This is a genomic window from Pseudoselenomonas ruminantium (assembly GCF_900142515.1).
Classification (GTDB): domain Bacteria; phylum Bacillota; class Negativicutes; order Selenomonadales; family Selenomonadaceae; genus Selenomonas_A; species Selenomonas_A ruminantium_D.
Window position 1 is genome coordinate 1 of the sequence record NZ_FRBC01000021.1, and the last position, 57671, is coordinate 57671.

Annotated in this window: 59 protein-coding genes and 1 tRNA gene (1 of these 60 running past the window's edge); 52 read left to right on the forward strand and 8 right to left on the reverse strand. The window is 49.0% G+C overall.

Features of this window, described 5'->3' with window-relative positions; genetic code table 11:
• The first annotated feature begins 149 nt into the window (after positions 1–149).
• The 11 genes from BUB68_RS10500 (at position 150) to BUB68_RS10550 (ending at position 15324) form a co-directional block, all read left to right on the forward strand.
• Complete coding sequence (locus tag BUB68_RS10500; protein ID WP_073091063.1) at positions 150–1520, forward strand: TrkH family potassium uptake protein; 1371 nt, start codon at positions 150–152, stop codon at positions 1518–1520.
• A gap of 12 nt (positions 1521–1532) precedes the next feature.
• A complete protein-coding gene (locus tag BUB68_RS10505; RefSeq protein ID WP_073091065.1) occupies positions 1533–2189 on the forward strand; it encodes a potassium channel family protein in 657 nt (218 codons plus the stop codon).
• Positions 2190–2302: 113 nt separating this feature from the next.
• Positions 2303–3346, forward strand: a complete 1044-nt coding sequence (gene hrcA, locus BUB68_RS10510; RefSeq protein ID WP_073091067.1) for a heat-inducible transcriptional repressor HrcA — start codon at positions 2303–2305, stop codon at positions 3344–3346.
• A 50-nt stretch (positions 3347–3396) separates the two neighbouring features.
• Positions 3397–4014 carry a nucleotide exchange factor GrpE gene (gene grpE, locus BUB68_RS10515; RefSeq protein WP_256625882.1) on the forward strand — a complete coding sequence of 206 codons (618 nt, stop codon included), beginning with the start codon at positions 3397–3399 and terminating at the stop codon, positions 4012–4014.
• Between the two features lie 34 nt (positions 4015–4048).
• Positions 4049–5905 (forward strand): molecular chaperone DnaK, encoded by a 1857-nt coding sequence (gene dnaK, locus BUB68_RS10520; protein WP_073091069.1) that lies wholly within the window; start codon positions 4049–4051, stop codon positions 5903–5905.
• Positions 5906–5970: 65 nt separating this feature from the next.
• Positions 5971–7137: a molecular chaperone DnaJ gene (gene dnaJ / locus BUB68_RS10525; RefSeq protein WP_073091072.1), complete on the forward strand. Its 1167-nt coding sequence runs from the start codon at positions 5971–5973 to the stop codon at positions 7135–7137.
• A 177-nt stretch (positions 7138–7314) separates the two neighbouring features.
• A complete protein-coding gene (locus BUB68_RS10530) occupies positions 7315–9237 on the forward strand; it encodes a tetratricopeptide repeat protein (protein WP_073091074.1) in 1923 nt (640 codons plus the stop codon).
• A 2-nt stretch (positions 9238–9239) separates the two neighbouring features.
• A complete protein-coding gene (gene pgaB, locus BUB68_RS10535; RefSeq protein WP_073091076.1) occupies positions 9240–11072 on the forward strand; it encodes a poly-beta-1,6-N-acetyl-D-glucosamine N-deacetylase PgaB in 1833 nt (610 codons plus the stop codon).
• Positions 11073–11113: 41 nt separating this feature from the next.
• Positions 11114–12379: a poly-beta-1,6-N-acetyl-D-glucosamine synthase gene (gene pgaC, locus BUB68_RS10540; RefSeq protein ID WP_256625883.1), complete on the forward strand. Its 1266-nt coding sequence runs from the start codon at positions 11114–11116 to the stop codon at positions 12377–12379.
• Positions 12376–12846, forward strand: coding sequence for a PgaD family protein (locus BUB68_RS10545; protein ID WP_073091079.1), 471 nt, complete (start codon positions 12376–12378; stop codon positions 12844–12846). Before pgaC ends, BUB68_RS10545 begins: the two co-directional genes overlap by 4 nt.
• Before the next feature lie 216 nt (positions 12847–13062).
• Positions 13063–15324: an anaerobic ribonucleoside triphosphate reductase gene (locus tag BUB68_RS10550; RefSeq protein WP_073091081.1), complete on the forward strand. Its 2262-nt coding sequence runs from the start codon at positions 13063–13065 to the stop codon at positions 15322–15324.
• Between the two features lie 95 nt (positions 15325–15419).
• Here BUB68_RS10550 and BUB68_RS10555 read toward each other — a convergent pair whose 3' ends face one another.
• Together BUB68_RS10555 and BUB68_RS10560 are read right to left on the reverse strand one after the other, a co-directional pair.
• On the reverse strand, positions 15420–17111 hold the full coding sequence (locus tag BUB68_RS10555) for a DUF4127 family protein (protein WP_073091083.1): 1692 nt from the start codon (positions 17109–17111) through the stop codon (positions 15420–15422).
• Positions 17112–17121: 10 nt separating this feature from the next.
• Positions 17122–18075, reverse strand: a complete 954-nt coding sequence (locus BUB68_RS10560) for an AEC family transporter (RefSeq protein WP_073091086.1) — start codon at positions 18073–18075, stop codon at positions 17122–17124.
• 132 nt (positions 18076–18207) lie between these two features.
• Between BUB68_RS10560 and BUB68_RS10565 the strand changes: the two genes are divergently transcribed.
• Positions 18208–18825: a DedA family protein gene (locus BUB68_RS10565; RefSeq protein WP_073091088.1), complete on the forward strand. Its 618-nt coding sequence runs from the start codon at positions 18208–18210 to the stop codon at positions 18823–18825.
• A gap of 88 nt (positions 18826–18913) precedes the next feature.
• Here the strand turns inward: BUB68_RS10565 and BUB68_RS10570 are convergent.
• Together BUB68_RS10570 and BUB68_RS10575 are read right to left on the reverse strand one after the other, a co-directional pair.
• Positions 18914–18989: transfer RNA gene (locus BUB68_RS10570), tRNA-Gln, on the reverse strand.
• 69 nt (positions 18990–19058) lie between these two features.
• Entirely contained in the window at positions 19059–20465 is a 1407-nt protein-coding gene (locus BUB68_RS10575; protein WP_073091090.1) for an MATE family efflux transporter, read from the reverse strand.
• 104 nt (positions 20466–20569) lie between these two features.
• Between BUB68_RS10575 and BUB68_RS10580 the strand changes: the two genes are divergently transcribed.
• The 7 genes from BUB68_RS10580 to BUB68_RS10610 all read left to right on the forward strand — a co-directional run bounded on the left by BUB68_RS10580 (position 20570) and on the right by BUB68_RS10610 (position 27183).
• Positions 20570–21418: a MerR family transcriptional regulator gene (locus BUB68_RS10580; protein ID WP_073091092.1), complete on the forward strand. Its 849-nt coding sequence runs from the start codon at positions 20570–20572 to the stop codon at positions 21416–21418.
• A gap of 69 nt (positions 21419–21487) precedes the next feature.
• The gene (gene rsmD / locus BUB68_RS10585; RefSeq protein ID WP_073091095.1) at positions 21488–22072 is read left to right on the forward strand and encodes a 16S rRNA (guanine(966)-N(2))-methyltransferase RsmD; all 585 of its coding nucleotides are present in this window, start codon (positions 21488–21490) and stop codon (positions 22070–22072) included.
• Positions 22069–22563 carry a pantetheine-phosphate adenylyltransferase gene (gene coaD / locus BUB68_RS10590; RefSeq protein ID WP_073091098.1) on the forward strand — a complete coding sequence of 165 codons (495 nt, stop codon included), beginning with the start codon at positions 22069–22071 and terminating at the stop codon, positions 22561–22563. The genes rsmD and coaD overlap by 4 nt, the downstream gene beginning before the upstream one ends.
• Positions 22564–22567: 4 nt before the next feature.
• Positions 22568–23137 carry an ATPase gene (locus BUB68_RS10595; RefSeq protein WP_073091100.1) on the forward strand — a complete coding sequence of 190 codons (570 nt, stop codon included), beginning with the start codon at positions 22568–22570 and terminating at the stop codon, positions 23135–23137.
• Between the two features lie 150 nt (positions 23138–23287).
• Positions 23288–24835, forward strand: coding sequence for an SLC13 family permease (locus BUB68_RS10600; RefSeq protein ID WP_073091103.1), 1548 nt, complete (start codon positions 23288–23290; stop codon positions 24833–24835).
• A 13-nt stretch (positions 24836–24848) separates the two neighbouring features.
• A complete protein-coding gene (locus BUB68_RS10605) occupies positions 24849–26186 on the forward strand; it encodes a PLP-dependent aminotransferase family protein (protein WP_073091106.1) in 1338 nt (445 codons plus the stop codon).
• A gap of 118 nt (positions 26187–26304) precedes the next feature.
• The gene (locus tag BUB68_RS10610; protein WP_073091223.1) at positions 26305–27183 is read left to right on the forward strand and encodes an aldose 1-epimerase family protein; all 879 of its coding nucleotides are present in this window, start codon (positions 26305–26307) and stop codon (positions 27181–27183) included.
• A 61-nt stretch (positions 27184–27244) separates the two neighbouring features.
• On the opposite strand, the gene BUB68_RS10615 is transcribed toward BUB68_RS10610, so the two are convergent.
• A complete protein-coding gene (locus BUB68_RS10615; protein ID WP_073091108.1) occupies positions 27245–28654 on the reverse strand; it encodes an acetyl-CoA carboxylase biotin carboxylase subunit in 1410 nt (469 codons plus the stop codon).
• Positions 28655–28911: 257 nt separating this feature from the next.
• Here BUB68_RS10615 and uvrC point away from each other — a divergent pair, with 257 nt between their 5' ends.
• The 8 genes from uvrC to nagB all read left to right on the forward strand — a co-directional run bounded on the left by uvrC (position 28912) and on the right by nagB (position 36162).
• A complete protein-coding gene (gene uvrC / locus BUB68_RS10620; RefSeq protein WP_073091110.1) occupies positions 28912–30738 on the forward strand; it encodes an excinuclease ABC subunit UvrC in 1827 nt (608 codons plus the stop codon).
• 26 nt (positions 30739–30764) lie between these two features.
• Positions 30765–31628 carry a PHP domain-containing protein gene (locus BUB68_RS10625; protein WP_073091113.1) on the forward strand — a complete coding sequence of 288 codons (864 nt, stop codon included), beginning with the start codon at positions 30765–30767 and terminating at the stop codon, positions 31626–31628.
• 216 nt (positions 31629–31844) lie between these two features.
• The gene (locus tag BUB68_RS10630) at positions 31845–32003 is read left to right on the forward strand and encodes a rubredoxin (RefSeq protein ID WP_073091115.1); all 159 of its coding nucleotides are present in this window, start codon (positions 31845–31847) and stop codon (positions 32001–32003) included.
• A 151-nt stretch (positions 32004–32154) separates the two neighbouring features.
• Positions 32155–33183 (forward strand): nucleoside hydrolase, encoded by a 1029-nt coding sequence (locus BUB68_RS10635; protein WP_073091118.1) that lies wholly within the window; start codon positions 32155–32157, stop codon positions 33181–33183.
• Positions 33184–33408: 225 nt separating this feature from the next.
• The gene (locus tag BUB68_RS10640) at positions 33409–34377 is read left to right on the forward strand and encodes a malate dehydrogenase (RefSeq protein ID WP_073091120.1); all 969 of its coding nucleotides are present in this window, start codon (positions 33409–33411) and stop codon (positions 34375–34377) included.
• A gap of 127 nt (positions 34378–34504) precedes the next feature.
• Positions 34505–34783: a hypothetical protein gene (locus tag BUB68_RS10645; RefSeq protein ID WP_073091123.1), complete on the forward strand. Its 279-nt coding sequence runs from the start codon at positions 34505–34507 to the stop codon at positions 34781–34783.
• A gap of 111 nt (positions 34784–34894) precedes the next feature.
• Positions 34895–35398 (forward strand): tRNA adenosine(34) deaminase TadA, encoded by a 504-nt coding sequence (gene tadA, locus BUB68_RS10650; protein WP_073091125.1) that lies wholly within the window; start codon positions 34895–34897, stop codon positions 35396–35398.
• Positions 35399–35400: 2 nt separating this feature from the next.
• Entirely contained in the window at positions 35401–36162 is a 762-nt protein-coding gene (nagB, locus tag BUB68_RS10655) for a glucosamine-6-phosphate deaminase (RefSeq protein ID WP_073091128.1), read from the forward strand.
• Between the two features lies 1 nt (position 36163).
• On the opposite strand, the gene BUB68_RS10660 is transcribed toward nagB, so the two are convergent.
• A complete protein-coding gene (locus BUB68_RS10660) occupies positions 36164–36868 on the reverse strand; it encodes a hypothetical protein (RefSeq protein ID WP_073091131.1) in 705 nt (234 codons plus the stop codon).
• A gap of 166 nt (positions 36869–37034) precedes the next feature.
• Between BUB68_RS10660 and clpB the strand changes: the two genes are divergently transcribed.
• From clpB to rlmD, 7 genes are all read left to right on the forward strand, one after another.
• On the forward strand, positions 37035–39608 hold the full coding sequence (gene clpB, locus BUB68_RS10665) for an ATP-dependent chaperone ClpB (protein WP_073091134.1): 2574 nt from the start codon (positions 37035–37037) through the stop codon (positions 39606–39608).
• A 115-nt stretch (positions 39609–39723) separates the two neighbouring features.
• Positions 39724–40014 (forward strand): Asp-tRNA(Asn)/Glu-tRNA(Gln) amidotransferase subunit GatC, encoded by a 291-nt coding sequence (gene gatC, locus BUB68_RS10670; RefSeq protein WP_073091137.1) that lies wholly within the window; start codon positions 39724–39726, stop codon positions 40012–40014.
• A 16-nt stretch (positions 40015–40030) separates the two neighbouring features.
• Complete coding sequence (gene gatA, locus BUB68_RS10675; RefSeq protein ID WP_073091140.1) at positions 40031–41500, forward strand: Asp-tRNA(Asn)/Glu-tRNA(Gln) amidotransferase subunit GatA; 1470 nt, start codon at positions 40031–40033, stop codon at positions 41498–41500.
• Positions 41500–42939 (forward strand): Asp-tRNA(Asn)/Glu-tRNA(Gln) amidotransferase subunit GatB, encoded by a 1440-nt coding sequence (gatB, locus tag BUB68_RS10680; protein ID WP_073091143.1) that lies wholly within the window; start codon positions 41500–41502, stop codon positions 42937–42939. Before gatA ends, gatB begins: the two co-directional genes overlap by 1 nt.
• Before the next feature lie 65 nt (positions 42940–43004).
• On the forward strand, positions 43005–43412 hold the full coding sequence (locus BUB68_RS10685; RefSeq protein ID WP_073091226.1) for a PaaI family thioesterase: 408 nt from the start codon (positions 43005–43007) through the stop codon (positions 43410–43412).
• Positions 43413–43432: 20 nt separating this feature from the next.
• A complete protein-coding gene (locus BUB68_RS10690; RefSeq protein WP_073091146.1) occupies positions 43433–44092 on the forward strand; it encodes an HAD family hydrolase in 660 nt (219 codons plus the stop codon).
• 39 nt (positions 44093–44131) lie between these two features.
• Complete coding sequence (rlmD, locus tag BUB68_RS10695; protein WP_073091149.1) at positions 44132–45505, forward strand: 23S rRNA (uracil(1939)-C(5))-methyltransferase RlmD; 1374 nt, start codon at positions 44132–44134, stop codon at positions 45503–45505.
• Positions 45506–45841: 336 nt separating this feature from the next.
• On the opposite strand, the gene BUB68_RS10700 is transcribed toward rlmD, so the two are convergent.
• Complete coding sequence (locus tag BUB68_RS10700) at positions 45842–46168, reverse strand: transposase (RefSeq protein WP_073091151.1); 327 nt, start codon at positions 46166–46168, stop codon at positions 45842–45844.
• Positions 46169–46309: 141 nt separating this feature from the next.
• Between BUB68_RS10700 and BUB68_RS10705 the strand changes: the two genes are divergently transcribed.
• Both BUB68_RS10705 and BUB68_RS10710 read left to right on the forward strand, forming a co-directional pair.
• A complete protein-coding gene (locus tag BUB68_RS10705; RefSeq protein ID WP_073091229.1) occupies positions 46310–46534 on the forward strand; it encodes a hypothetical protein in 225 nt (74 codons plus the stop codon).
• Between the two features lie 146 nt (positions 46535–46680).
• The gene (locus BUB68_RS10710) at positions 46681–47448 is read left to right on the forward strand and encodes a cyclase family protein (protein ID WP_073091154.1); all 768 of its coding nucleotides are present in this window, start codon (positions 46681–46683) and stop codon (positions 47446–47448) included.
• A gap of 94 nt (positions 47449–47542) precedes the next feature.
• Here the strand turns inward: BUB68_RS10710 and BUB68_RS10715 are convergent, their stop codons facing one another.
• Entirely contained in the window at positions 47543–47815 is a 273-nt protein-coding gene (locus BUB68_RS10715; protein WP_073091156.1) for a JAB domain-containing protein, read from the reverse strand.
• 41 nt (positions 47816–47856) lie between these two features.
• On the opposite strand from BUB68_RS10715, the gene BUB68_RS10720 reads away from it, so the two are divergent.
• The 16 genes from BUB68_RS10720 to BUB68_RS10795 form a co-directional block, all read left to right on the forward strand.
• Positions 47857–48099, forward strand: coding sequence for a hypothetical protein (locus BUB68_RS10720; RefSeq protein WP_073091232.1), 243 nt, complete (start codon positions 47857–47859; stop codon positions 48097–48099).
• 332 nt (positions 48100–48431) lie between these two features.
• Entirely contained in the window at positions 48432–49124 is a 693-nt protein-coding gene (locus tag BUB68_RS10725) for a hypothetical protein (RefSeq protein WP_073091158.1), read from the forward strand.
• Positions 49125–49194: 70 nt separating this feature from the next.
• The gene (locus tag BUB68_RS10730) at positions 49195–49800 is read left to right on the forward strand and encodes a hypothetical protein (RefSeq protein ID WP_073091161.1); all 606 of its coding nucleotides are present in this window, start codon (positions 49195–49197) and stop codon (positions 49798–49800) included.
• Positions 49801–49887: 87 nt separating this feature from the next.
• Positions 49888–50307 carry a hypothetical protein gene (locus BUB68_RS10735; protein WP_073091163.1) on the forward strand — a complete coding sequence of 140 codons (420 nt, stop codon included), beginning with the start codon at positions 49888–49890 and terminating at the stop codon, positions 50305–50307.
• Positions 50308–50329: 22 nt separating this feature from the next.
• Complete coding sequence (locus BUB68_RS10740; RefSeq protein ID WP_073091166.1) at positions 50330–50845, forward strand: CbrC family protein; 516 nt, start codon at positions 50330–50332, stop codon at positions 50843–50845.
• 28 nt (positions 50846–50873) lie between these two features.
• Entirely contained in the window at positions 50874–51221 is a 348-nt protein-coding gene (locus tag BUB68_RS10745) for a hypothetical protein (RefSeq protein WP_073091168.1), read from the forward strand.
• A gap of 1 nt (position 51222) precedes the next feature.
• Positions 51223–51903 carry a TIGR00266 family protein gene (locus BUB68_RS10750; protein ID WP_073091171.1) on the forward strand — a complete coding sequence of 227 codons (681 nt, stop codon included), beginning with the start codon at positions 51223–51225 and terminating at the stop codon, positions 51901–51903.
• Positions 51904–51928: 25 nt separating this feature from the next.
• A complete protein-coding gene (locus BUB68_RS10755) occupies positions 51929–52393 on the forward strand; it encodes an SMI1/KNR4 family protein (RefSeq protein ID WP_073091174.1) in 465 nt (154 codons plus the stop codon).
• Positions 52394–52411: 18 nt separating this feature from the next.
• Positions 52412–53191, forward strand: a complete 780-nt coding sequence (locus BUB68_RS10760; protein ID WP_073091178.1) for an SMI1/KNR4 family protein — start codon at positions 52412–52414, stop codon at positions 53189–53191.
• 51 nt (positions 53192–53242) lie between these two features.
• Positions 53243–53683, forward strand: coding sequence for a hypothetical protein (locus BUB68_RS10765; protein ID WP_073091181.1), 441 nt, complete (start codon positions 53243–53245; stop codon positions 53681–53683).
• Positions 53684–54105: 422 nt separating this feature from the next.
• On the forward strand, positions 54106–54438 hold the full coding sequence (locus BUB68_RS10770; protein WP_073091185.1) for a hypothetical protein: 333 nt from the start codon (positions 54106–54108) through the stop codon (positions 54436–54438).
• Positions 54439–54775: 337 nt separating this feature from the next.
• Positions 54776–55300 carry a hypothetical protein gene (locus tag BUB68_RS10775; RefSeq protein WP_073091188.1) on the forward strand — a complete coding sequence of 175 codons (525 nt, stop codon included), beginning with the start codon at positions 54776–54778 and terminating at the stop codon, positions 55298–55300.
• 155 nt (positions 55301–55455) lie between these two features.
• Positions 55456–56301, forward strand: coding sequence for a PHP domain-containing protein (locus tag BUB68_RS10780; protein ID WP_178139512.1), 846 nt, complete (start codon positions 55456–55458; stop codon positions 56299–56301).
• Between the two features lie 54 nt (positions 56302–56355).
• Positions 56356–56652 carry an ATPase, T2SS/T4P/T4SS family gene (locus tag BUB68_RS10785; protein WP_073091194.1) on the forward strand — a complete coding sequence of 99 codons (297 nt, stop codon included), beginning with the start codon at positions 56356–56358 and terminating at the stop codon, positions 56650–56652.
• A 448-nt stretch (positions 56653–57100) separates the two neighbouring features.
• The gene (locus BUB68_RS10790; protein ID WP_073091197.1) at positions 57101–57454 is read left to right on the forward strand and encodes a hypothetical protein; all 354 of its coding nucleotides are present in this window, start codon (positions 57101–57103) and stop codon (positions 57452–57454) included.
• A 20-nt stretch (positions 57455–57474) separates the two neighbouring features.
• On the forward strand, positions 57475–57671 hold the 5' portion of the coding sequence (locus BUB68_RS10795; protein WP_073091199.1) for a hypothetical protein. Its footprint extends 1030 nt past the window's final position; the window shows 197 of its 1227 coding nt (coding positions 1–197); its start codon is at positions 57475–57477; the stop codon falls past the right edge of the window.

The following is a 57671-nucleotide window of genomic DNA, read 5'->3' on the forward strand; positions in this document are numbered from 1 at the left end:
GTAAATTTTACCACAAAAGGCGGTTAGCTGACTTGGTTTTAGTCAGCTAACCGCCTTTGTTATAAGGGGGCGTGTTATTTCACAGCTCCTTTTTTGTATTTTTGGGGATGCAGGAGAATTTGTGTTAAAATAGAGCGGGAGGTGGTGTTATGGTTAGTGATCTGCAGGAGGCCACAGCGTTCAAGGCCCAGCAGAAATTTCGGTTGAAACCCACCCAGACAATCCTGCTCAGTTTCGTGTTGATGATTGGCATCGGGACCGTGTTGTTGATGCTGCCGGTCAGTACCACGAATCATGCGGGGCTGCCCTTTATGGACGCGTTGTTTGTGTCCACCTCAGCGTCCTGTGTTACAGGGCTGACGGTGGTTGATGTGCAGAACGATTTGAGTTTTTTCGGCAAATGTGTGCTGCTGCTCCTGATTCAGGTCGGAGGGCTGGGCATCATGACGCTGGCTACCATGGTGGCGCATGCTATGGGGTACAGGTTCCCGTTGAAGCAGAGCATTATCGTGCAGGAGTCACTGAGCCAGAGCGGCCGCGCCGGGCTCTTTGCCCTGATTCGCCGGATGATTTTCTATACGTTCATGGTGGAGGGCTTCTTTGCCCTGCTGCTGACGGTGCATTTTTATCCCGAATTCGGCTGGGAGGCCATTGGCTATGGAATCTTTCATGCCGTGTCCGCTTTCTGCAATGCGGGGTTCGATTTATTTGGCAACTATGACAGCCTGTGCAAGCGGGCGGATGATTTTGTCCTGCTGGCTGGAATCGGCCTGCCCATCATTTTGGGTGGTATTGGCTTCACGGTTATATATGATGTGCTTCATTGCCGCAGCTGGCGGCAGTATTCGCTGCATACGAAAATCGTATTGGTCAGCAATCTTGTCCTGCTTACAGTCGGTACGCTGTTGATCTGGGCGCTGGAAGCCAATAACGGGGGCACGCTGGCGGATGTGCCTGTGGCGGGACAGCTGGCCCAGTCGGCGTTCATGTCGGTGTCCTGCCGGACGGCGGGATTCAATACTTTTGATTTGGCAAAGGCGACACAGATCACCCAGCTCATCATGATCATCCTGATGTTTATAGGCGCCTCGCCGTTGTCTACGGGCGGCGGCATCAAGAGCACGACCATGTTTGTGATCATGCGCTCAGTCTGGGCGGTGTTCCGCGGGGAGAGTGAACTGGTCGTTTTCGGCCGCACTATCACCAAGGATTTGCGTGATCAGGCTTTTGCGACCTTTACAGTTGGTACTATCTGGGTGGTGATTATGGGGATGCTTCTCTCGGTGCTGGACGGGGAAGTCCATGAGTTGGAGGAAGTAATCTTTGAAACCGTGTCGGCTTTTGGCACTGTGGGCATGGGCATTGGCCTCACGCTCAGCTGGAATGACTGGGGCAAGGGCCTGCTGGCGCTGACCATGCTGCTCGGCAGAGTGGGCATCATGTCCTTTATGTTGTCCTTTATCAAGCAGAAGCAGTCTGCGGTCATCAAATATCCGGAAGAAGAAATCATGCTGGGTTAAGAAGGAATGGATATGCAGAAAAAGAAACAATTTGCTGTTTTGGGGTTGGGACGTTTCGGTGTCAGTGCAGCCCTGACCTTGGAAAATATGGGCTATGAGGTGCTGGCAGTGGATATGGACACGAATCTGGTGTCGTCCCTGACCGAGAAGCTGTCCCAGGTGGTGAGCTTTGATATGCGGGATGCCCGGGCGATGGACCAGGCGGGCATCGGCAGTTTCGATACGGTGATCATCGCCACCAAGAATCTGGAAGCCAGCCTGATGGCGGCGATGCTTTGCAAGGAGCGTCATGTTCCGGAAATCGTGGTCAATGCCTTTGACGAGCGCCATGCGGAGATGGCACGGCGTCTGGGCGCTACGAAAATCATCTTTTCTGAGCGGGATATGGCTCGCAGGATGGTCATGCATCTGGTATCGCCTAATGCGGTGGATTATATCGATCTGGCTGGCAGCATCAAGATTGTCAACGTCACGACGCCGCGACGTCTGGTGGGCAAAAACCTGGTGGAGGCCGACTTGCGCAGGCATTATAATCTGGTGGTGGTGGCCATCCGCCATGCGGGGGAGATGATTGTCACCCCTTCGCCGGATTATCGCTTTGCAGAAGGGGATAATCTCTTTATCATCGGCAAGGAATCATCCTTTGTGGAGTTTGAACGGGATTTTTGATGTTTTGACTTTTATCTCTTGACTTTTTGTTCTATAAGGGGTATTATCTTTATAGACTTAAATTTAGCACTCACCATTTCAGAGTGCTAACAGAGTCGGGAGGAGGGGTGTGAATGCCGGATAAGCTCTATGAGCTGGATGAGCGCAAACAGCGTGTGCTCAAGGCCGTGATTGATGATTACATCGAATCGGCAGAGCCTGTTGGTTCCCGCACATTGGCCCGTAAGTACGATCTAGGTGTCAGCCCTGCCACCATCCGCAATGAGATGGCGGATTTGGAAATGCTGGGATATCTGCAGCATTTGCATACATCCTCCGGGCGGGTGCCTTCATCCAAGGGCTATCGGTTCTATGTAGATGGACTGATTCCGCCCAAGCCGGTCAGTGATGAAGAGAAAGCATTGATTGACCGCTGGTATAAGACCAGAGTCAAGCGCATTGATCAGGTCTTTGAGGAAACGGCGAGGCTCATCTCGGCCGTGACGAAGAATGTTTCGTTGGTATTGGCGCCGCAGATGAATCAGGCGCAGTTCCGCTGCTTGCAGTTTTTGCCGCTGGACAGCCGGCGGGTCATCACGGTACTCATGACCGATGCAGGCTTTATCGAGAACAAGATCATCGAAATGCCGGAGGGCGCGGTGTTTGAAGACTTCCAGCGCATGGCGGCGGTGATCAACAAGAATCTGGCGGGGCATACGCTGAAGACCATCGAACATCATTCGTTGGCAGAGATACGGGATGAGATCCGGGATGAAAGTCTCTATGAATCGGCGCTGGCCATCATTCAGCGGGCCTTGGATACCGGCAAGCAGGAACGCCTTTATCTGGGCGGTACCACGAAGATGCTGGAACAGCCAGAGTACCATGATGTGGAAAAGGTCAAGCATATGCTGATGACTTTGGAGGAAGAAGAACTTATGAAGGATATTCTCCGGGCGCATATCGGTGACGGTTTGGAAGTCACGATTGGCCAGGAGAATGAGGACAGTCACTTCAAGGACAGCAGTATCATCACAGCGACCTACCATCTGGATGGGGAGCTTCTGGGCACTATTGCAGTGCTGGGGCCCACCCGCATGGAGTACGCCAAGGCCATGAGCCTGCTGGAGTACATGAACAATAATCTGACACAGGTTATCAAACGCTTTCACTGGTAGCTGCCAGTATTGGAGCGAAATATAAAATACCTTGGAAAGAGGTGAAGAAATTGCCATCATTCATGAAAGATGAATTAAAGAAGAAGGATGAGCAAAAGCTGGAGGAAATGCAGCAGGAAATCAACGCTGCTGATGCTGATGAAGCCGATGAGGCCGAAGAAGCAGCCAGCGAAAGCGCAGAAAGCGAGAATGAAGACAATCAGGAACCCCAGGATGAAAATGCCGCTCAGATTGAAAAACTGACGGCGGACCTCAAGGAGAAAGAAGACCGCGTCCTGCGCCTGCAGGCGGATTTTGAGAATTTCCGCCGCCGTACGGGCAAGGAAAAGGAAGAACTCTCCGCTGTGGTCACACAGGGAATCCTGAAGGATATGCTGCCACTGCTTGACAACTTCGAGCGGGCTATGGCCGCTGAAGCCAAAGACGGCGAGGCTTTCCAGAAGGGCGTGGAAATGATTTTCACCCAGTTCACGGAAATCCTCAAGAAGAATGGTCTGGAACATATCGAAGTAGAGGGTCAGAAATTCGATCCGAACTTCCATCAGGCCGTCATGCGGGTACAGAATGCAGATATGGAAGATGATGACATCGCCCAGGAACTGCAGAAGGGTTATATGGTCAAAGGCCGTGTGATCCGTCCCAGCATGGTGCAGGTTGTGGCAAACTGATTTAGCAAATAAAGTTTTTTAGGAGGATATACAAATGTCAAAAGTTATTGGTATTGACTTAGGTACGACGAACTCTGTTGTATCCGTTATGGAAGGCGGCGAACCGACCGTTATCACCAACCCGGAAGGCAGCCGTATCACCCCGTCCGTTGTTGGTTTCACGAAAGATGGTCAGCGTCTCGTCGGCCAGCTGGCAAAGCGTCAGGCTGTGTCCAATCCGGACCGCACGATTGCTTCCATCAAACGCCATATGGGCGAGAATGACTACAAAGTCAGCGTTGATGGCAAGGATTACACGCCGCAGGAAATCTCCGCTATGGTTCTGCAGAAGCTCAAGGCTGATGCTGAAGCATATCTCGGCGAAACTGTAAGCCAGGCTGTTATCACGGTTCCGGCTTACTTCAACGACAGCCAGCGTCAGGCTACGAAAGACGCTGGTAAGATTGCCGGCCTCGAAGTCCTGCGTATCATCAACGAGCCGACGGCTGCTGCTCTGGCTTACGGCCTCGACAAGGACGAAGACGAAACGGTTCTCGTATTCGACCTCGGCGGCGGTACGTTCGATGTATCCATCCTCGAACTTTCCAGCGGTACGTTTGAAGTTCTCGCTACCAATGGTGATACTTACCTCGGTGGTGATGACTTCGACCAGAAGGTTATGGACTGGATGGTTGACGAATTCAAGAAGGAAAACAACATCGACCTGTCTCAGGACAAGATGGCTGCTCAGCGCCTGAAGGAAGCTGCTGAAAAGGCTAAGATCGAACTTTCCAGCATGACGCAGACCAACATCAACCTGCCGTTCATCACGGCTGATGCTACGGGCCCGAAACACCTCGACCTGACGCTGTCCCGCGCTAAGTTCGATGAACTGACCCGTGACCTCGTAGAACGCACGATGGAACCGACCCGCAAGGCTATGGCTGATGCTGACCTGTCCGGCAGCGATATCAGCAAGGTAATCCTCGTCGGTGGTTCTTCCCGTATCCCGGCTGTGCAGGAAGCTATCCGTCAGTTCCTGGCCAAAGAACCTTCCAAGGGCGTTAACCCGGATGAATGCGTATCCGTTGGTGCTGCTATTCAGGGTGGCGTTCTGGTCGGCGAAGTCAAAGACGTACTGCTCCTCGACGTTACGCCGCTGTCCCTGGGTATCGAAACCCTCGGCGGTGTCTGCACGAAGATCATCGAGCGCAACACGACGATTCCGACGCACAAGAGCCAGGTATTCTCCACGGCTGCTGATAACCAGCCCTCCGTTGACATCCATGTCCTGCAGGGTGAACGTGAAATGGCTGCCGGCAACAAGACGCTGGGCCGTTTCGAACTCTCCGATATTCCTCCCGCACCGCGTGGTGTACCTAAGATTGAAGTTTCCTTCGATATCGATGCCAACGGTATCGTGCATGTATCCGCAAAAGATCTGGGTACGGGCAAGGAACAGAAGATCACCATCCAGTCCGATGGCGGCATGACCAAAGAAGACATCGACCGCATGGTGAAAGAAGCCGAAGCTCATGCAGCTGAAGACAAGAAGCAGAAGGAAGCTGTTGAGGTCAAGAATCAGGGCGAAAGCCTTGCATATCAGGCCGAAAAGACGCTGAAAGACCTCGGCGACAAGGCTGACAAGACGCAGGCGGCAAGTGTACAGGCTGGTATTGACAAGTTGAAAGAAGCCCTCAAGGGCAGCGACACCGAAGCCATCAAGAAGGCAACGGAAGAACTGCAGAAGCCGCTCTATGAAATGAGCGCTGCCGCTTATCAGCAGGCTCAGGCCGCTGGCCAGCAGGGGGCACCGGGCGCTGATGCAGGTGCAGGTGCTCAGCAGCAGGCCAAGGCTGATGATGATGTAGTTGACGCTGAATATACGGAAGTCAAAGACGATAAGAAGTAATTAGAGGTTTTTGATGGATTATTGGGAGCCGTATGGCTCCCAATAGTTTTTAAGGATGGTGCAACGTGAGCGAAAAACGCGATTACTATGAGGTGCTGGGCGTTGACAGGAGTGCCTCGGACGCCGAAATCAAAAAGGCGTATAAAAAAATGGCCCGCAAATATCATCCCGACCTGAACCGTGATGACCCGAAAACTGCCGAGGAAAAGTTCAAAGAAGTCAATGAGGCTTATGATGTCCTCAAAGACCCGCAGAAGAAAGCAGCTTATGACCAGTTCGGCCATGATGCCTTTGCCAATGGCATGGGCGGTGGCGGCGGAGCCGGTGGCTTTGGCGGTTTCGGCGGCGGCTTTGGTGGTTTTGGCGGAGCTGGCGGCTTCGAGGATATCTTCGAGACCTTCTTCGGTGGCGGTGGCCGCCGCCGTTCCGGCCGTCCTGGTCCGGAGCGGGGCAGTGACCTGCGCTATGATCTGGAGATTACCTTTGAAGAGGCAGCCTTCGGCAAGGAAGCAGAACTTACCGTACCTCGTACGGAGGAATGCGACCACTGCCATGGTACAGGCGCAGCACCGGGCACCAGCCCGGAGACCTGTCCGGACTGTCAGGGGACAGGTACCCGCCAGACGGTGGCCAATACGCCCTTTGGCCGCATGGTCAATCAGACCACTTGCGGACGCTGTCATGGTACGGGCAAGATTGTCAAGAATCCTTGCTCTAATTGTAATGGTACAGGCCGCAAGAAAGTCTCCCGGAAGATCAAGGTCAATATCCCGAAGGGCGTGGACAATGGCTCCCGCGTGCGCGTAAGCGGCGGCGGTGAAGCCGGTGTGCGCGGCGGTGGCAATGGCGATCTCTACGTTTACATTTTCATTCGTCCGCATAAGATCTTCCAGCGTGAAGGCTATGACGTGATTGTGGAAGTGCCTATTTCCTTTGTGCAGGCTGCCCTGGGCGATAAGGTACAGGTACCCACCATCGATGGCCCTGTGGAAATCAAGGTGCCGGCGGGCACTCAGTCCGGCAAGATCCTGCGCCTGCGGGAACGTGGAATTCCCCACCTGCGCGGCAACGGCCGGGGCGATGAGCATGTGGTCATCAAGGTGCTCACCCCGCAGAACCTCAACCAGCGCCAGAAAGAACTCCTCAAGGAGTTCGGCGAAATCAGCGGCGACAAGGTGAATCCGGAACAGAAGAGTTTCTTAGACAATATCAAGAATCTCTTTAAAAAATAAAAGTTTGCAATAAAGCAGTAAATGTTAACAGACATTTGCTGCTTTTTTATTGGAAAATTGTTTTAGTAAACTATAATTAGGACTAAAAGACTATTGAAAAGTATTTTTTAGGTTATTATAATTACATCCTATAGTTTTGAACTAATATATTAATAATGTATGAAAGGATGGGAATGGATGAATAAGAAATGGCAGGCCGGCGGTGTGCTGGCTGCCTTTTGTTTTGTGGAAAGTGTCTGCGCATGGGGACATGCGTCGCCACTGGAACAGGAGGTACATGAAGCTGATGAGAATTTTGCGACATTGAATGTGGCAGGGCAGGAAGCCATCCGCCACAGGGATTATGTGTTGGCGGAACATAAGTTTCGAGAAGCGCGAGCGTCGGCTTTTGCTGCGGGGCATCCCGAGTTTGTGAGGGAGATGGATGCCCGGCGGGCAGCCATGTATATAAATGATAATGAGCCAAGCCGTGCGGTGCTAATCTTAAGTCCCTATATCAAACCTGGCGTAGATAAATATATGCTTAGCGACTACCTTTTGGCGTTGCGTTTGACGAATCAGCCCAAGGAAGCGGTCAAAGTATTTACGGAATACGTGCGGGACTGGCAGGATTTTCCGACATACGGTTTGCAGTCCATGGGGGATTTATACCTGCGGCAGAGGAAGTATAACAAGGCCGCTGAAGTCTATGCGCACATCTTATCCCGGGAGAAGATGGAGGATGTGCCTTATGTACAATTAGGCTATGCCCTGGCATTGGCGCGGCAGGGGAAAACTGGCAGGGCAGCAGTGGCTTATCAGAAGATGGCAAACCTGTCACCACGGTACAATAATGCCATTGCCGGGGACGGCGCGGCATTCATTGCGGAAGGCCGTGTTGGGCTGGCTCGAAAACTGTTTGCGTCTTTGGGCATTACGGAGCATGAGCGGGAATATTGGCTGCTGCGATATGCGCAGGAGCTTGTGCAGGCGGGACAGGATTACGGCAATGATGCCGTGAATTTCAAACGGGATGAGCGTCTGGCCAATCGCAGTTATTACCATGAAGCGGCAAAGATCTTGCGGCAGCTTATCCATAGCCAGGATGAAGATATCGCCCATGAGGCCCAGGCAGCGATGGCCGTCAATAAGATGCACAATGAACTTTTGGCAGACAGCCGCAGAGGCTTGCAGGACATGCTCGACAAGGATAATGAGGATATGTTGGCATTGGCGGCAAGGGGAGAATACGAACGTCTGCAGCTGCACAATCTGAAAGCCGGATATAGCAGCAGCCTGGACGATAAGCGGAATCGGGAACAGACAGCCAATATTGATTATGACAGCTATTGGGGCCGGAATTTTTATTTGAGTCAGGAATATGCCCGTCACTGGCTGCAGGATGATGATGACAACGTGGCTTTTGGAGAAAGTGCCACAGGTTTGCGCAAGAAATTTGTCTGGGGTGAGATTGCCGGTGAATGGATTCGCTATGATGGCGCCAGAGCCAAAAATGGCTATTCCTTATCGGTGGAATACGATTTTAACGATGTGACACATTTGGATTATCAAGTGGGCCGCCGTCTGCATGATCATGCCGGAACCGTGCGGGAAGGCATCCGCGAAAATTATCAGGAAGTATCCGTCCTCCATCAGCTGACGCCTCAGACCACTTTGCAGGGAAGCTATCAATGGGCAGATCTGACGGATCAGAATAAATATCGGGAGTATGACGCAGGCCTTGCTCATCTTTTGCAGATCAAACACAATTATAGTGACAGATTGCAGTTGAATTATAGTCATAGCAAATATAAGCGGGAAATGTGGTCCTACGATTCTCCTCAGCGGCGGGTGGAATATACGGCAGGATTCAGACGGGAATGGAATCTGCCACAGAAAGGAGTGACCTGGCAGTGGCAGTCAAATCTCAACTGGAGCCAGGACAATGATGAACGTATGGGTTTTTCACCTTATACGCGCCTGGCATATAAAAAGGAGTTTCCGCATAATCAAAGTCTGGAACTGGGTGGTACCTATCGAAAGTATTACCGACGGACAGGCCAGAATCCTCGCCGTCGTGATGGTTATGCATTGGATATCAGCTATAATTGGGGGTGGTGAAGATGATCAGAAAAATAATGGTGGGGCTCATATGCCTGCTCTGTCTGGGCGGGCTGATCTGGGGCCGGGCAGAAGCTGCCGTGGCAATCTTCTGCTATCATGAAGTTGACCGCGCGAATGATGATTTTGCGGTGAGTCATCAGCAGTTGGAGCAGCAGCTCAAATACATGAAGAAACAGGGGTACCATTTTGTAAGTCTGGATGAGTATCTGCGGTATACCAAGGGGGAACTTGCTCTGCCGGAAAAGAGCGTGATGATTACATTCGATGATGGTTATCGTTCCTTTTACACCAAGGTTTATCCGCTGCTGCAGAAGTATCAGATCCCGGGGATGCTGGCTATCGTGAGTTCCTGGACGAATCATGAGGAGAAGCCTAATGATGTCCGGGATACGGCCTCGTGGGAGGAGCTGCGGGAGATGGAGGCAAGTGGTCTCGTAACCGTGGTATCCCATACCCATGCTATGCATAAACAGCAGGCAATCAATCCTCAGGGCGGGCGCAATGGTGTTGTAGGCAGCCATCTCTATGCGGATGGCCAGTATGAAAGCGATGCAGAATACCAGGCGCGGATCCAGCATGATATTGATGAAGTCCAGCGGCTTTTTCAGGAAAAGCTGGGGCATAAGTCCCGGGCTATGGTGTGGCCGTATGGCATCTATACCAAAGAAGCTGTGGATATCGCCATAGCTTCCGGCATGGAGGGCACTTTCCTGTTGGATGGTGGTGTTAATGAGCCGGGGGAAGATGCACGTATCTATGCCCGCCGCATGATCATGGAGCGGGATGTGACGACGGCTAAACTGCAGAAACTCCTGACCGTTGACCATGATGCCTGGAATACCAAGAAGCTGCGCATGGCTCAGGTGGATCTGGATAATATCTGCAGTGATGATTCGGCAGCATATGAACGCAATGTCAAGGCAATGCTGGACAACTTGCAGAGTAATAATATCAATGTAGTGGCACTGCAGGCCTTTGCTGACCCGGATGGGGATGGCAATGTGGAAAAGGTGTACTTCAAGAATCGTGAAATCCCGGTGGAAGCGGATATCTTCAATGATGTGGCCAACCGTCTGGAGCAGCAGGGATTCACCGTGCTGGCTTGGCTGCCGGTGTTGAATTATCAGGATTTCATCAAGGATGATAACAGCAATGCGGTGAAATCCAGGGGGGAAAAGGGCTGGTATCATCGTTTGAGCCCCTTTGCCGTGGAGGATCTGCAAAAGGTCAATGGCCTGTTCTACGACTTGGCGGCCAACACGCAGATAGATGGCGTCTTGTTGCAGGATGATCTGTACCTGAATCAGGACGAGGATGTATCCCAGCCCGCACAAACGGCATACCGGGAGCAGTTCGGGCAGGATTTGCTGACAGCAGTCAAGGATAAGAAACAGCAGCCGGCAATCACCCGTTGGAAGATAGCAGCTTTGGACAAAGCTGCTGATGATGCGCTGGCGGCTTTCAAGAAAGTCCGTCCGCATGCCATCGTGATGCGGGATATCTACGCTGGTGCGTTGCTTTATCCTGGGGCAGAAACGTGGCTGGGACAAAGTTATGCAGATTATCTGCGCAAATACGATTATACGGTGGTCATGGCCTATCCGTTCATGGATAAAGAAGAGGAACCATATGAATACCTGCGGAAGGTAGCACAGGCAGTCAAAGCTGCGAATGGCACGGACAAGACCATTGTCAAGATCCAGTCCTTTGACTGGGAGGCAGATAAATGGCTGGATGCCGATGTATTTGCCAAGCAGTTGAAGACCTTGCAACGGGCAGGCATGAAGAATCTGGGGTATTATCCGCTGGGATTTTACCATTGGGAAAGATAAGGGGACGTATACAGGAATTCTCAGGGAGGAAGAATTAGGCTTTGATTTATACATTCATTTTGTGGTTAGCGGATTTTGTTTTCTACTATCCCGTTATCATGAGTCTGGTCTGGATGGTCGGCGGTATTTATTTTTTCTGGCGGCGGGAGAAAGGGAAGGACAAGAATCCGCCCAAGCTTGACCGGATGCCTTTGGTATCGGTGTTTATCCCGGCACACAATGAAGAACGGGACATTGCCGATGCAGTGGACTCTATTTTTGCCAACCATTATAAGAATCTGGAAGTCATCGTGATAAATGATGCCAGCACGGATAATACGCAGGGAGTTCTGGAATCCCTGATGGGCCAGTATCCCGGGTTGAAGGTGCTGCGCATGGAAAAGAATCTGGGGAAGGCTAACGGATTGAATCTGGCATTCGCCATGAGCCATGGAGATATAATCGTTACGTTGGATGCGGATTCCATGTTGGATGAACATGCCATCGAATGGGCGGTATGGCATTTCAACCATTATCCGCGGGTAGGCGCCGTTACGGGGAATCCCAAAGTCCGCAACCGCACCAGCCTGTTGGCCAAGATCCAGACGGCTGAATATGCCAGCGTGATCGGTCTTATCAAGCGCACGCAGCGGATTATCGGCAAGGTCATGACCGTATCCGGTGTGGTGGCGGCCTGGCGGCGCACGGCCATAATCAATGCAGGGCTTTGGGATAATACGGCGATTACAGATGATATTGAAATGACCTGGCGCATGGAGACCAAGTTCTGGGATGTGCGTTATGAACCCAATATGGTTTGCTGGATGCTGGTACCGGAGACGCTCAAGGGAATCTGGGTGCAGCGGAAGCGCTGGGCGCAGGGCGGCATTGAAGTGATCCGCACTCATCTGGATGTTTGGCGGCAATGGCGGGAGCGGCGCATCTGGCCTGTGTATCTGGATTATTTCCTGGGAATTTTCTGGGCGTATGCCTTTGTGATCTGTGCCCTGTTATGGGTGGCGCGCCTGTTCTTTGATGTCACGGGCAGTGGCTATGGTGCCATGCTGCCGGATCTGGGGAATCCATTGATCAGTTGGAGAGGTTCTGTGATTTCCATGGTATGCCTGTTGCAATTCCTGGTGAGTATCTTGCTGGACTCACGTTATGATAAGAAGCTGCCGGGCATCTATTTCTGGGTGGTATGGTACCCTGTGGTCTATTGGATTTTCAATGCTTTGGCAGCAGTGGTAGCGACACCGGTCGCATTGAAGCGGGATATGACGACTACGGCAGTATGGGTCAGCCCGGATAGGGGGATGAAAGCTTGAAGCAGGAGACAAGGATGGATCGTGACGCAGTGAAAGAGCCAGTTTACGAGGCAAAGGATAAGCAGAATCGGCTGGTGAGAATAGTGGAAAAAGTTATAGCGGTCGTGGCTACGATTGCCTTATGGGTATTTTTGGTATTGACGTTGTATCATAAGTTGTTTGTCGATGTTACGCCCAGCCTGATACGGGTATTGTGGATACTGGCCCGGTCTCTTGGGGGCGCAGTGCTGATTATGGGGGTATGGCAATCCTATAACTGGTTCCGCTTCCACAAGAAAGCCCGGCGCAAGGAGTTCAAGAGACAGAGCCTGGCGGATTTAGGCAGCCTTTATGGTATCTCTGCCCAGAATATGGAGCGGCTGCAGGAAATCCGCAGCGTGGCCGTGGTGGAATTCAAGAACCATCGTTATTACTATTGTATTGCGGGGGAAGCTCCCATTGAAATCGGTATGCTGCGGAAGCGTTGAACGGCAAAAAAAACTTTTTCCTTGTATATATCCCTTGTTGGTTGCAGGTTTTTTGTATGTCAATGGTAAAGATATAGGTGGCAGCGCTCTTTTGTAATTTTTGCAGTTGCGAAAAGGAGTGGAATTTGCTACAATATATACCGTTACGACAAGTGTTAACCACAATATATAGAGGGGGCGTAAGGAAATACCGCAAATATAGTGGTATCCATAATTATGAATTTAAAAACTGTTACGAAGCGTTCCGGGCATACGGTGCCTTATAATCGCGAGAAAATCTATAATGCTATTGCTGGTGCCAATAATGATGGCGGCCACAAGATGACGGAAAAGGATATCGATGAAGTGACCAGCCAGGTGGAATGGGATATCCAGGACCGTGAAAACGTCAGCGTGGAGGATATCCAGGATATCGTAGAGCAGGAACTGATGAAATATGATTTCTACGATATTGCTAAGAAATACATCACGTATCGTCAGAAGCACGCTGAACGGCGTACGGCGCAGAAACATCTCATGTCTGCCTATAAGGACATCTTTTTTGCTGATGCCGTGGATGTAGATTCCAAGCGCGACAATGCCAATATCAATACGGACGCATCCATGGGCATCATGCTGAAGCTCGGTGCTGAAGGTGCCAAGCACTTTGTGGATAATTATGTTCTCACGGATGAATTCCGCGAGGCTGATAAGGAAAATTGGATTCATATCCATGATAAGGATTTTTCCCTGATCACCTTTAACTGCTGTCAGATCGATCTGCTGAAGTTGTTCCATGGTGGTTTTTCCACAGGACATGGCTTCCTGCGCGAGCCGAACTCAATCCGTTCGTATGCATCCCTCGCGGCGATTGCCATCCAGTCCAATCAGAATGATATGTTTGGCGGTCAGTCTATCAATGCCTTTGACTATGCTATGGCAGAAGGGGTGCGCAAGTCCTTCTGCAAGGCGGTTATTGCTGAAGCCCATAAGGCTTTGATGTATCAGTTCGATACCTATGATTTTGGCAGCGAAAAAGAATTCAAGACCTATTTCAAGCCTGCCATGAACTTTGCAGCTTGCAGCTATACGGAAAGCAAGGAAGATCCCAAGGCAGTGGAATCGATGGAGTCGATCAAGGCAGCATTGGATACGGTGCTTAATGAAACGTATCATTTGCCCAGCGATGAAGCAGAGCGATTGGCCCGCAATGTATATCGTATGGCCTGCGCAGATGTGGAGGAAGAGACGCATCAGGCTATGGAAGCTATGATTCATAACTTCAACACCCTGCACAGCCGTGCTGGTGCGCAGGTTCCGTTCAGTTCCTTGAACTATGGCATGGACACCAGCCCAGAGGGCAGACTGGCAACCAGAGAGGTACTCAACGCCATTTGGGCCGGCCTGGGCAATGGCGAGACGCCGATTTTCCCGATTTCTGTGTTCCAGCTGAAGGCTGGGGTCAACTATAATCCGGAAGATCCCAACTATGACCTTTTCCAGCAGGCATGCAAGACCAGTGCCAAGCGTTTGTTCCCGAACTTTGTCAATATCGATGCGCCTTATAATCTGCAGTATTACAAGCCCGGCGACTATAATTCCACGGTAGCGACTATGGGATGCCGTACCCGTGTCATGAGCAATGTCAATGGCCCGGAAGAATCCGGCAGCCGCGGTAACTTTGCCTTCACGACGCTGAATCTGCCTAAGCTGGCTTTGGAAGCCAAGGGCGATATGGATAAGTTCTGGCAGCTTTTCGATAAGTATATCGATATCAGCCACGATTATATTCTGGCTCGTCTGGCCGTCATTGAAGAGAAGCATGTCTACAATTATCCGTTCCTGATGGGACAGGGGGTTTGGATGGACAGCGAGAATTTGAAGGCGAATGACAGCATCAAGGATGTGCTGAAGCATGCTTCTTATTCCATCGGCTTCTGCGGCCTGGCAGAGTGCTTGAAGGCGCTGGTAGGCAAACATCATGGTGAAAGCGCTGAAGCACAGGAACTGGGGCTCAAGATCGTAGGTCATCTGCGCGAGCGTACCGATAAATATTCGGCAGATGAGCATATGAACTGGACATGCTTCGGTACGCCTGCAGAATCCACCGCTGGCCAGTTCCAGCGTTCCAACCGCAAGCAGTATGGTGTAATCGAAGGCGTGACGGATAGGGATTATATGACCAACAGCAGCCATGTGCCGGTTTACTATCCGATCAAAGCTATTGACAAGATCCGCATTGAGGCACCTTATCATGCGCTGGAAAATGCTGGTCATATTGCCTATATTGAAATGGATGGCGATCCCACGAAGAATGTCAAGGCATTCGAACGTCTGGTACGCGCTATGCACGATGCTGATATGGGATATTTCTCCATCAATCATCCTGTAGACCGCGACCCCGTCTGTGGCTATACAGGCCTGATTGAGAACGAATGCCCGCATTGTCATCGCAAAGAAGTGGAGAGCGGTCGTTTCACGATCAAGCGTATGAAATAAGATACAAAAAGTACATATCCTTACATAATAAGAGGTCTAATGCGAACTGTATGGGTTTGCATCAGACCTCTTTCTTACAGATATGGAATTATTGGCTAAGATTCGAGGGGAGCAGGCGAAACGCTTAGGAATGGAATGGTTTCCAAATAGATTTCAAACGTTCTGGGCCAGGGGAAGCTTAGGTCGATGGTCATATCTGTGATGGTCAGCGTGAAGTCACCCTGGTTGGTACGGATGATGGCAGGAGCACGGAAGGCTTGCGTTTGTTTGTAGGTTTGCAGGTGCTTGTTCATGCTCTGCTGGAGCATATGGTTAGCCCAGCGCCAGTTGTGTTCCAAATCCAGATCGGCAGTGTTGCGATAGCCAGCTTTTTTGATGGTGTGATTGATGGTGTCGATATCTTCTTTTAAATAGAAGTAATCCTCCAGAATGCGATTTTGGAGAAACTTTATATTGCTGGCGGCAATGCCCATGGCTTCGTTTGGGTCATAGGCATTTTTTTGTGCGCTGGTATAGAGACTGGCAGAAGCCGTGGCTGTACCGATGGCGTTGCTGGCCGTATTCCAGCCGGCATAGGCTGTCAGGCTGTTTAAGGGAGTCTTTTTGTCAATCAGCAAAGGCAGCAGCGTTTCCTGGGCTGTGAAGTGTTTGGACAAATCGACCAGTGCGACATGTTTTGCCTGGTCAAGATAGTTTTTTATTTCGTTCACGCTGGTATTGCGGGTGCATACGGTACCTTTTTCGTAGTCATTGGCAGAGAGGTAAAGGATGAAATCAGCATCGTCCGGAGAGAAGGCTTCCTGACCATGCAAAAGGGCAATCTTTTCCCGGGCGGTAGCAGCCATGTCAACCGCCATATAGGGCATGATGGTATTGGCCGTTTGCGGGTGATTATAGGCGATGTAGATTTGTGGCTGATATCCCAGTCGTTCATTTTGATAGGCGGCCAGCATGCTCAGCGCGATTTCATCAGCGCCGTGGGTAATCACGGCCTTTTCTTCGGGGAGACCTTCTTGTTGGATATATGCCCAGAGATGGGATTTTTCGATATTGGGGATGCTGTATTCTTCACCATCGTCTTGTCCCAGCACCAATTGGTTTAATACACCTTCTTTTACCAGTGCGATGAGCTGGCGGTTAAGAGCCTCGTTTTCAGCAAAATGCTGCAGATATTTCTGCATGCTTTCTGGGCTGATGGCTGCTTCCAGACGATGGAGTTCTTCGTCATCAATGGGAAGGCCGGCGGCTTGGCGGCCCTTCAGGCGTGAATAAGCCAATAGGTCTTTTTTCTCTTGATAGCCGTCAATGGTGTCCTGAGGTGTCTGGCGAGGAAGAATGCTGAAAGCCAGCAGGGGCTTATCTGGATTTTCCGCGTGCAGCTGCCGCAGAAAATTTATAAGTTCGTCCTGCTGGGCAGGCGTGGCCTCTTTTTCGCGGGCGGCCAAAAGGCCACCATAGAGCAGCTGGTCTATGGCGATGATGGCGGCTTCATGCTGGGGGAGATTCTGGGATAGCCATTGGCGCATGCCGGCAGTATCTCCAGGGGCAGAGTAATAATCCTGCAGTTCGGAAGGAGGCGTAATAACGTTGTACCCGGCAATGGTGCCTGCATCCATGACAAATTGTCTGCAGGGGGGGCGTCCGTCCAAGGGAATCAGCAGGATGTTCCGTGTGGGATTGTTGGGTTGGATTGCTGTGGCGGCAGGCTGGCTGGGATGGATTCCCAGATGCCATAGTATTGGCAATAAGCTCAGGCAAAGGAGCAACAGGATATATGTTCGTTTCAACGTTCAAGCCTCAATGCAGACAGAAAAACAGCAAGGGGAAAATGGCCAGCAGGAAGGCGGCTGTGGTGATGACGAACGAGGACACACAAAGGTCGACGTTCAGTTTGTAGAGTTTGCAGGCTAGTACAGCATTGATAGCCGTGGGGCAGAAGGTCAGGATCATCAACGTACCGCGCAGCAGGGAATCGCTGACGAGAAAATAGGTAATGGCGTTGAAGATCAGCGGTGTAATGACAAAACGCAGCAAGGTCAAAGTCTGGATATTCTTGGCGTAGCGGCGTACCTGCCGGAAATCAATCAGGAAGCCCACGGGCAGCATGGCAATCCAGGCGCCGATATGGACAAGGCTTTGGAAGATTTCTCCCAGTACAGGCGGACGCTGAATGCCATTGGCGTTGAGGATCAGGCCGGTGGCCATGCCCAGCAGGCTCAGCTGATTGATGGAGAAGAACATTTCCCGGAAATTATGGCTGGCGCTGGATTTCCTGAGGGAAGCGCTGTGCTTCAGATAAAAATACTGAGCCATGGGGAAGACCACAATGCAGAGCAGGATATTCTGTGTCGTGCCGATAAGCTGGGCGTAGGCGTAGCCTTGCTCGTTATAGAGGATAAAAGCACAGACGCCGCCCAGGGTACCCAGATTGGCCAGCATAGCACTGGCGATAAAGGCACCACGATCGAGCAGGTTTTCCATACGGTTGGCAAAGAATAACCAGCCAATGGCTCCCGGCAGGAGAACCAGAGCTGCACCGAACAGTGGTACCAGCAGCAGGTTCCAGGATAAGGGTAAGACCCAGAAACTTAAAAGCGACAGAGTGGTGTAGACACAGATGACATTGAAGCGGATGACTTTGTTGATGATATTATCCGATACCCAATGCCGATGATGCATGAAGTAACCCACCACCAAAGGGCAAATCAAGTCAGTCAGCACATAGAGAATACGCAGGGAAGCACCGTCCAAAATTTTCACTCCTTCATGTAAATAGGAAATATTATACTTATCCTAACATTTTTCGTGTATGGTGTAAACAAAACATTGCCTGGTCCTGACCGATAGTGTTATAATAGCCAAGACACGAGAAAGGAGTTTGTGATGGAACATTTTTCAACATTCTTTTTGGATTTTATCGCATCTTGGGGATATGTGGCAGTGGCTATTCTGATGGCTGCGGAGAACGCCTGCATTCCTATTCCCAGTGAATTGATCCTGGGGTTTGCTGGTTATCTGATCTTTGCTGACCAGATGACTTTTACAGGCGCGCTGATTGCCGGTATGGTGGGCGGCATGGCTGGGTCTATATTCGCCTATGCTGTCGGACATTATGGCGGGCGTACCTTCGTGGATAAATATGGGCATTATTTTTTCGTGAAAAAATCACATGTGGATATCGCCCAGAACTGGTTTGATAAATATGGCCTTAAAGCTGTGTTCTTCAGCCGCATGCTGCCGGTGGTGCGCACCTTTATTTCCCTGCCGGCTGGTTTTGCCCATGTGGATATGAAGAAATTCCTGACCCTGACCTTTTTAGGTTCTCTTCCCTGGACGGCACTGATTCTTTTTGCCGGGATGATGCTGGGCAAGAGCTGGGAAATCATGCTGGCTGTTGGACATCAGGCAAGCCTGATTTTTGTCGGTGTGTGTGCCGTGGTCATTGCCATCATGTATCTGCGTTATCGTAAACGCAAGCAGCAGAAACAGGTTTTTGAATAAGCCTTCCTCCTTCCTCTGGTATAGGGGAAGGCTTTTTTTATAAGTAAAACAAAAAAGAAGCCGCAATACGGCTCCTTGAATTTTCATATGGCAGGGGTAGCTGGACTCGAACCAACGCATGCGGGATTCAGAGACCCGTGCCTTACCAACTTGGCGATACCCCTGTGTGACGTCTGTCAACGAATATAGATTATACGGGTATTTTTACTGTTTGTCAATAGTTTTTTTGAAATTTATTTTAAACTGGCTGCCTGAGGGAGGTGAGGGTATTTTCTCAGGCCAGTTTTGGCGGTCTTCTGCTGCATGGTACGGAAGCTGCGTGCCTGGTCGTAGAGAAGGAAGGCAGAGAGCAGTACGGCGGCCAGGTCGGCAGCAGGCACAGCCAGCCAGACACCGCTGAAGCCGATAAGCTGGGGCAACAGCAGCAGGAAGATCACAATCCCTGCCAGATTTCGGGCAAAGGAGGCAATAGCCGAGGTCTTGCCATCGGAAATGGCGGTGAAGAACCCGGATGTAAAGAGATTGAAGCCTGACAACAGGAAACTGAAGCCAAAGAGCAGGAACCCATTGACCGTGATGTCGTAAGCGGAACCGCCTTCAGGCAGGAACAGATGGATCAGAGGTTCGGCCAGGATGCGGGACCCCGCAAAGGCGGTCAGTGAGAAGCCGGCAATACTCAAAAGGGCCAGTTTCATCAGCCGCAGGAGTTCCGGATAATTCTTTGCGCCAAACTGATAGGAGAAGATAGGGGCAACGCCGTTGCTGAAGCCAACCAGTACCGAGGTCAGCAGCATTTCTGCATAGAGGATGACGGAGATAGCGGCTACGCCGTCTTCGCCGGCCCAGGAGAAGGTGATGATGTTGAAGAGAAATGTGGTGAGCCCTATGGAAAGTTCTGTGACAAGTTCCGAAGAGCCGTTATACATGGCCTGGCTCAGAGCGCGCCATTCCAGTTGGGGAGCCTTGAAACGAATCAGGCGGCTGCGGCAGCTGAAGTAATGGAGGCCGATGAGAACAGCAGCGGTTTCGCCAAGGCCTGTACCTAAGGCAGCACCGGCAATGCCCATGTTAAGCTGGGCCATGAAGAGATAATCCAGTAAAGCATTCAACAATCCTGAGACCACGGAGACCAGAAAGCCCTGAATGGGACGTCCGTCGGCGATGAAGAGAGCGTTGAAGATCATCATCATGGCAGCTGCGGGGAAGAAGGGGAGCAGGGTGACGATATAGTCCACGCATTCCGTGTAGAGAGCGGGACTGGCCCCCAAAAAGGACAGCATCGGTTCCATGAAGAGCCAGAGAGAGAAGGCCAGGAGGGTGCTCAAAATCGCCCCGTTGATGGTGATCAGGGTAAAGCGTCTACTGGCAAGCTCGCGATTACCCTCGCCTAAGGTCTTGGCAACCAGTGCCGAACCACCTGCGGCGAGCATAATGGCCAGCCCCAATACGAGATTGAAGGCCGGGTAGACGATGTTGGATGCAGCCAATGCGTCACTGCCAATGTAGCGGCCAATCAAGATGCCATCGGTGACGGTGTAAAGGGAAATCACAATCATCATGCCGATGGAAGGTGCCGCAAACTTCAGCAGTGACCATATACTGTGGTGATAGGCTAAGGGATTATGTGTTCGTTTTGACATAAAAATGTTCCTTTCTGTGAAAATAATCTTCTTGCAACCAAAGGTTTTCTCATGTATATTAAGCATAAAGGATACAGTAACTGTAATGTCAAGGGGGATTTTTCATGGCACGGCATATGACCTTTCATATCGGTGAATTCGCTCGTATGACAGGTGTGAATAAGCGCACATTGCACTATTATGACAGTGAAGGCATCTTTCAGCCGGATTCTGTAGAACCTAACGGCTATCGTGCCTATTCGTCCCGGCAATTTTATCCATTCTATATGATCCGGATGTTCCGGGATATGGGGTTGGATCTGGCTGAAATCAAGGAGTATATGGAAGGCCGGACGCCGGAGAAGTTCGGTGCGCTGCTGGCCGGTCAGGAAGAATGGCTGGATCAGGAAATGGCGAAATTGAAGCGCATGAAGCAGATTGTGATCAATCAGCGCAGGAATCTTCAAAAAGCCAGGCATGTCCAATTGGATACTGTAGAGGAAGTGGAGCTGCCTGAGCAGCGTCTGGTGGTATCGGAAAAGCTGCGACAGTTATACTTGAAAGAGGATTGGGAAGGCGTAGAGCAAAAATTCGCTGCGCATATGCGGGATGTTATGGAAGGTGAAATACTCACCGGCTATACCTTTGGGGCAATGGTGGCACAGGAAGATTTTATGCGTCCGGGGTTTGAACAGGTAGTGAGCTGCTTTTATGTGCCCACGGATAAAGCCTGGCGGAATTTACCCAAAGGGCAGCGGCGCTTGCGGCCGGCTGGCCGTTTTGCTGTGACATATTTTGGTGGAGACTATATGGATACCACAGCTGCTTATCAAAGGTTAAGAAACTATATGGCAGAACATGATCTGATTCCGGCAGGAGTTTCTTATGAGGAAAGTTTGCTGGAGGATATGAGCACCAGCAATGTTCAGGAGTTTATTACACGTATTGCTGTGCCCGTGCAAGGGAAAATTTAGTGGTTAAATAGTTCACTATTTTTGCAAAGTATGCTAAAATAGTAATGTTTCTTTAGGGAGTGAATTTTTATGCGTATAATTACCGGTTCGGCCCGCGGATGCCGCCTGAAAACGCCCAAAGGGGCAGAGGTTACCCGTCCTACGGCAGACAGGGTGAAAGAATCCTTGTTCAATATTCTGGGAAATATGGTTGTGGGCCGCAAGGTTCTGGATATTTTCGCAGGTACCGGCAATTTGGGGCTGGAGGCACTCTCCCGGGGGGCGCAGTCCGCGGTCTTTGTGGATAAAGCCACGGCAAAATTGATTGAGGAAAATCTCCGGCTGACCAGGCTGGCAGAAAAAGCCAGGGTATGCAGTTGTGATGTGTTTGCGGAACTTGCCAGGCAAGGGGCGGGTTCGGCGGAGTTTTCCTTGATATTCTGTGACCCTCCTTATCATAAAGGCTTATGGCAGCAGGCTCTGCGACAGATCGATCAATCAGAGGGACTGCTGGCAGAAAATGGTATCCTGGTGGTAGAGCATGGGGCTGATGAAAATGATGTCCCTGAGCTGAAACGGCTGCTTCTGGTGCATAATCGTCGTTATGGCCATACCACGCAGATCAGTTTTTTCCAGTGGCGTTCCTATGTGGACGCAGAAGAGGAGGACGCATGAGGCGGGCAGTGTGCTCGGGAAGTTTTGATCCGGTGACGCTAGGTCATGTGGATATTTTTGAGCGGGCAAGCCGCATGTTTGATGAGCTGATCATCTGCGTATTCCGGAATGAAGCCAAGCGGGGCTTTTTCCCCGTGGAACAACGGGTGGAGCTTATCCGGGAGGCTGTGAAGCATCTGCCTAATGTGCAGGTGACATCTTTTTCCAGCCTGATTACCGATTTTATGATTCAGCATGATGCCAAGGTTATTGTACGAGGCGTGCGCTCGGTGAAGGATCTGGAATACGAAGAGAACGAAGCCTATATGATAAGGCATTTACAATCTGATATCGATACCGTGTTTTTGCTGACGCGGCCAGACCTTTCCTATGTAAGTTCTTCAGGGGTGCGGGAGGTCTTTCACTTTGGCGGCAGTGTGCATGGTTTGGTGCCTGAGTGTGTGGAGCAGGCGATGATGAATTGGCAAACAGATGGGGAAGAAAGGAAGTAACAGTATGTCAGTACGCGAGACTTTGGATAAAATCGAGAATATGGTTGTGGGAGCTTCAAGGCTTCCCTTTACGGAAAAGACGCTTATCAATGATAATGAGCTGGTGCATTATGTAGAGGAACTGCGCAATGATCTGCCCAAAGAGCTGAATAAGGCTGATGAGATCATGCGTACGCGTGAGAAGATCATCAAAGAAGCGGAAGAGGAAGCTGAGGACATCAAGCGCAAGGCTAAGGAGTATGCCGAGCGTATCACTGACGAACAGGAAGTCGTAAGGGAGGCCAGAGAAAAGGCACGGGCGATTGTTCAGCAGGCACAGGACCAGGAAAAGGAAATCATGGAACGCACGCAGGCTAATGCAACCCAGTTGCAGAGCAATGCTGATGCTTATGCGAATCAGGTGTTTGATCAGCTTATCAGCCATGTCAATGGCACTTTCCAGGGGGTACGTCAGGCAGAGGCTGGTCTGCAGCAGGCACTCAATGTACTGCAGCAGGCCAAGGCGCAGATGAATCAGCAGGCTGCTCGTCAGCAGCAACAGGGACAGCAGTTCCTGCCGACTCAGGGTGAATGATGCTTTTTATGACAACTCGATAATTGATATTTATGAAAGAGACTTTTTTATAGTCTCTTTTTTATTTTGCAGGAATAATAATAGGGATGGAGAATAACAGAAAGAGAACTATTCCAAATGAAGTGTATTGAGTAAAGGAGGTTTTATGACGTGGACAAAAGACAATCAGAAGCAGATGCGGTGAAGGCGGCAGAAGAGGCCTTTGACCGCAGGCGGCGTACGATTGGATTATTTGGTGCGCCTGTTTTGGCGGTATTGGTGTTTTTGACACCAATTGCCGGGCTGACTGTAGCAGCTCACAAATTACTGGCTATTATGGTACTGGTTGCTCTTTGGTGGATCACGGAGCCGGTACCTATACCTGTTACTTCGCTTTTGGGGCCGACGTTAGCGGTTATTACAGGCGTAGTACCGGTGGGGACAGCATTTGCGGCCTTTGCCAACTCCATGATTTTCCTGTTCATGGGTGGTTTCATTCTGGCCAAGGCTATGATGACACATGGTCTGGACAAGCGGTTCGCCTATTGGCTGCTGTCACGGGACTGGGTGGGGTCCAATCCCAAACGGATTTTCCTGGCAGTTGGTCTGGCCGCAGCACTTTGTTCCGGATGGGTCAGCAACACGGCCACGGCAGCAATGATGTTCCCAATTTGCCTAGGGTTGTTGACCTCTATCAAGGAAATGTTTGCGGCCAATGGGCGGGAAATCCATCTCCATGAGTATAAATACGCTACCGGTCTGATGCTGATGACGGCGTATTCCTGCTCTATCGGTGGTGTCCTGACGCCTATTGGCACGCCGCCGAACCTTATCATGCTGGGCTTTTTGGATACCATGTGCGATATCCATGTTTCGTTTTTCCAGTGGATGACCTGGGGCCTTATTGCCATGGTAGTTTATTTTTGCATTGCTTATGTGGTTCTTTCGCATATGTTTCCTGCAGATGTGGAACGCATCGAAGGGGCGGATGTTTTCATCAAGACGAAGAGGGCAGAACTGGGCAGCTGGACCCGCGCCCAGAAGAATACACTCTGTGCGTTTATCGTGGCAGTGACCTTATGGGTATTGCCGGGCTTTATGTCTATTGCCTTTGGCAGTACAGATCCTATGCTGAAAATGTATAATCATCTGTTCCCTGAGGCTATTGCAGCTATGACAGGTGCGTTGCTGTTATTTATCATGCCAGTGGATTTCAAGGAACGTCAGTTTACCCTGAAGTGGTCGGATGCCATGCAGGGGATCGAGTGGGGGACGCTGATCCTTTTCGGTGGCGGCCTGGCTATGGGCGGCATGATGTATAAGACGGGCTTGTCTCAGTGGGTGGGCGACCTGATTGTCAGCTCTATGGGCGGTTCGCCTTCGGAGGTGGCTATGGTGGCCATTTTCTCAGTGATGGCATTGCTGCTCTCCGAGCTGACCAGTCATACGGCGGCTACCAATATGATTGGTCCTTTGGCCATTACGGCGGCGATTTCAGCAGGTATCAGTCCGATTCCTGTGTCAGTCGGTATTGCCCTGTCCGCATCTTTGGGCTTCATGTTGCCAGTATCTACGCCGCCTAATGCTATCGTTTATGCATCTGGTTATATTCCTATTACCAAGATGATCAAGACTGGCGTCTATATCGATTTTATCGGCATTGCCTGTGTGACGATTCCGTTAGCGATTTACTTTGTGAACTGGATTACGGGGATGTGAGGGGGATTCGTAAATGCAAAATCAAACGCTTACCGAAAGCCTGGCCGCTTTCGATCCGGAAATATATGGTCTGCTGCGGGAAGAAATCCAAAAGCAGCGTTTTACACTGTCGCTTCTGCCTACTTCAAATGCAGTCTCGCCGTTCAGTGCTTATCTCAAGGGGAGTATTTTCGGCAATGGTCACCTCGATCATCATGTGGTACGGAGCCATATGCAGTTGGAAGAGATTGCGGAGAAGCGGGCGGCAAGGCTGTTTGGTGCAGACCATGCTATCGTGAGGATTTCAGATATTGCGGCAGCCTCCCGGGTGGTGTTTCAGGCACTGGTTAAGGCAGGGGATACGATCCTTTCGTTCAATCGCCGTAAATCTGAACATTGCATCGGTGAGCATCTGCGGTATGATTTTGTTTCGTTCAGCATTGAGCCGAAAACTGAGCAGATCGATCTGGCACGGGTGGAACAGCTGGCCAAGGCGCGCAATCCCCGGCTGATCATCTATTCACCGGTGAATTATCCCTTGCACTTGGATTATAAAAAGCTAGGGGAAATCGCTCAGGAAGTGGGCGCTTATCTATGGGTGGACATTGGGCAGAATGCAGGAGCTGTGGCTGCGGGCTGTGCGCCGTCTCCGGTTCCCTATGCTGATGTGGTGACATTCCCTACGGGGGATTCTCTTCATGGCCCGCAGAGTGCAGTCATCCTGACGCGTGAAGGATTAGCTGAAAAGATGGATAAGGCTATGTTGAACACAGGGCATTCAATGGTGAAGAAGAATGTGCTGGCGGCATTGGCGACTACGTTCCTGGAAGCGGGCAGCGATGCATTCCAGGCGTATTGCAGGCAAGTGCTCAAGAATGCGAAAGCCTTGGAAAAAGGGTTGCAGGATGCAGGAATGCAGACCTTGTGCGGTGCAACAGAAAATCATCTGGTCTTGGCAAGATTGCCGGAAGAGCAGGATCTGGGCAAGATAACAGACATGCTTCGTGATACTGGTTTTTTGGTGAAGGGAGATTGCCTGCTGACCGCTGATGAGGTACAGACTTTCCCCTGCCTGCGGTTGTCGGCTTTAGATCCGACCACACGGGCATTGAAGGAAACTTCCCTGCAAACGATAGGGCGGCTGCTGGGAGAACTTATCCTGTCTGGAGGAGAACCTGCTGTCCGGAATAAGGCAAGGGGACAGATTCGCGCCATCCTTATGGACAAGCCGCTGTTCTCCGATGAGTGGCTGCCCCAAAACATCAAACTTACACCCGGCTACGGGAAAAAAGACCTGAATATTGCGCAAGAAGTGGAAGCTGAAAAGCAGGAGGCACAGGCAGAACGCATGTGGAGTTTCTGGGATAATTGATGCTTGTGACAGTAAGTCTGTGGGCTTTCCATGGAATGACAGGGAAACCATGTTATCATGCAAGAGCTTTTACAAATAGATGATAACATGGTAACATAGGAAAGCGAGGTGAATGAATATGCTTTATAGTTTGGAAAATGACAGATTATGTGTGCAAGTGCGCAGTTATGGCGCGGAGCTGCGTTCTATCAAAGAACGTGCGGACGAGACCGAGTATATTTGGGACGGCAATCCGCAGTGGTGGAAGTATAGCTCTCCGGTGCTCTTCCCGATTGTCGGCAAGTTGCAGGATGGGAAATATCGTGTGGACGGTCAGGAATATGAACTGCCGGGCCATGGCTTTGGACGCATTTCGGAATATGAGTTGGTGAAGCGGGAAGCCGATTATATCGAATTTGCCCTGAAATGGTCGGAGGATACGCTGAAGGTCTATCCTTGGAAGTTCCAGCTGAATGTAGCTTATGCGTTGAAGGATAATGAGGTGGAAGTCATCTGGAAGGTGCAGAACCTCGATGATCAGGAAATGGTCTATTCCATCGGTGCGCATACGGCATTCCGCTGCCCGTTGGTGCCTGGGGAAGAATTCGGTGACTGTTATCTGACCTTCAATCAGGCTGAGGATAATGTCAATATGCCGCTGAACAGCAAGGGACAGTTCCTGAAGACACCGGGGACGGCACACCTGCAGGGGCAGCAGCTGGAGTTGGATTACGAGATGTTTGCTGGCGATGCTCTGGCTTATAAAGGCCTGAAGTCTGATGTGGTGACAATCTGTTCCCATAAGAGTGAGAAGAAGGTCTCCATGGTGGCTAAGGACTTCCCCTTCTGGGGATTCTGGACGCCGGCGCAGGGCGGCGCACCGTTCCTGTGCCTCGAACCGTGGCAGGGTCATGCGGATTATGAAGGCTACACGGGGAATTTCAAGGACCGTGAAGGCAGCCTGACACTGGCCGCAGGGGAAGAACAGAGCTTCCATTACACGATAAAGATTGGCTGATATAACAATGCCCCCGCAGGGATTATCCAAATCCTTGCGGGGGCATTGTCTATGGTTATGATTATGCGAGGTACATGCTTTCGCTGATGGTGTTGGCGAGCTCTTCCTCGTTCATGTCTTTCGTATCTTTCGGTGCAGCTTCATAGGCATCCATGCGTTTCTTGATGAACTGGGTGTCGATGTTGCCAGTTCGGAAGTACGTGTCCTTGAGAATCTTCTTGTGCAGGGAAACGGTGGTCTTGACACCGTCGATGCGGAATTCCTTGAGGGCGCGTTCCATGATCTTGATGGCGTCACCACGGGTGCGGCCATGGACGATGATCTTGGCAATCATGGAATCGTAGTACGGCTCGATGGAGAGACCTGCCGTCACGCCGGAATCGAAACGGACGCGGGGGCCGCTGGGTTCATGCAGGAAGGAAATCTGTCCCGGGCAGGGCATGAAGTTGTTTTCCGGATCTTCGGCGTTGATGCGGCATTCAATGGCATGGCCGGTGAAATTCACATCATCCTGCGTGATTTCCAGTGCCTCGCCAGCAGCGATGCGAATCTGGGTGCGTACGAGGTCGATACCCGTAACGGCTTCGGTGATACCATGTTCAACCTGAATGCGGGGATTGATTTCCATGAAGTAGAATTCGTTGTTGGAAAGGTCCAGCAGGAATTCTACCGTACCGATGTTGGAGTAATGGACGCTCTTGGCGGCCTTGACAGCCAGACGGCCTACGCGGTTGCGCATATCCTGCGTGAGCGCGATGGAGGGGGATTCCTCCAGCAGTTTCTGGTTGCGGCGCTGCAGGGAGCATTCACGCTCGCCAAGGTGCAGGACTTCACCGTAGTTATCGGCCACAATCTGCACTTCGATATGGCGGGAGCGTTCGATATAATGTTCGAAGTAGTATTTCGTCTTGGTGATATCCACCAGCAGGTTCAGGATGTTCTTGAGGTCATTTTCATCATGAGCCACGCACATGCCCTTGCCGCCGCCACCGGATACCGGTTTCAGGATGACGGGATAACCGACCTCAGCGGCAACTCGGATGGCTTCTTCGTTGCTGGTCAGAGGATCGCTGCCCTTGGCCATGGGGATACCGGACGGTGCGATGGATGCGCGGGCGATATCCTTATCGCCTACGAGACGGATGGTTTCCGGCATGGGCCCAATCCAGGTGATACCAGCTTCCGTAACCTGTTCGGCAAAGTCTGCATCTTCGGAGAGGAAGCCGTAGCCGGGATGGATGGCATCCGCATGGGTTTCGCGGGCAGCTTTCAGGATAGCATCTTTATTGAGATAGCTCTCCAGAGCATCTGCCGGGCCGACATTGACCGCGATATCCGCCAGGCGGACATGCAGGGCATTGGCATCCGCTTCGGAATATACCGCTACGGTTTCGATGTCCAGCTCCTGGCAGGCACGGATGATGCGGACGGCAATTTCGCCGCGGTTAGCAATGAGAATGCGTTTAAACATAGGATTACCTCCTAAAACTTTACAAATTAATTAATATTATTAACAATTGTTGTATCAAGTTGTACATCAACAGGTGTTATAACCAGCTACTAAAACAACTATGGTATGAATTGTAGCACAATTTTTTTGGCTGGTCAATGATAAAGTGAAGGTATAGAAGTTATTCCTTAAAAGAATAATGAATGTTGTATACAAGAAATTTTCATATTTTTGTTGTATAGTGTGGTAATATAGTTAAAGTGGGAGGAAGTGAAGATATGACCGATATTGTAGCGGAGAAATTGAAATTGTTGCCGGATAAGCCCGGCGTCTATATCATGAAGAATGCCGAAGGGCGGATCATCTATGTGGGCAAGGCTATTGTGCTTAAGAACCGGGTGCGGCAGTATTTCCAATCCGGTAAGAACCATAGCCCCAAGGTCAGGGCGATGGTGAGTCATATTGCAGACTTTGAGATCATCATGACGGCTTCGGAAGTGGAGGCGCTGATCTTAGAATGCAATCTCATCAAGAAACATCGTCCCCGCTATAATATCAGCCTCAAGGATGACAAGAGTTATCCTTATGTGAAGGTGACTGTGCAGGAGGATTTCCCGCGGGTGTTCATTACCCGTCGGATATTGAAAGATGGTGCCCGCTATTTTGGCCCCTATACCAATGCCACGGCGGTGCATGAGAGCCTGAAGCTCCTACGGCGCTTGTTCCCTTTGCGCACCTGCAAGCATTTGCAGGAACGGCCCTGCCTGGAGTATCATATCAAAAGATGCTTGGCCCCCTGTGCTGGCAAGGTAGAAAGGGCAGATTATGATGCCATGATCAAGGCGGTGTTGCTCTTTCTCGAGGGACGCACGGAAGATGTGGAAAAGGAATTGCAAATCCGCATGGAGCAGGCGGCGGAGAGCTTCAATTTTGAAGTGGCGGCTCGGCTGCGGGATCAGCTGTTGGCTGTGCGCAAGGTGGCAGAAAAGCAGAATATCGTCACAGGTTCCGGCGATCAGGATGCCATCGGCATTGCCCGCTCGGAAATCGGCGTGGTGGTGCAAGTATTCATGATTCGCGCGGGCAAGATGATTGGCCGGGAGCACTTCCTGCTGCAGGGCAGTGAGGATGAAAGTGATGGAAAGCTTCTGGCGGCCTTCCTGCAGCAGTATTACCATCGAGCAACCTTTATCCCGCGGGAAATCCTGCTGCCCTTGGCAATCCCGCAGGGAGAGCAGGAACTCCTGGAAAAATGGCTGTCGGAGAAAAAACAGAAGGCCAAAGTCCAGCTTATCCTGCCTCAGCGGGGCACGAAAAAGGATATCGTGGATATGGCTGTAGGAAATGCGGAGAAATATCTGCATGATGAAGCGGCCCGTATCAAGCAGGCCAATGACCAGACCTTAGGGGCTGTGGAAGAATTGGGGCGTTGTCTGGGGTTGGCCAAAATGCCGGATCGCATGGAATGTTTCGATATCTCCCATAATCAGGGCAGTGAGACGGTGGCCTCCATGGTGGTCTTTGAAGGCGGCCTGCCGAAGAAGTCGGATTATCGGCGCTTCAAGATACAGAGTACCGAAGGCAAGCCGGATGATTTTCTGTCCATGCGGGAGGTTACAACCAGGCGTTATGTGGATCTGCCGGAGGAGGAACTGCCGGATCTCATCATTATCGATGGCGGCAAGGGACAGTTATCTTCGGCACTGGAAATCATCCGCAATGTGGCGGGGCATAAAAAGGTGCCGGTGGTAGGGCTGGCCAAGCAGTTTGAGTTGGTGTTCACCGAGGGCAATCCGGAACCTGTGGTCCTGCCACGGCATAGCCAGGCTTTGTATTTGATTCAGCGGATCCGCGACGAAGCTCATCGTTTTGCCATCACTTATCACCGGAAACTGCGGGGCAAGCGAAATCTGGTGTCAGTGCTTGACCATATCGTGGGTATCGGGCCGAAACGGCGGCAGGCGCTTTGGAGCCACTTTGGCAGTATCAATAAGATAAAGGCCGCTTCGTTGGAGGAACTGCAACAGGCAGCGGGGATGAACAAACCTGCTGCAGAGGCGGTGTTCAATTTCTTTGCGGCGCAGAAGGAATTGCGTGGCAAGTAGAGTCAGGATAGATTGAGAGGAAATTAATGAAGACGATTGATTTACATGTGCATTCTCTGGTATCCGATGGCAGTTTTACGCCCAGGGAACTGGCTGTTCATGCCAAGGAGCAGGGGCTTTCCGCCTTTGCCCTGACCGACCATGATGTGATTGCGGGAACGGAAGAAGCTGCCGCGGCTGCACAGGAAGTGGGTGTGGAATTCATCAATGGCATGGAGCTGACCGCAGATTTCAAAGGACATAAGATTCATGTGGTGTGTCTGGGCTTTGATGCGAAACATGCTGCCTTCCAAACCGTATACAAGAAGGTGCGGGCTATCAAGGAGGGCCGCATTGAGGATATCATCGAATTCGTGCGACGCAAAGGTGTCGATATCAGCTGGGAGAAAGTGGAAAAATTTGCCTATCAGGGGCTGATGGACCGCTATGCTATCATGCGCTATCTGGTATCCTTGCAGATGTATGACCGGGCGCAGCCTCTTTGGGATAATTACCTCGATCCGGCAGCGGTGGAACTGGGGCTTAATTTCAGCATCACAGCAGAAGAAGCCCTGCCGCTTATCCATAAGGCGGGCGGCGTGACGTCGCTGGCGCATTTCCATAAGAATATCGGCCTGGGAAATCTCGACAGCCGCCAGCAGCAGGAGCAGGCTATCTTGGAACTGCATCAGCTGGGGCTGGATGGCATGGAGCGGTATTATCCCAATTACACGGCTGAAGATGAAGCGTTTGCGGCACAGATGATCCAAAAGTATGATCTGCTGTCGACTGGCGGAACGGATTTCCACGGGTCGAACCGGCCCCAGATCGAGATGGGGACGGGGATTGATGGGAATATGGAAATACCTTATTCATTTTTTGAAGAAATCAAGACTCGGCTGGAGAAGTAAAATATTTTTCTTATTGGCAGGATTTGCCCTGAATAAGCTAGAACTACTCAACAAGCAATGCATTGTGTGTACTTTTCTTTGGTGCAAAGAAAAGTACCAAATACCCTGACGGGTGCAGGCGAAATTGCGGACTGAAATCCCATCCGGGGATTTATGTTCGCGGGCGCCCTTCCTTGGGCGCCAGGATTGCATGGTCTTTTTTAGGAGGGCTGGCGTATGAAAAAATGGGTTTGTACGGTTTGTGGCTGGATTTATGATGAGGAGACCGGGGACAGTGAGTATGATCTGGCTCCAGGCGTGGCTTTTGCGGATCTGCCAGAGGATTTTGTCTGCCCGCTGTGCGGAGTAGGCAAGGATATGTTTGAAGAACAATAGGATATCTGAAAAGACAGGAACAGTTATATTGACCAATCAAAAACAGGGGATGCGAAATAACGCAGGCCCTGTTTTTGGTATAGCCATTTGCAGGAACGATATTCATATTGATGGAGCGCAGCTTGTTTGGAATGAAAAGGAGGCAATGGTAATGAAGCCCGTGCGCAATGTTTACGTTTGTTTGCAAGCATGTTTTTTCGTTGTGTGCTTGCTGGTGATGGGGGCAAGCTATGGTGATGCCCGGTCCCTGTACAGGCAGCCGGTTATCCTGGACACGGATATTGGCAATTCGACCGATGATCTGTATGCCATGGATTTGCTTTATAAGATGGCTCGTCGTGGCGAGGTCGACATAAAGGGCATAGTGGTGGATCGGCAGGGGGATGGTTTTGCCGATCTGGCAGATATCATGAATACCTATTATGGGTTCCCGGACATTCCTATCGGTGTGGAACGGCAGGGTGTGGTCAATAGTACCATCCATATCGATTACCGCATGCTGGATGATTTGAAAAATGCTGATGGCAGCAAGATGTTTGCCCGTACGGACACGAATCTGCAGGATAATTTAGATGGATATAAGCTGTATCGCAAATTGCTGGCTGAGTCCAAAGACCATTCTGTTAAGATCATTGGCATTGGCTTTGTGTCCAGTCTGGTGCAATTGTTGGAATCGGGGCCGGATGAATACTCGGATCTGCCGGGCAGAGAACTGGTAAGACGCAAGGTGGATTCCTTTTATTTTATGGCTACCAAGCTGGGGAAAAACGCAGATCCTGGCTATAATCTGCGCTTCGATATTCCCTTGTCCAGGCGTTTTCTGACTGAGTGGCCCTGGGAGGTAAAGGTATATCTTTCCCCAAGTCCTGTGGGAGGGGCAATCGAATATCCAGTGGAAATGGTAATGCAGGATTTGGCCAATGAGGAGAAGCATCCTATATTGCAGGTCTATCGCAACAAGGATTGCAATACAGGGCAAAAAATGTGGGATTTTCTCTGTGTGGTAAATGCCGTAAAGCCGGAAGTCTTTGCCTATTCTCCGACGGGCTTTGTGTCCTTGGATGAAGCTGGGCAGATCTGCTTTACCAAAGATAAGCAGGGAAATTACGTCTATCAGCTGGCGGGGAATAAAAAGTGGAATGACAAGATGCTGGCATTTTTAAGATTTTATGGTAAGTAAATTTTCTTGTTAGCAGGTCATAAGACTATTAGACAAATTTATGATAAGATAAAAAATAATAAAAATATTTGCCGCTTTTTATTGCTTTTTTTGTCCGACTTTGTTATAATTATCACGTAATGAATCATAAGTTTGATTCATAGTTCCTGGCATTCCGAAAGCGGTTTCCATTATGGTATTTTGGTTTCGGGTAATCGCTTTCTAATTTTAAGGAGGCTTTTGATTATGAAGGTAACAGTTGTTGGTGCAGGTAACGTAGGCGCTACCGTAGCAAATGTGCTGGCAGTGAAGAATTTCTGCAGCGAAGTCATGCTCGTGGACATCAAGAAGGGGTTTGCTGAAGGCAAGGCCATGGACATCATGCAGACGGCACATCTCCTGAACTTTGACACCACGGTAACGGGCGTTACGGCCGAAATCGGTGACGAGAACGGCTATGCACCGACGGAAGGTTCCGATGTTGTGGTTGTTACTTCCGGTATGCCCCGCAAACCGGGTATGACCCGCGAAGAACTCATCGGCGTAAATGCAAAGATTGTCAAAGGTGTTGTTGACCAGGCGCTGAAGTATTCTCCCAACGCTATCTTCATCATCATCTCCAACCCGATGGACGCTATGACGTTCCTGACGCTGAAAGATTCCAAGCTGCCCCGCAACCGTGTTCTCGGTCAGGGCGGTATGCTCGACAGCAGCCGTTTCCGTTATTTCCTGTCCAAGGCTCTGCAGGAAGCTGGCTATCCGGCAACCCCGACCGACATCGATGGCACGGTTATCGGCGGCCACAGCGACAAGACGATGGTTCCGCTCACGAGCCTGGCTACCTATCGCGGTATCCCCGTTTCCCAGCTTCTCTCCAAAGAACAGCTTGATGATGCCGTTGCTCAGACGAAAGTGGGCGGCGCAACGCTGACGGGCCTCCTGGGCACTTCCGCTTGGTACGCTCCGGGCGCAGCAGCTGCTGCCATGGTTGAGGCTATTGCTCTCGATGCCAAGAAACTCATGCCTTGCTGCGTATACCTCGATGGCGAATACGGCGAGAAAGATCTCTGCATCGGCGTACCCGTTATCCTGGGCAAAGATGGCATGGAAAAGATTGTGGAGTACAAACTGGAAGGCGACGAAAAAGCTAAGTTTGATGAAAGCGTAGCTGCTGCTCGCAACACGAACTCCAAACTCGGCGATGCCCTGAAGTAAGCAATTGATAAGAGGTTCAAAGATTTTTCTTTGAACCTCTTTTATTTTTGCAGACTATTAAGTTTTGTTCTAATTGATACGATATATCAAATAAGAAAGGCGATTTAGGGCAAAGGGGGTGTCTGCTATGTTAGAACGAATTGAGCGCGTTGCCCGTATCAAAGGGGTGGAAGGCCGTGCCTTTGAGCGTAAGGAAGGATATAGTGAAGATAAGAGGAATAAACAATCGTTCAAGAATGCCCTGAACAATGAACTGGATAAAGAGGCCCGGCTGGCAAATGAGGCAGGTATCGATGCTCCTGGTGCTTATAAGCTGGAGTTATCCACGCATCCTACACAGTCATTGTTTTATAAGGAATACATTGATTTCAGGGAATTGGAAAACAGGATCAATCCTGTAGAGTGAATAGGGAAGGGTATGGACTGATGCGAGACAACTTTATAGGTGTTCTTATAGGAAAAAAACTCTCCTTGTGCTAGAATAATGCTAAGGAGAGTTTTTGCTTTGAGGTGTGTAATGTACAAAGACGATATTTATTATATGCAGGAGGCTTTGAAGGAAGCGCAGGCAGCTTATGACTTGGAGGAAGTGCCTATTGGTGCAGTATTGGTGGACAATGTTACGGGAGAAATCGTGACACGTGGACACAATATGCGGGAGATCTGGCATGATGCTACCGCACATGCTGAGCTTATCGCTATACAAAACGCCTGTAAGGATTTAGGCCGTTGGAGGCTTTCGGGATTGACGCTTTATGTTACAATAGAGCCCTGCCCGATGTGTGCCGGAGCCATTGTCAACAGCCGGGTGGACCGGGTAGTCTACGGCAGCACCGATAGCCGGGCTGGTGCCTGTGAGTCGGTTTTCAACATTCCGGGCAATGAGCGCTTGAACCATCGACCGGAAATCACGGCTGGTGTCCTGCAGAACGAATGTGCAGGCATCATGAAGCGCTTTTTCAAGGAACGCCGGGAGAAGAAAAAACGGGAAAAACAGCAGGCAAAAGAAGCGGAGGCGTGACCATGCGGATCATCATTACGGATTCTTATGAAAAGATGGGGCTGGAGGCGGCCAACATTGTGGCAGGGCAAGTCTATCTGAAACCTAACAGCGTTTTGGGGCTGGCCACGGGCAGTACGCCGGTTTCCATGTACCAGCGTCTGGCAGCAGTGCATAAAAACGTGGGGCTGGATTTTTCGGAAGTGACCACGTTCAATCTCGATGAATATATTGGCATGAGTCCGGATAATCCCCAGAGTTATCATTATTTCATGCAGGAAAATTTCTTCCGCCATATAAACATCCGTCCGGAGAACGTTTATCTGCCTAATGGTATGGCTGAGGATATGGTGGAAGAAGGCCAGCGCTATGAAAAACTGATTGAGTCCAAAGGTGGCATAGACCTGCAGGTCCTGGGGATCGGTCAGAATGCTCATATCGGTTTCAACGAGCCGGATGTGAAATTCGCGGCGACCACCCACAAAGTACAGCTGGATGAAGAGACCATCCAGGCCAATTCCCGTTTCTTCAAAAGTGCAGAAGAGGTCCCACGTTATGCCATAAGCATGGGCATCAAGACAATCATGATGGCGGAACACGTCATTCTGCTGGCCAATGGCCGCAATAAAGCGGAAGCCGTATACAAAGCTGTCTGTGGCGATGTGACGCCGGAGGCGCCAGCTTCAATCCTGCAGTTGCACAGAGATGTGGCTGTCATTGTGGATACCGAAGCGGCGGGGCTGTTGCCTAAGGCAATCCGTGGCATCAATATAACCTATAAATGAATCAAATGTCCCAATGCAGCATATCCGGATTGGGAGTAGCTTTATCGACTTCGGTCAGTATCCATGAAGCATTGTCATGGTCGGCAGCAAAAGCCTTTTCCAGACCAGCCTGGTATTTTTCGGGGATTTCCATGGCATGGATGGCCATATGCATATAATCCTTGGCCACCAGCGTTACGCCCCGCGCTGCAGCCAGCTGTGCCTTGAAGCGGTAGCCGTAATAGAGATAGCTGTTATGTTCAATGGGGATATCCTTATAGGCTTCGATGCGTTCATCCACTTCTTTTTCGGCATCGGCAGTCATGCCCATCTTGTGCATGATATTCCAGCGATCTGCCCAAAGTTCGCCACGCAGGATATATTTGTAGAGGAAATCCGTTCCTTCACCAGCTTCGATGGCCTGATTGATATGGTTCAGTGCTTCGTCATATTTTTCCTGTTCCTTTTCCAGGGCACTGAGTTTCTGCAGGGCAAAGACATATTCTTCGACTTCTTCGCTGTTATCCTCATCATAGTCTGCTTCGACGACGCTATGGAAAAGTTCGCTGGCTTCGTCCTTCTTGTCGATCTCATCCATGGCCAGGAAATGAGCCAGCCGGGCTCTGGCCCGCCAGCTGTCCATGCCGCCATTGAAGAGGCTTTCGGGGGGCTTGGCTTTGGAGTCCATTACCACATGGACTAATTTATGGAATTCGTTTTGTGTCATGAAAAAATCCTCCTTATACTTGACTTTTTTCATTATAGCCTAAAATAAGCAGGTAAGACAAGATTTAAAGTCAAAAAGTCAGAAATAGTATTTGACTTTTTGACTTTATTCTGTATAATAGAACTTGAAGATGAAACTTAACCGCGAAGTTACGGAGGAATACATTATGGGACAGGAAAAATATACCGCAAAAACCATGGCGGCGTTGCAGGCTGCCCAGCAGATGGCGGCGATGCGCTACCAGCAGGAGATCACTTCCCTGCATGTGCTTTTGGCATTGGCCAAGGAGCCGGAAGGATTGTTGAACGATATCTTCACGGAATGTCAGACGGATCTGCCGATGCTCAAGGCTCGTTTGGAACAGGAACTGGGCAAGATCCCGAGTGTCCGCGGCACAGACCGTCTTTCCATGGGGATGGATATGGTGCGGGTGCTGGCACGGGCCGAAGAGTTTGCCAAATCCATGAAGGATGAGTATCTTTCGACGGAACATCTGCTCTTGGGCCTGGCTGTGGATGGCAGCAGTGATGTGCAGGCCATCTGCAAAGAGTTCAAACTGACCAAGGGCAATATCCAGAGCGCCATCAAGAAATACCGTAAGCAGAATGTCACCAGTGAAAATCCTGAAGAAGGCTATAAATCCCTGGAAAAATTCGGCCGGGATCTGACGGCAGCTGCCCGTCAGGGCAAGCTTGATCCGGTGATTGGCCGTGATGAAGAAATCCGCCGGACCATTGAAATCCTTTCGCGCCGCACGAAGAACAATCCGGTGCTGATCGGTGAACCGGGGGTGGGCAAGACCGCGATTGTCGAAGGACTGGCTCGCCGCATCGTGGCAGGTGATGTGCCGGAGTCGTTGAAGAATAAGACGCTCTATTCCCTCGATATGGGCTCCTTGATTGCCGGAGCCAAGTTCCGGGGCGAGTTTGAGGAACGGTTGAAAGCGGTACTCAATGAAATCGTCAAATCGGACGGCCAGATCTTGCTCTTTATCGATGAAGTGCATACGGTGGTGGGGGCTGGTGCCGCCGAAGGTGCCATGGACGCGGGCAATCTCCTGAAGCCCATGATGGCTCGCGGCGAACTGCGCTGCATCGGTGCCACGACGCTCAACGAATACCGCAAGTATATCGAAAAGGATACAGCATTGGAGCGCCGCTTCCAACCGGTGATGGTGGGCCAGCCCAGCGTGGAAGACACCATTTCCATCCTGCGCGGCTTAAAGGAACGCTATGAAGTCCATCATGGTGTGCGCATCCGTGATGCGGCGCTGGTATCGGCGGCCGTATTGTCTGACCGTTATATCTCCGACCGCTTCCTGCCGGATAAGGCCATCGACCTGGTGGATGAAGCCGCGGCTAAGTTGCGCACGGAAATCGAATCCATGCCGGCGCCCATTGATGAAATCCGCCGCAAGATCATGCAGCTCGAAATCGAGGAGCAGGCCTTGAAGAAAGAGACAGATGCGGCCTCGCAGGAAAAGCTGGCGGATATTACCGCTGAAAAGGAGAAACTGCAGGCGGAGGAAAATACCCTCAAGGCAAAATGGGACAGCGAGAAGCAGGCCATCTTGCGGGTGCGGGCCATCAAGAAGGAAATCGATGATGTCAACAGTCAGATGGAAAGCGCTGAGCGTGCCTATGATCTCAATCGTCTGTCGGAGCTCAAATACGGCAAGTTGCCGCAATTGCAGCAACAGTTGAAAGAAGAAGAAGAACGCATTGCGGCCCGTGCGCAGGGCGAATCCCTGCTCAAGGAAGAAGTGGGCGAGGAAGATATCGCCAAGGTCATCAGCTGCTGGACGGGGATTTCCGTCAGCAAGATGCTCACCGGCGAACGCGAAAAGCTCATCCATCTCGAAGATGTGCTCCATGAACGGGTAGTTGGCCAGGACGAAGCTGTGAAAGCTGTCAGCGAGGCTATCCTGCGGGCCAGAGCCGGCATCAAGGACCCCAACCGTCCAATTGGTTCCTTTATCTTCCTTGGCCCCACGGGCGTGGGGAAGACGGAGTTGGCCAAGACACTGGCCGAAGCCCTCTTTGATGATGAGCGCAGCATGATCCGCATCGATATGAGTGAATACATGGAGAAACACAGTGTGGCTCGTCTGATTGGTGCGCCTCCGGGATATGTGGGCTATGATGAAGGCGGTCAGCTCACAGAAGCCGTGCGTCGCCGTCCTTACAGCGTCATCCTGCTGGATGAGATCGAGAAGGCTCATCGTGATGTGTTCAATGTGCTCCTGCAGATTCTGGACGATGGCCGCCTGACTGATGGCAAGGGCCGCGTGGTGAACTTCAAGAACACGGTCATCATCATGACCAGCAACTTAGGCTCCCATGAAATCCTCAACAAGGATTATGAAGAGGCACAGAGTGCAGTCAAGGAAATCCTCAAGGATTACTTCCGCCCGGAATTCCTGAACCGTGTGGATGATATCATTGTCTTCAAGGCACTGGCCAAAGAACAGGTCAAGAATATCGCCGGCATCCTTTTGCAGGCTTTGGGTGAGCGTCTGCAGCGTCAGGTCAAGATTACCTTGGGATGGAACGAAGACGCGCTTGTCGCTTTGGCCGATCAGGGGTTCGATCCGAACTTTGGGGCCAGACCTTTGCGCCGCTTGCTGGTGCATACCGTGGAAACGGCTCTGTCCAAGGCCATAATCCGTGGCGAGGTACAGGAAGGTGATACTGTGAATATTGGTTTTGAAAATGGCGAGTTTACCTTCAAGACGGCATAAATACTAAATAGGAAGTTGGGACGCAGTGCGAAATCATTGTTTCGCACTGCGCTTTGTGCTATAATATCGACGTGTGTTTCTAAATGATAAATAAACATCTATGGATGGTGAGAAAATGAAAGTTACCAAAGAAGATTTGCAGAATGTAGCTGTTCTTTCCCGTCTGGCAATTCCCGCCGACCAAGAAGAAAAGTACATCGGCCAAATGGATAAAATCCTGACTTATATGGATAATCTTGCCGAACTGGACACGGAGAATGTCAAGCCGACCACCTATGCTCTGCCCATGCAGAATGTGTTCCGCAAGGACGAAGTGAAAGAGTCCCTCGACCGTGAGGCTGCTCTGGCTAATGCTCCCTTGAAGGAAGACGGCTATTTCAAGGTTCCGAAGGTTCTGGAAGACTAAGGCAGGAGGATTGAACGTGAGATTATATGAAAAACCGGCTCATGTACTTCATGACATGCTGGTGAATAAAGAGATTACAAGCGTAGAGCTCACGGAAGACGTGCTGGCTCGCATTGACGAAGTAGAAGGGGATGTCAAGGCTTACCTGACCATCACCCGTGACGAGGCACTGGCTCAGGCCAAGGCTGTGGATGAAAAGATTGCCAATGGTGAAACGATTTCCTTCCTCGAAGGTATCCCGGGCGCCATCAAGGACAATATCTGCACCAAGGGCATCAAGACCACCTGCGCTTCCAAGATCCTGGAAAACTTCGTGCCGCCTTATGATGCTACAGTCATGACGAAAATCAAGGCCGAAAATCCGGTTATCCTGGGCAAGCTCAACATGGACGAGTTCGCTATGGGCGGTTCCACGGAAAATTCCGCTTACCATCCGACCTGCAACCCCTGGAACACGGAATGCGTGCCCGGTGGTTCCTCAGGCGGCAGCGCTGCTTCCGTGGCTGCTGGTACGGCTATTTGGTCCCTGGGTTCCGACACCGGCGGTTCCATCCGTCAGCCGGCATCCTTCTGCGGCGTGGTTGGCCTGAAGCCGACCTATGGCCGTGTTTCCCGCTATGGCCTCGTGGCCTATGGTTCCTCTCTGGACCAGATCGGCCCTGTGACCCGTGATGTGACGGACTGCGCGAACATCCTCAACATCATCGCCGGCCATGATGATATGGACTCCACTTCCAGCGTAGCTGAGGTGCCTGACTTCACCAAGGCGCTGGTGGAAGATGTGAAGGGCCTCAAGATTGGTCTGCCGAAAGAATACTTCGTCAAGGGCATGGACCCCGAAGTGGAAAAGGCTATCCGCACGGCTATTGAAACGTACAAGGAAATGGGCGCTGAAATCGTCGAGATTTCCCTGCCGCATACGGATTATGCCATTTCCGCCTATTACCTGATTGCTCCGGCAGAAGCTGCTACCAACCTGCAGCGCTATGACGGCGTAAGCTACGGCGAGCGCGTGGATGGTGAAGACCTGGTTTCCATGATGACCAACACCCGCACGGAAAAATTCGGCGAAGAAGTGAAGCGCCGTATCGTTATCGGCAACTACGCTCTGTCCGCCGGTTACTATGATGCGTATTACCTCAAGGCCATGAAGGTGCGTACCCTCGTTGCTGAGGACTATGCCAAGGCCTTTGAACAGGTTGATGTGATTCTGGCACCGGTAGCGCCCACCACCGCCTTCAAGATCGGCGAAATGGCTGGCGCCCCCCTGCAGATGTACCTGCAGGATGCCTGCACGGTACCTTTGAACCTGGCTGGCCTGCCGGGCATCTCCATTCCCTGCGGCATGAGCAGCAAGGGAATGCCCATCGGCATGCAGCTCATCGGCAAGGCCCTGGACGAGGAAACCATCATCCGCGCAGCTTATACCTATGAGCAGAGCCAGGATTATCACACGAAAATGCCGCAGCTGGGAGGTAACAACTAATGAAGTACGAAGCCGTCATTGGCCTGGAAATACATTGTGAATTAAAGACGAAAACCAAGATTTTCTGCGGCTGCGCCACGGAATTCGGTGCTGACCAGAACACCCATGTATGCCCGGTGTGCCTTGGTATGCCCGGTGTGCTGCCCACGGTAAACCAGCGGGTAGTGGAGTTCGGCATCAAGGCCGGCTTGGCTACCAACTGCGAAATCAACAAGTACAGCAAGTTCGACCGCAAGAACTACTATTATCCTGACCTGCCGAAGAACTGGCAGACCTCCCAGTATGACCTGCCCATCGCAGAGCACGGCTGGGTGGATATCGATGTGAACGGCGAAAAGAAGCGCATTCGCCTGACCCGTATCCATATGGAGGAAGACGCTGGTAAGCTCGTACACTCCGGCACGACCATCAAGGATTCCAATTCCAGTAACGTGGACTACAACCGTACCGGTGTGCCTCTTCTCGAAATCGTATCCGAACCGGATATGAGCTCCGCTGAGGAAGCACGTGCTTACATGGAAAAAATCAAGGCCATCATGGAATACATCGATGTGTCCAACTGCCGCATGGAAGAAGGCAACCTGCGTGCCGACATCAACGTTTCCCTGCGCCCCGTAGGCACGAAAGAGCTCGGCACCCGCACGGAAATGAAGAACATCAACTCCTTCAAGAATCTCGAAGACGCCATCAACTACGAAATCGAGCGTCAGACGGAAGTTCTGGAAGACGGCGGCCATATCGTGCAGGAAACCCGCACTTATGACCCGGCTCGCGGCATCACGCTGTCCATGCGCAGCAAGGAAAATGCCCATGACTACCGCTATATGCCGGAACCGGACCTGCCGCCCATTGTGACCAGCGAAGAAACCATCGAGAAGTACCGCAGCGAGCTGCCGGAACTGCCGGATGCCCGCCGTGCCCGCCTCGAAGAGGAATTCGGCCTGTCCGATTATGATGCCGGCATCATCACCAGCTCCCGCGCCATGGCTGAATACTTTGACGCTGTGGTAGCTACCGGTGCCGATGCCAAGCTGGCTGCCAACTGGATGATGGGCGACCTGCTGAAGAACCTCAACGATGAGGGCATTGATATCAGCAAGTCCCCCGTTGAGGCACAGCGCCTGGGCGAGATGATCCAGCTCATCATGAAGGACACCATTTCCGGTAAGATTGCCAAGAAGGTCTTCAAGGAAATGTGGACGAACACCGACAGCCCGGAAAAAATCGTCAAGGACAAGGGCCTGGTACAGATTACCGACACCAAGGCCATCGAAGGCATTGTGGACGAAGTTATCGCCAACAATCAGAAGGCCGTTGACGACTACAAGGGCGGTAACAAGAAAGCCATCGGCGCTCTGGTGGGGCAGGTCATGAAGGCCTCCAAGGGTAAAGCTAACCCGCAGATGGTCAACAAGCTCTTGGCCGAAAAATTAGGCTGATTTTTATAGGATACAGAAAGGGGATGCCAGCGGGCATCCCTGTATTCTCTTTTGGGGAGGAAATTATGGCAGAAGGAAAAGAAAAATTACCCGGTGAAACCTATTGTTTTGCCTGCGGTCCGGAAAATCCCATCGGTCTGCATTTGGATTTTCATTTTGCGGATGACAAATACATTGCCGAAAAAGCTCTGCCTCATGAATACCAGAGCTATGACGGTGTGGTTCATGGCGGTATTGTGACCACCATGCTGGATGAGGCCATGGGAGGCTGTCTGTATTCTGCCGGGGAAAAGGCCGTAACTGCCCGTTTGGATGTCCGCTACCGCAAGCCTACCCCGGTAGGGGAAGCCCTGACCATCACCGGTTGGGAAGAAAGCCGCCGCGGCAGCTTTGTCAATATGAAAGCCACGATTGCGCTGGCAGATGGCACAATCACAGCTGAGGGTACGGCTAAGATGGCCTTAGTGGATTGATAAGGAAGGTGCACTGGATTATGCAGTATAAAGCCGCCATCTTTGATCTGGATGGCACATTGATTGACTCTTTAGCCGATTTGGCCGACAGTGCCAATGAAATGCTGGACAGCTATGGTTTTGCCCAGCATGATATAGATGCTTACCGTTATTTTGTAGGCAACGGTTCCCGCAAGCTCATTGAGCGCTGCCTGCCGGCGGACAAGGCAAAGGACAATGCGTTCGTTGATGAGGCTTTGGCTCGCTATAAGGCCTGCTATGATAAGAACCTTACCCATAAGACTGCATGCTATGCAGGCATTGAGAAAATGTTGCGCGCTTTGCAGGAAAAAAACATTCCTTTGGGAATATGTACCAATAAGCATCAGTCAGCTGCGGATGAAATCTGCCAGAAACTCCTGTCTGCGCATGACTTCGTGGAAATCATCGGCGACCGCGCAGGCTTGCCTCGCAAGCCGAACCCGCAGAAGGTGCTGCTGATTGCGTCGAAAATGGGCGTTGAACCGGCAGAAGTGGCTTATCTGGGTGACACCAGCGTGGACATGGATACGGCGGTGAACGCAGGCTTCCTGCCTGTCGGCGTGACCTGGGGGTTCCGTCCCCGGGAGGAGCTGCTGGAGCATGGTGCCAAGGTTTTATTGGACAGCCCGGAAGAACTGCTGACCAAAGTTGTATTTTAAGTTTCAGGATTGTAAGGATATTTAGGAGAGGAAAGACAGATGAGCAAAAAAGTTCCCGTGGAAAAAGGAAAAGCTTATGAAATCGCAATCAACACGCTGGGAACCAGCGGCGAAGGAGTGGGGCGCTATCAGGACTTCACGGTGTTCGTGCCCTATGCTCTGCCGGGAGAAAAAGTGCTGGCGATCATTGACGAGGTGAAGAAGACCTATGCCAAGGGCCATGTGAAGGAAATCCTGACCAAAAGCGCTGACCGGGTGGAGCCCGTCTGCGGCATTTACGACAAATGCGGCGGCTGCCAGCTCCAGCATCTGGATTACATGGCCCAGCTGCAGGCCAAGCGCCAGCAGGTAATCGATGCCGTCACCCGCATCGGCAAACAGCCGGACTTGCGGGTGGAGCCTACCATCGGTGCGGCCACGCCTTGGAATTACCGCAACAAGATGCAGTTTCCCATCGGCCGGGACAAGGGCAAGACCATTATCGGCTGCTTTGCTCAGGGCAGCCATGAAATCATCGACACCACCGACTGCCATATCCAGAAGGAAGGCAATAATGAAGTGGTCAATGCCGTGCGGGAAATCATCACCAAGCTGAATATTCCCGTCTACAATGAGGATAAGCATAATGGCGTCCTGCGCCATGTGGTAGGCCGCGTAGGCAAGAACGGCGATATCATGGTGGTCATCGTCACCGCGACCACGAACCTGCCTCGGGAAAAGGAATTCGTGAAGATGCTGCGGGCTAAACTGCCCAAGGTGGTCAGCGTTCATCAGAACATCCAGACCTATCGCAACAACGTGATCATGGGCCGGGATACCAAACTCCTCTGGGGCCGTCCCACCATTCAGGACAGCATTGGCCGTCTGACCTTCCACATCTCGCCCCGTTCCTTCTTCCAGGTCAACACCAGCCAGGCAGAAGTTCTCTATAACAAGGCGCTGGAATACGCCAACCTTTCCGGTCAGGAAACGGTTATCGATGCCTACTGCGGCACCGGCACCATCACGCTGTTCCTGGCCCAGAAAGCCCATAGCGTCATTGGCATCGAAATCGTCAAGCCTGCCATCCTCGACGCCCAGAAAAATGCTCGGGACAACAACGTGCGCAACGCCGAGTTCATCGTAGGCGATGCCACTCAGGTTATGCCCCGGCTCTACAAACAGGGTGTGCGAGCCGACGTGGTAGTGGTAGACCCGCCCCGTGCCGGCTGCACGCCCACGGTGCTCGAAACCTTTGCTAACATGCAGCCGGAACGCATTGTCTACGTTTCCTGCAACCCCGCTAGCCTCGCTCGTGACATCGCCATCCTTGACGAAATGGGCTATAAGGCCGTAAAAGTGCAGCCGGTGGATATGTTCCCCTGTACTTCGCATGTCGAATGTGTGACGTTGCTACAACGGAAAAAATCGTGAAACTCTTTGATTTCACTTGCTTCTGGCCATATTTTGAGTTCAAGTTAAAGCCCGATGGAGGCCGTGAAAAAGTGCATTTTTCAGGCTTTCGAGTGGAGCTACGATTACATATGGTATAAGGAAACATATTAAAATATAACGCATAATTTGATAGGTTCGCTAAAAAAGCAACCGACTGATATCAGTTAAATGATATTAGTCGGCTGCTTTTTTTATACGAGGGGGGGATGCTTATGAATGTAAAAAAATAGACCGGCTCTAGCACCTGCCGGTCTTAAAAGAAATATACCATATCGCGGAATTTCAATTTCTTATATCCTAAAATCCCGAGATTTTTTAACCTACGGGATCCTCAAATCCTAAGGCCTTGAATATCTCATGTTGTTCCTTGCTAATTGGCTGAACGATACGCTTACCATTCAACCGGGCTACGCGGAGCTTGCGTACCTTCAAGAGCATTTCATGCATGGTGTAGGTCTTGTAAAGACCGCCACGCAGCATCCGCTGGTGAAGTTCACTGATAAGCAGCAAGGCAATAAAGCTGATGAACAGCTTGTTTTCCATTCGCTCATTGTTATGGACACGCAGACGATTTAAATCTAGTGTGTTCTTCAGTCGGGAGAAGCTTTTCTCGACAACATCTTTTGTTCTGTAAATGGTCAATTATCTTGTTGCGGCGGGAAGCGCCGCAGTGTAATGGTCTGTAATGGTTTGAGAGGAATACATGGACACCGTGTAGAAAATAAGCAGAAAGATGATGGGGCGATGTTAATAATTAACATCGCGAGGAGGGAGGATGCTACGATGGCTAAATACTACGATGGTTGTCCCCGGTGTGGCAGGCGGGATTTTGGGGAGATACTACACTGCAAGAGGTGCAATACGGATTTTTGCACGAAGTGCCAGGGGAAACGGAAGCTGGCTGATGGTACAGAATATGCGTGCTGTCCCCGGTGTGGTGCAGAAATTGACGATGACGATACCGTAGTCGTTGTAACGACCGAGAAAGAAAACATCAAGAACAGATAAAGTGTATCTTTGTATAGTGTAAACAAACAGATAATACTAAAAATGGGAAATTAAGCTGATTTTTTGCAATAAGTGTTGACATCACCTCCAGAATATATTATATTACCTATCAAACAAATGTGTAATAGACTATGGGGGTGCGTTCTATGAGTCATCAGCTTTGGAATCTTATTAACGAGTTGCAGTCAGAGAAATATGAATGGGTAGATTTAAGCCATTCCTTGAACAATGACAGCCCTTACTGGGCAGGTATTCCTGAAGGGTCGGTGGAGCTGTCCAAGACAGTATTTGACTGGGGCAATCCTATACTTGAATGCCTGATTCAGACCTTCAAATTTCCGGGGCAGTTCGGTACGCATATTGATTTCCCTGGTCATTTCGTCAAAGATGCGCCTCTATCGGAAAAATTTGGTGTCAGGCATATGCTTTACCCGCTGGTCGTAATAGATATCAGCGATAAGGTGCGCGAGGATGTGCATTACGCTGTTACGGTGGAGGATATCAAGGCATTTGAAGCAAAATATGGGGATATCCCGGATGGAGCTTTTGTAGCGTTGAATGCCGGCTGGGCAAAGAATTGGCCGGATATGAATAAACTATCGGGGATAGATAAGGACGGCAATGAAAATGCTCCCGGCTGGTCGCTGGAAGCATTGAAGTATATCTATGAGGTGCGCAATGCGGCAGCCAATGGTCATGAAACCTTGGATACCGATGCCAGTGCAGTTGCTGCCGCTGCTGGTGACCTGGCCTGCGAGCGCTATGTGCTCAGTAAAGGGAAACTGCAGATTGAGGTGCTAAATAATCTGGATAAAGTAGCACCGGTGGGAGCATTGCTGTTCGCCGCTTGGCCAAATATCGAGCAGGCCACCGGTTTGCCGGTTCGTGTGCTGGCAATTACGCCCCAAAAATGATTGGCTGAATGAGAAAAGAGTCTTGCGGATGCAAGGCTCTTTTCGGTATACCAATGTTAATAATTAACGTCGGCAATGGGGATGTTCTGATGCACTATCGGATATATCCCAGTTTCTTCATGCTACAGTATCTTTTCTCGCCGATGATAACATGGTCTACTACAGGAATGTCCATAATTTTGCCGGATTTGACCAGTTTACGGGTAACGGAAATATCTTGTCTGCTTGGGTCGGGGTCGCCGCTGGGGTGGTTATGGACAAGAATGATAGACGTACCTTCTTTTTTACAGCCTCTCTCCACATAGAAAAAGACACTGGTGCTTGCAGTGCCTACTGTTGTATGGTATGCTGTTGGAACTGTCAGCATAAATGCGGCATGATGACTTAGATGATGTGGAGGATATTGGTTTGTTGAGATTTGAAGGCGAGGATTATCCCACGAGATTGATTGCGTTTGATTTGCCTGAAATCAGCGGAAAACACTTGATTTCAGTAGACAGCCTGGACGTTGCTCTTATGACTAAAGACGGCTGTTATGTCTCGGAGGAAGCGCGGGCCGTTGATGAAAAGATTTTCGTCTATGTTCCGGACAAGATGATTGATGCTGAGGAGAATACTCTCATACAGTATGTGAAGGAAATGGTTGCATAAAGTGCAGCCAGGTTTGACCTGCGTCGATGTTAATTATTAACATCCAATAAAGGGATGGAAGTCCAGTAATCTGGTATTTCATTCGCATTGGTAAGTGGATATCGTTATATAGAGAGAAAGAACCAACACTCCGAGGGATGAAACCTTCGGAGTTTTTGCTGTATAAATGATAAAAATGGTTGAAGGTCTAATAAATTCTTAAGAAAGAACTAAACAGATTCTAATAAACAGGTGATAAAATTTATCAGTATTTATATGAAACTTAGAAAATAGCACTGCAGATGCTGTGCAGCCAAGAATTTTGGTGAAATGGAAGAAAGGGTGTCAGATTAGTGGAAGCAGAATTAAATGAGGTACAGGAAGCGAAAAATGAGCCAGTAGACAAGGGATGGTACAGTTATTTTCTATGGGTGAATTGGTTGGTTACATACGCAACTTTACGGCAAGATACAATACAAGTGCTTATTGCAAGTGTTGCCTACGCGCTGATAACCTTTTATGTGGCCTGTCGGAGCAAAAGCCTACAGTTTTGTCTGAAGATGCTCCCGGGAGTATTACTGAGCATGTTCCTAGCTTTAAAAGGTTTTGAGTTGATTGGGGGAGTGGCCTTTGGAATAGCACTCATTGCAGCATTGTACTCAAATAGGAAGCGGTTCAAGATGTATGGGAAATACAAGCCCTTTATGGCCTTTTATGGCTCTCTTGTGCTTATGTGGATTGGGTTCGTTGGAATTCCCTTCATCGCGCTGATGCTGGGCAATATCGGTCAAACTGTAACTTATACAACACCCCGCTGGGTGGATATAACCTGGAGCATACTGACCTGCTTAGCTTTGTGGTGGCTGTTTCATAGGGAACAAACAAATGGCCGCAGATTTTGGGAAACAATGCGAATTTTGTATCTTTTTCCTATAGTATTTGCGATACTCCTAATCGATTGGGCTACACTGATACCAATAAAATTCATCTCCGGCAAGAGTACTTTGGGGGATGATGAACATGATTATTTTGCATGGGAAAGCTAGAATATAAGTAAAAATAGCCAAAGAAGAAATAGTATATGGAGTTATTGCACCACTAGGAGATGATTAAATCATGAATACTTTTTGGAAGCGATTTATTATAATAGGACTTCCTATGCTTGTTCTTATGACAATAAAATATTCCAATAAAATAGAAAGCTATACCCATAGTCAATTGCCTATAGTTGCTGAAAAAAATATCACCAGCTGGCAATCGGCGAACTTAAAGCAAGATGATGGTAGGATGCTCAGCCTTGAACTGCCTTTTAAACTTGACAAACACATGGATTTGTCATCAAAGGGAGATCCTAACCTTAAAAAAGCTGAAAGCTATACTCATGAGGGGATGGAGGGCGGAATATTTGTTGTTGCTTACCATGGTGTTGTGTCGGATCCAAATATCAAAGTAAATTTCAATAAGCGGACTTTCATGTCTAGTTTTAATAACAGTGAGAAACAAAAAACAGAAGTTCAGTCACTTGAACCGCGAATAATAAACGGACAAAATGTGACTTACGCGAAAATAAAGTATGCTGTTGATGATGAAGAATGGGAGATGCAAGGACTTGGTATAAATGAGAGCAACGAATTCTGGAAAATAATGTGCTGCTATCGTGCAGATAATGATAAAGCTGCCCAAAATGCCAAACACACTATAGAGTCTCTAAAAATACAATAATCATGACAACACTAAAAAGTACCATTTCACAATGGGGAGTTGCCGCGTAATAATGAGTATAAGGTGTGTAGAATAGAAGGATTTCAAATGGATGATAGAAACGAGAGTCCCTGGGGAGTTTTGATATTTTTAATTATTTTGCTTGTGGTGTTAGGGCGAGGATACTTTGTGGAAGATGAGGTTTGCGAGAGGGATATCAGGGAGATGTATTCTATTTACGATTCCTTAGCTGTTCCTGAACAGACCGTTGAAGTTAAACTGCATGATAGGAAAAAGTGGGGGAGTTCTGTTTCATTGGATGCAGAATTTGCAACTTCCTTATCCGATGATGAAATTAGAGACTTTTACATGCAATATTTAACTGAAAATGGATGGGATTATCATGAGAAAGATAATAGATATATGAAAGATGGATTGAGACTTGTTGTCAGGAAAAAGAAAGAAGGAAAGTACTCTATAGGAATAGTTAAGTTTTATAACTATAGACTTGCCAATGTGAAAGAGTAAAGTGTTAGAAAAGGTGGAGCATATGAAAAAGGTTAATTTCAAGTATTTTCCAAACATATATGAAGATGACGCTTTGATTCATGCAGAGGGAGTATGCCAATGCTGCGGCAAGAATGTATATGAATATATCGATACACTGTATTCCCAAGATGATGTTGACTGCATATGTCTCCAGTGTGTCAGTGATGGAAGTGCCGCGGCAAAATTTCACGGCGATTTTATTGAAGATGCAGATCCGGTAAGTGATCCAGCTAAGCGGGACGAATTATTTCATAGGACACCAGGGTACCTTTCCTGGCAGGGAGAATACTGGCTGGCATGCTGTGATGATTATTGTAAGTATATTGGATATGCAGGAATCGAAGAACTCGAAAAATTGGGATGTAAAGAGGAAATTCTCAAGGAATATGTGGAACGTGATCCATTAATCCCTATAGAAGATTTAGAAGAATGCTTAAATAAAGATGGATATATGCGTGGATATTTATTTCAATGCCTGCACTGTGGAAAATATCATTTGTGGGTTGATATGGATTGATGAAAAATGAGCGGAGATTGATAAATCGATGAGCAGCAATAACGTAAAAAAGAAGTTTTATGAGGATATGCAATCGTTTTATGACCAGCAGGATAAATATAATTTTTTGTATGCAATATCTAAATGTGAAATAAGAGAATATTTGCGGGGGGATGGGAAATATAGGAAATACTCAGCCTCTGATTTTTACATTGCCTATGAACCTACGGATACATGCAGGGTGATAAAAGATGTCTTTTATGCAGAAGCAGCTAAAGTGGGCGCCGTAGATATGTTTTTTGATTATCTGAGACAGATGGCTGAAGAATCAGCATTGGGGGCGTATTTATCCTTTGATTACTCTAAATTAAAGAATAAGGAAGGACAGGTGGTTTAAAATGAAATATGAAATTATGCACTCAGAGGCTTTTCCAATTGTAAAATGTCAGCTGGAGCGAGGTGAAAAACTGAAGGCAGAATCAGATGCTATGATAACGATGTCAGCCACTATTGATGTGGAAGGCAAGATGAATGGCGGATTGTTATCTGGACTTGCTCGGAAGTTTTTGACTGGTGAAAGTTTCTTCTGTCAGGAGTTAATTGCGTCCAGAGGAGCAGGTGAGGTACTGCTGGGACATTCTCTGCCCGGTGGCATACTTGATTTAGCATTGAATGGCTCTTATGGCTGGAGAGTGCAAAAAGGCAGCTATATGGCAAGTACAGAGGGAATTGAGTTTGATACAAAAATGCAGAACCTGTCTAAGGGACTGTTTTCAGGGGAAGGTTTCTTTATATTAAACGTTAAAGGAAGTGGAACCTTATTTGTAAGCAGTTTCGGTGCAATTCATCCCCTAAGTCTTGCTGATGGAGAAGAAATCATCATTGACAATGGAAATCTGGTTGCATGGCCGGACTATATGGATTATACAATCGAAAAAGCTTCCAGCGGATGGATATCTGGGATTAAGTCAGGGGAATGTCTGGTGACGCGGTTCCGGGGGCCGGGCACGGTATTGATTCAGACAAGAAATCCCAGTGGTTTTGAAGCATGGATTCGTTCGATGGTGCCGGTAAAATAACGGTGATGTGTGCAGGAGACGCAGGATGAACAATAAGATCAATTCATCATATCCGAAAATTGGAAACGCGGAAATTGTAAGAGCGGAAAAGCTTTTAGGAATCAGGCTGCCGGAGAGTGTGAAAAAGTTCTATTTGGAAAATAATGGCGGCATGCCGGAGTGTGATGTTTATATTAGCGATGGCTATGCGTATATGGTGAATTATTTTATGCCGCTAATTCTTCCCGATGGGCTGGATGACACAGTGATAGCCACCAAAAGACTTATTGATGACGTGTCACCAAGCTGGTTTATTCCTATTGCCGATGATGGAGGAGAGCTGCTTTATGGTTTCAGTACAGCTGACGAAGAGCCAGGAGCCATTTACTGCTGGATAACGGATTGTGAGTGCAATGAAATTCCGGAGGATTATAATCCAGACGATTACATGGTGTATCTAAGTGGAAATATACAGGACTTCATCGAGGGTATGATAAAGGTCGAAGATTAATCGGACAGAGGCGGGAACATGAATATAGCGGAGACAAGGGCAAAACTGGAAGAAAGCCATGTGCCTAAGGATATGTATAGCTTTGGCTGGACAACCTCGGAAATGATGTGCATCGAGTATAAGAAGAAACAGTGGGAGGTTTATTACAGCGAAAGAGGCTCTAAGTGTGGTGTCAAGACATTCAGGAAAGAAAATGAAGCATGTAAGTATTTCTATGACATGGTAATGCAAGATTTTAAGCAGCATCAGGAATATCTTCTGCATTATAGAATAAACAAATTAAGACCACTCTTGGAAAGACCTTATCGGGAGAATGATTTGTTTTACCGGGATGATATGATTGTTCCGCACAGCAAGGAGGAATGGGACAGGCTTCAAAAGGAACACAATATAAAATTCCCGCTTGATTACATGGATTATATCAATGCGTATGGGCTGGGAGCGGTAGATAACGTCTTATGGATATATAGTCCGTGGTGTGAGATTGATGGCTTTAATTTATTTAAAGCTGGCAAAAAAGTCCTGGAGGCATATAGAGCTTCACTGAAAGACTTTCCTGAAGGATTGCTCCCCTTGGGAAGAACTAATAATGGAGTCGATATTTTTTGGCGGAATACGGATGAAGATCCAGATAAGTGGCATTTGATTGTATGTAAAGGATGTTCGGCTGAATTTTATGAATATGAGATGTCCATTACAGAGTTTCTAGTGGGAATAATAAAAGGGATAGTGCAGTGTGATGCCTTACCGGAAAATTGGAGTGGTGCAGGGCATTTGGAGTTTATCTCCTATAAGTAACAATCTGGATACAAGAAACATCAGGAATAAGGAATGTCGGGAGGTGGTTGGATGAAGTTTGATATAGCAGAATTACGAGAGCCGATGCGAATTGTTTACGATATACAAGGCAAGGGAATCTTTCACAGCCCGGAATATGTTGAGATAAACAATCCCTCACTGGAACAGTTGTTTGCAGTAATCGGTCTGCTAGATGGAGAAAATACAACGGAAGTATCCCTGGAGAGTGAAAATGCTGGCAAATGCATGATTATAGGCGGGGGCAATCAAGGGCTGTATAATGTGGTGTACAGCGAAGAGTATGGTAAGAGAAACTATACGTTGCTGAAGGAAAGATACATAGAAGGAAAAGTGCATAAGCTGGTATGTGGCGGCCAGATGGCAGATTTTGAGGATGAAATCTGTGTAGATTTAGACAAGGTAAAAGAAACTGTAAAGCACTATTATCGGGAGCAGGGCTTGTTTGATGAAAAATGCTGGAAACAGGAGTAGTTCCTTATAATGCCGATATGCACAGCGAAAATATTTAGGAGCGGTTTAATATGGCGGAAAAGATATGGTATAAGTTATTCGGAGGGAATAAAAGAGCATTTATACACTGGTATATCGTCATGTATGTTATATCAGTAACCCATCATGAATATCATTCAATAATGCATTTTTCCCTATAAAACTGATACCATATCTTTTCGCCAGAGATATTGGTGAATTGTGCTATAAGAGGGCAATGAAAATCAGCAATCCACAGGTACAAATATCAGAAGAATTTAAGAAACTGATAATAGAGGATGGCATAGCATCTCTATTCGGACTGGTGATAGTATTACTTCTGGAACATATATCAGGGCAGGACTTGATTTGGCTTCTTATGTGAAAGGATATCGAATAGGCCTATGTGAAGCGAGGATAATGATATGAAAAATAAAGAATTATTACTTGAAGCAATAAATAATACAATAGTTGAACTGGAGAAGGCATATACACAAGAAGAACTGAGTAAGGGAATTTTACATTTAGTCTATAAATACTATAAAAGAGATAGAGAGATTTTAGAATCCGGACATGAACCATGGGATTCTGATGGCTGGGTGCTGGCAGGCGGCTGCCATGCATATGCAGATCAAGCTGGATATCAATATAAGGATTCAGAAGCAGTAGGGAACTGTATGCACCAGGCAGAAAAACTTATGAAGGAGGAAATGGATTTGGCGATAAAGGAAGGGAAATTTAAGATAAAAGATGCCTAAGCGGCATAAGATTATAATGCCTGACTGTTGGCGAAGTGTACTTGAGTAGAATCTAAAAGAAAAACTATAAATAAAGGGAGGGTTATAGACCATATATTTGTTGATTTACATAGTGAGAATCTGTATTTGGAAAAAGACAGAAAGAAATATATGCAGGAAGAGCCTCACAAACGCGTTTATAAAATAATCGATAAATATAAAGCGCAGAATGTTGAATTGACAAGTCAGAAAAATTAGGTTATCAATCATATTCCACTGAGAAGATTCCATTTTATCGGACAGCAGGATGGTAATAAATATTGTTTGTGAAATAGATACAATAATCTTGGAGGTAACTATGGGAATGTTTTTTTCAATTTATAAGCGGGTTACTGCAGTGCTGGTGTTGCTGTATTTAACGAATCATCTTCTGCTGGGTGGCGCTTCCTATGGCTTTGCAGATTATACAGGATGCTATGCAATCGGGGAGAGTGGAGATTATTTACCGGTTTCAGCAGTATATTACTATTTTGATTTCATAACATTTTGGGGATTTGGTCTGCTTGCGTTGTTAAGCCCATGGATAATTTGGAACTCCTTGAAATCTACGTACAAAATCATACAGCAAAGGATAAAGCATGAAAAGAATAAAGTGAGAGTGGCCACGGGGATGGAATATGCGTTATACGTTGGTTGGTATTTTCCTGGTATAATTAAATCGTTTCTGAAGAAAAAGGGAGACTGGCAGCAGAAATGGCAAAAATTGTGCATGGAAAATAATGTAACCAAGTTGTTGGTTTTCGACTCGGGGATAGCGTTTTACTTTTGGTGTATGTTGTTTTTTTCATATATTGTAGGGATATATCATAAGTTCGCAATATAACTTTCTTTATAGTTAATGCGATTTTTCATTCACAAAAAATATTATCGGTTTACTATCTTATCTGGCCTTCAAATCGTTCAACATCCATCATATAATCAGTGGAGGCAGAGACATCTGTAATGGTGGAGATACAAACGATTGGATTGGAGAAAAAGATGATTGATTTACATATACATACTTGTGCTTCAGATGGGACGGATGACACCCGCAGCCTGTTGGAACGGCTTAGACAAGCAGGGATAAAGACGTTTGCTGTTTCTGACCATGATACTGTGGATGGTATTTCGAGTATAGAGCCTTTGGTTCCTGAGGATATGATGTTCATCCGGGGAATTGAGTTTGGATGCATTACGGAGGTAAGGAACTGCCATATTCTGGGGTATGGTTTTACGCCAGTGGCGAAAGCCTTTGTGCGGATACTGGAAAAAGCCTGTCAGAAAAAACAGGAGGTTATTCATAGGCATATCGGCTTTATTGCCAGCCAATATGGAATTAAGCTTGAAGAGGAGCTTATACAGCTGCAGGGAAATGGTGATTGGAAGCAGCGACTGGGTGAGATTTTGGTTTCCATGGGGAAAGCCGATGATATAAAAATGGCTATTGAAAAGTACATCAAACCATGGCAAACTAATGATATACGTTTGGAGGCACGGGAAGCGATAGAGGCCATCCTGGCGGCTGGTGGCATTCCGGTATGGGCACATCCCTATGGCGGCTATGGCAAACGTGACATGGATGACGAAGAATTCAATAAACAGCTGCATATCCTTATGGATGCAGGTTTGCAGGGGCTGGAGTGCTATTATTCAGCCTTTGACCAGGAACAGGTTGAAAAGTTGCTGGCCACAGCCCAAAAGTATAATCTGCTTGTTAGCGGCGGCAGTGATTATCATGGGGATAGGAAGAACATACAGCTTGGGACGCTGAATGCTTATGGCAAGATAGTGACGGAAGAAGAACTTACCATTGTGGACGCATTAAAACAGCGACAGAATAGATGAAATGTCCCTATGTAATGCTTAGGTAATGGTTTTGTAATCTAAGAGTGGCAAAAGATGCCGGCTGGCAGCAGGTTCCAAGGGTTCCTGCCCGATGTGGTAACGGCACCAAGTTTCATCATCCGCAAGCATACGGAACGGGAGCTTACCCTTACCGATTACGTTGATGACGGCGTGCTTACGGCAAGACAGCGGGAAATCATACTGGGGGCCATCCGGGACAGGAAGAACATCATCGCGGCAGGGAAAACCAAGTCGGGGAAGACCACGTTCCTAAACGCCATCCTGGCAGAAATATCCAGAAGCGATGACCGGATTGTGATGCTGGAGGATACAAGGGAACCGGACGTGTAGTAGAGGAGATATTGAGCATTGACGGCTATGACGGTGAAAAAGGCAGATACATAACACATCCATTGCAATAAAAAGAAATAGCAGAAGGGCTCCGAGGCTTAAGTTCCTCGGAGCTTTTTTGTAAATACAGTCTAAGAAACTGTTAAGGAAAAATTAATCATAGTTTAATGATATTGTAATATAATTTTTTTGTATTTACATGAAAATGAAAACAAGTAGCAATAGAAGCTGTTAGGAGAACGGAAGATGAGGATGGCAGGTAGGGAATAATGAAAAGAATAGATGTGAGTTTCTCGCTGGAGACTGAAGCTGTATTAGGAAAAATGATTGGCAAGGAATTTTAATTTGTTTTGGTAAGTTAGAAGATGTAGCAATATTCAGGCTGCAACAGGCTGATAAGGAATATGGTAATTATAAAATAGCTTTTGCATAGTTCGGAGGTAGAAAATTGATAAAACTGATTGAAAAAATGATGTATAAGGAAGATATTGCGTACTGTGAAATTGTTAATATAGATACATGGGAAAGGATATGTCTGGGCGATCGGTGGAGACTTCATCCTAATGATCTAATCAGGATGAATGAAGAAGAAAATGATCTAAAGGGGTTGTACAGATGTACGGAAGGAAAACCATTGCCGCGACATTGGAGGCAGGGTGACGTTAAAATGCTCGTTTGCTTACCAAGGGAAAATTTAATGGTAATGTTTTATTACTATGCCTATGGAGAATTAAAAGATGAAATTAAAAGAGGTAAAAGATTTGATGCCGAGCTGAAGAGAATTGTGGCTCAGGCATCATGATATAAAAATGGAGAATAAGAATGGCATATAAAAATGAACATATCTTTTTTCCCTTGGTACAAAAAGCCAGAAAGAAAAAATGCTTAGACAAACTTTTAGCAGGCAGAGGTGAATGGTTTGTCGTACAGACGGACATGTTTGGAGATTTTCCAGGACGGCCTACGGCAGTCAATGACATATATATTTTTGGCATTTATCCAATTTACAAGAATGGAGA

Bases quoted from the DNA above. Each gene is read 5' to 3' on its own strand.
- BUB68_RS10765 (WP_073091181.1), top strand. From the start codon at position 53,243: ATGAAGTTTGATATAGCAGAATTACGAGAGCCGATGCGAATTGTTTAC.
- BUB68_RS10605 (WP_073091106.1), top strand. From the start codon at position 24,849: ATGCAAAATCAAACGCTTACCGAAAGCCTGGCCGCTTTCGATCCGGAA.
- BUB68_RS10775 (WP_073091188.1), top strand. From the start codon at position 54,776: ATGGGAATGTTTTTTTCAATTTATAAGCGGGTTACTGCAGTGCTGGTG.
- BUB68_RS10785 (WP_073091194.1), top strand. From the start codon at position 56,356: ATGCCGGCTGGCAGCAGGTTCCAAGGGTTCCTGCCCGATGTGGTAACG.
- BUB68_RS10635 (WP_073091118.1), top strand. From the start codon at position 32,155: ATGAAGCCCGTGCGCAATGTTTACGTTTGTTTGCAAGCATGTTTTTTC.
- BUB68_RS10730 (WP_073091161.1), top strand. From the start codon at position 49,195: ATGAATACTTTTTGGAAGCGATTTATTATAATAGGACTTCCTATGCTT.
- pgaB (WP_073091076.1), top strand. From the start codon at position 9,240: ATGATCAGAAAAATAATGGTGGGGCTCATATGCCTGCTCTGTCTGGGC.
- BUB68_RS10625 (WP_073091113.1), top strand. From the start codon at position 30,765: ATGAAGACGATTGATTTACATGTGCATTCTCTGGTATCCGATGGCAGT.
- rsmD (WP_073091095.1), top strand. From the start codon at position 21,488: ATGCGTATAATTACCGGTTCGGCCCGCGGATGCCGCCTGAAAACGCCC.
- BUB68_RS10565 (WP_073091088.1), top strand. From the start codon at position 18,208: ATGGAACATTTTTCAACATTCTTTTTGGATTTTATCGCATCTTGGGGA.
- rlmD (WP_073091149.1), top strand. From the start codon at position 44,132: ATGAGCAAAAAAGTTCCCGTGGAAAAAGGAAAAGCTTATGAAATCGCA.
- BUB68_RS10640 (WP_073091120.1), top strand. From the start codon at position 33,409: ATGAAGGTAACAGTTGTTGGTGCAGGTAACGTAGGCGCTACCGTAGCA.
- coaD (WP_073091098.1), top strand. From the start codon at position 22,069: ATGAGGCGGGCAGTGTGCTCGGGAAGTTTTGATCCGGTGACGCTAGGT.
- BUB68_RS10685 (WP_073091226.1), top strand. From the start codon at position 43,005: ATGGCAGAAGGAAAAGAAAAATTACCCGGTGAAACCTATTGTTTTGCC.
- nagB (WP_073091128.1), top strand. From the start codon at position 35,401: ATGCGGATCATCATTACGGATTCTTATGAAAAGATGGGGCTGGAGGCG.
- BUB68_RS10770 (WP_073091185.1), top strand. From the start codon at position 54,106: ATGAAAAATAAAGAATTATTACTTGAAGCAATAAATAATACAATAGTT.
- BUB68_RS10740 (WP_073091166.1), top strand. From the start codon at position 50,330: ATGAAAAAGGTTAATTTCAAGTATTTTCCAAACATATATGAAGATGAC.
- BUB68_RS10690 (WP_073091146.1), top strand. From the start codon at position 43,433: ATGCAGTATAAAGCCGCCATCTTTGATCTGGATGGCACATTGATTGAC.
- BUB68_RS10595 (WP_073091100.1), top strand. From the start codon at position 22,568: ATGTCAGTACGCGAGACTTTGGATAAAATCGAGAATATGGTTGTGGGA.
- BUB68_RS10505 (WP_073091065.1), top strand. From the start codon at position 1,533: ATGCAGAAAAAGAAACAATTTGCTGTTTTGGGGTTGGGACGTTTCGGT.
- BUB68_RS10705 (WP_073091229.1), top strand. From the start codon at position 46,310: ATGGCTAAATACTACGATGGTTGTCCCCGGTGTGGCAGGCGGGATTTT.
- BUB68_RS10550 (WP_073091081.1), top strand. From the start codon at position 13,063: ATGAATTTAAAAACTGTTACGAAGCGTTCCGGGCATACGGTGCCTTAT.
- BUB68_RS10780 (WP_178139512.1), top strand. From the start codon at position 55,456: ATGATTGATTTACATATACATACTTGTGCTTCAGATGGGACGGATGAC.
- BUB68_RS10755 (WP_073091174.1), top strand. From the start codon at position 51,929: ATGAACAATAAGATCAATTCATCATATCCGAAAATTGGAAACGCGGAA.
- BUB68_RS10645 (WP_073091123.1), top strand. From the start codon at position 34,505: ATGTTAGAACGAATTGAGCGCGTTGCCCGTATCAAAGGGGTGGAAGGC.
- BUB68_RS10580 (WP_073091092.1), top strand. From the start codon at position 20,570: ATGGCACGGCATATGACCTTTCATATCGGTGAATTCGCTCGTATGACA.
- BUB68_RS10710 (WP_073091154.1), top strand. From the start codon at position 46,681: ATGAGTCATCAGCTTTGGAATCTTATTAACGAGTTGCAGTCAGAGAAA.
- BUB68_RS10610 (WP_073091223.1), top strand. From the start codon at position 26,305: ATGCTTTATAGTTTGGAAAATGACAGATTATGTGTGCAAGTGCGCAGT.
- dnaK (WP_073091069.1), top strand. From the start codon at position 4,049: ATGTCAAAAGTTATTGGTATTGACTTAGGTACGACGAACTCTGTTGTA.
- BUB68_RS10615 (WP_073091108.1), bottom strand. From the start codon at position 28,654: ATGTTTAAACGCATTCTCATTGCTAACCGCGGCGAAATTGCCGTCCGC.
- BUB68_RS10750 (WP_073091171.1), top strand. From the start codon at position 51,223: ATGAAATATGAAATTATGCACTCAGAGGCTTTTCCAATTGTAAAATGT.
- BUB68_RS10715 (WP_073091156.1), bottom strand. From the start codon at position 47,815: ATGCTGACAGTTCCAACAGCATACCATACAACAGTAGGCACTGCAAGC.
- hrcA (WP_073091067.1), top strand. From the start codon at position 2,303: ATGCCGGATAAGCTCTATGAGCTGGATGAGCGCAAACAGCGTGTGCTC.
- BUB68_RS10500 (WP_073091063.1), top strand. From the start codon at position 150: ATGGTTAGTGATCTGCAGGAGGCCACAGCGTTCAAGGCCCAGCAGAAA.
- BUB68_RS10575 (WP_073091090.1), bottom strand. From the start codon at position 20,465: ATGTCAAAACGAACACATAATCCCTTAGCCTATCACCACAGTATATGG.
- BUB68_RS10760 (WP_073091178.1), top strand. From the start codon at position 52,412: ATGAATATAGCGGAGACAAGGGCAAAACTGGAAGAAAGCCATGTGCCT.
- gatC (WP_073091137.1), top strand. From the start codon at position 39,724: ATGAAAGTTACCAAAGAAGATTTGCAGAATGTAGCTGTTCTTTCCCGT.
- clpB (WP_073091134.1), top strand. From the start codon at position 37,035: ATGGGACAGGAAAAATATACCGCAAAAACCATGGCGGCGTTGCAGGCT.
- uvrC (WP_073091110.1), top strand. From the start codon at position 28,912: ATGACCGATATTGTAGCGGAGAAATTGAAATTGTTGCCGGATAAGCCC.
- BUB68_RS10530 (WP_073091074.1), top strand. From the start codon at position 7,315: ATGAATAAGAAATGGCAGGCCGGCGGTGTGCTGGCTGCCTTTTGTTTT.
- BUB68_RS10735 (WP_073091163.1), top strand. From the start codon at position 49,888: ATGGATGATAGAAACGAGAGTCCCTGGGGAGTTTTGATATTTTTAATT.
- tadA (WP_073091125.1), top strand. From the start codon at position 34,895: ATGTACAAAGACGATATTTATTATATGCAGGAGGCTTTGAAGGAAGCG.
- BUB68_RS10660 (WP_073091131.1), bottom strand. From the start codon at position 36,868: ATGACACAAAACGAATTCCATAAATTAGTCCATGTGGTAATGGACTCC.
- gatB (WP_073091143.1), top strand. From the start codon at position 41,500: ATGAAGTACGAAGCCGTCATTGGCCTGGAAATACATTGTGAATTAAAG.
- BUB68_RS10630 (WP_073091115.1), top strand. From the start codon at position 31,845: ATGAAAAAATGGGTTTGTACGGTTTGTGGCTGGATTTATGATGAGGAG.
- BUB68_RS10745 (WP_073091168.1), top strand. From the start codon at position 50,874: ATGAGCAGCAATAACGTAAAAAAGAAGTTTTATGAGGATATGCAATCG.